At 63.0% G+C, this 57671-nt stretch carries 49 protein-coding genes and 2 riboswitches (1 of these 51 running past the window's edge); of the genes, 26 read left to right on the top strand and 23 right to left on the bottom strand.

Features of this window, described 5'->3' with window-relative positions; translation table 11 throughout:
- On the top strand, positions 1-1316 hold the 3' portion of the coding sequence (locus tag AXF13_RS15635; RefSeq protein WP_062254626.1) for an ankyrin repeat domain-containing protein. Its footprint begins 733 nt before the window's first position; 1316 of the gene's 2049 nt are visible here — the last part of the coding sequence; the start codon falls outside the window, past its left edge; the stop codon is at positions 1314-1316.
- A 67-nt stretch (positions 1317-1383) separates the two neighbouring features.
- On the opposite strand, the gene AXF13_RS15630 is transcribed toward AXF13_RS15635, so the two are convergent.
- Positions 1384-2025: a TetR/AcrR family transcriptional regulator gene (locus tag AXF13_RS15630; RefSeq protein ID WP_062254625.1), complete on the bottom strand. Its 642-nt coding sequence runs from the start codon at positions 2023-2025 to the stop codon at positions 1384-1386.
- 122 nt (positions 2026-2147) lie between these two features.
- Between AXF13_RS15630 and AXF13_RS15625 the strand changes: the two genes are divergently transcribed.
- The 5 genes from AXF13_RS15625 (at position 2148) to AXF13_RS15605 (ending at position 11707) form a co-directional block, all read left to right on the top strand.
- Complete coding sequence (locus AXF13_RS15625; RefSeq protein WP_062254623.1) at positions 2148-2564, top strand: rhodanese-like domain-containing protein; 417 nt, start codon at positions 2148-2150, stop codon at positions 2562-2564.
- Between the two features lie 48 nt (positions 2565-2612).
- On the top strand, positions 2613-4013 hold the full coding sequence (locus AXF13_RS15620; RefSeq protein ID WP_062254621.1) for an FAD-dependent oxidoreductase: 1401 nt from the start codon (positions 2613-2615) through the stop codon (positions 4011-4013).
- Positions 4014-4563: 550 nt separating this feature from the next.
- Positions 4564-8100, top strand: a complete 3537-nt coding sequence (nifJ, locus tag AXF13_RS15615) for a pyruvate:ferredoxin (flavodoxin) oxidoreductase (protein ID WP_062254619.1) — start codon at positions 4564-4566, stop codon at positions 8098-8100.
- A gap of 192 nt (positions 8101-8292) precedes the next feature.
- Positions 8293-10404, top strand: coding sequence for a phosphate acetyltransferase (pta, locus tag AXF13_RS15610; protein ID WP_008682320.1), 2112 nt, complete (start codon positions 8293-8295; stop codon positions 10402-10404).
- Positions 10405-10495: 91 nt separating this feature from the next.
- Positions 10496-11707 (top strand): acetate kinase, encoded by a 1212-nt coding sequence (locus AXF13_RS15605; protein WP_062254617.1) that lies wholly within the window; start codon positions 10496-10498, stop codon positions 11705-11707.
- A gap of 308 nt (positions 11708-12015) precedes the next feature.
- Here AXF13_RS15605 and AXF13_RS15600 read toward each other — a convergent pair whose 3' ends face one another.
- Positions 12016-12636 carry a metal-dependent hydrolase gene (locus tag AXF13_RS15600; protein WP_223299944.1) on the bottom strand — a complete coding sequence of 207 codons (621 nt, stop codon included), beginning with the start codon at positions 12634-12636 and terminating at the stop codon, positions 12016-12018.
- A 245-nt stretch (positions 12637-12881) separates the two neighbouring features.
- Here AXF13_RS15600 and AXF13_RS15595 point away from each other — a divergent pair, with 245 nt between their 5' ends.
- A complete protein-coding gene (locus AXF13_RS15595; protein WP_062254615.1) occupies positions 12882-14009 on the top strand; it encodes a D-alanyl-D-alanine carboxypeptidase family protein in 1128 nt (375 codons plus the stop codon).
- Between the two features lie 177 nt (positions 14010-14186).
- On the opposite strand, the gene amrB is transcribed toward AXF13_RS15595, so the two are convergent.
- From amrB to AXF13_RS15575, 4 genes are all read right to left on the bottom strand, one after another.
- Complete coding sequence (amrB, locus tag AXF13_RS15590) at positions 14187-15083, bottom strand: AmmeMemoRadiSam system protein B (protein ID WP_062254613.1); 897 nt, start codon at positions 15081-15083, stop codon at positions 14187-14189.
- Positions 15084-15270: 187 nt separating this feature from the next.
- The gene (locus AXF13_RS15585; RefSeq protein WP_062254611.1) at positions 15271-16737 is read right to left on the bottom strand and encodes an NAD-dependent succinate-semialdehyde dehydrogenase; all 1467 of its coding nucleotides are present in this window, start codon (positions 16735-16737) and stop codon (positions 15271-15273) included.
- 153 nt (positions 16738-16890) lie between these two features.
- Positions 16891-18153, bottom strand: a complete 1263-nt coding sequence (locus AXF13_RS15580) for a dihydroorotase (protein ID WP_062254608.1) — start codon at positions 18151-18153, stop codon at positions 16891-16893.
- The gene (locus AXF13_RS15575) at positions 18150-19106 is read right to left on the bottom strand and encodes an aspartate carbamoyltransferase catalytic subunit (protein WP_008682332.1); all 957 of its coding nucleotides are present in this window, start codon (positions 19104-19106) and stop codon (positions 18150-18152) included. The genes AXF13_RS15580 and AXF13_RS15575 overlap by 4 nt, the downstream gene beginning before the upstream one ends.
- A gap of 404 nt (positions 19107-19510) precedes the next feature.
- Here AXF13_RS15575 and AXF13_RS15570 point away from each other — a divergent pair, with 404 nt between their 5' ends.
- From AXF13_RS15570 to AXF13_RS15525, 10 genes are all read left to right on the top strand, one after another.
- Positions 19511-20218 (top strand): molybdopterin-guanine dinucleotide biosynthesis protein MobB, encoded by a 708-nt coding sequence (locus AXF13_RS15570; RefSeq protein WP_062254606.1) that lies wholly within the window; start codon positions 19511-19513, stop codon positions 20216-20218.
- Positions 20219-20507: 289 nt separating this feature from the next.
- Positions 20508-21305: a sulfite exporter TauE/SafE family protein gene (locus AXF13_RS15565; protein WP_008682334.1), complete on the top strand. Its 798-nt coding sequence runs from the start codon at positions 20508-20510 to the stop codon at positions 21303-21305.
- Between the two features lie 9 nt (positions 21306-21314).
- Positions 21315-22181 carry a YitT family protein gene (locus AXF13_RS15560; RefSeq protein WP_008682335.1) on the top strand — a complete coding sequence of 289 codons (867 nt, stop codon included), beginning with the start codon at positions 21315-21317 and terminating at the stop codon, positions 22179-22181.
- 12 nt (positions 22182-22193) lie between these two features.
- Positions 22194-23408 carry an amidohydrolase family protein gene (locus AXF13_RS15555; protein WP_062254604.1) on the top strand — a complete coding sequence of 405 codons (1215 nt, stop codon included), beginning with the start codon at positions 22194-22196 and terminating at the stop codon, positions 23406-23408.
- Positions 23409-23569: 161 nt separating this feature from the next.
- Positions 23570-23631, top strand: a riboswitch (Fluoride riboswitch).
- 108 nt (positions 23632-23739) lie between these two features.
- Complete coding sequence (locus AXF13_RS15550) at positions 23740-24939, top strand: MFS transporter (protein WP_150116207.1); 1200 nt, start codon at positions 23740-23742, stop codon at positions 24937-24939.
- Between the two features lie 71 nt (positions 24940-25010).
- Positions 25011-25070: riboswitch (Fluoride riboswitch) on the top strand.
- Positions 25071-25162: 92 nt separating this feature from the next.
- Entirely contained in the window at positions 25163-26452 is a 1290-nt protein-coding gene (gene eno / locus AXF13_RS15545) for a phosphopyruvate hydratase (RefSeq protein WP_062254602.1), read from the top strand.
- 42 nt (positions 26453-26494) lie between these two features.
- Positions 26495-26878: a fluoride efflux transporter CrcB gene (crcB, locus tag AXF13_RS15540; protein WP_062254601.1), complete on the top strand. Its 384-nt coding sequence runs from the start codon at positions 26495-26497 to the stop codon at positions 26876-26878.
- Between the two features lie 108 nt (positions 26879-26986).
- Positions 26987-27304: a DUF190 domain-containing protein gene (locus AXF13_RS15535; RefSeq protein WP_062254599.1), complete on the top strand. Its 318-nt coding sequence runs from the start codon at positions 26987-26989 to the stop codon at positions 27302-27304.
- A 5-nt stretch (positions 27305-27309) separates the two neighbouring features.
- Positions 27310-28761 carry an ATP-binding protein gene (locus AXF13_RS15530; RefSeq protein ID WP_190276362.1) on the top strand — a complete coding sequence of 484 codons (1452 nt, stop codon included), beginning with the start codon at positions 27310-27312 and terminating at the stop codon, positions 28759-28761.
- 84 nt (positions 28762-28845) lie between these two features.
- Positions 28846-29184, top strand: a complete 339-nt coding sequence (locus tag AXF13_RS15525) for an Hpt domain-containing protein (protein WP_062254595.1) — start codon at positions 28846-28848, stop codon at positions 29182-29184.
- Positions 29185-29333: 149 nt separating this feature from the next.
- On the opposite strand, the gene AXF13_RS15520 is transcribed toward AXF13_RS15525, so the two are convergent.
- From AXF13_RS15520 to AXF13_RS15480, 10 genes are all read right to left on the bottom strand, one after another.
- Positions 29334-30869 carry a YifB family Mg chelatase-like AAA ATPase gene (locus AXF13_RS15520; protein WP_062254594.1) on the bottom strand — a complete coding sequence of 512 codons (1536 nt, stop codon included), beginning with the start codon at positions 30867-30869 and terminating at the stop codon, positions 29334-29336.
- A 195-nt stretch (positions 30870-31064) separates the two neighbouring features.
- On the bottom strand, positions 31065-31691 hold the full coding sequence (gene lepB, locus AXF13_RS15515) for a signal peptidase I (RefSeq protein ID WP_062254592.1): 627 nt from the start codon (positions 31689-31691) through the stop codon (positions 31065-31067).
- Positions 31692-31813: 122 nt separating this feature from the next.
- Complete coding sequence (locus AXF13_RS15510; RefSeq protein WP_062254590.1) at positions 31814-33322, bottom strand: sodium-dependent transporter; 1509 nt, start codon at positions 33320-33322, stop codon at positions 31814-31816.
- A 268-nt stretch (positions 33323-33590) separates the two neighbouring features.
- A complete protein-coding gene (locus tag AXF13_RS15505) occupies positions 33591-34901 on the bottom strand; it encodes an NCS2 family permease (RefSeq protein WP_062254588.1) in 1311 nt (436 codons plus the stop codon).
- A gap of 177 nt (positions 34902-35078) precedes the next feature.
- Entirely contained in the window at positions 35079-35681 is a 603-nt protein-coding gene (locus tag AXF13_RS15500; RefSeq protein ID WP_062254585.1) for a MarC family protein, read from the bottom strand.
- 138 nt (positions 35682-35819) lie between these two features.
- A complete protein-coding gene (locus AXF13_RS15495; RefSeq protein WP_062254583.1) occupies positions 35820-36425 on the bottom strand; it encodes a MarC family protein in 606 nt (201 codons plus the stop codon).
- Positions 36426-36499: 74 nt separating this feature from the next.
- Positions 36500-38014, bottom strand: coding sequence for a sigma-54 interaction domain-containing protein (locus tag AXF13_RS15490; RefSeq protein WP_223299943.1), 1515 nt, complete (start codon positions 38012-38014; stop codon positions 36500-36502).
- Positions 38011-38307, bottom strand: a complete 297-nt coding sequence (locus AXF13_RS17315) for a hypothetical protein (RefSeq protein WP_223299942.1) — start codon at positions 38305-38307, stop codon at positions 38011-38013. Before AXF13_RS17315 ends, AXF13_RS15490 begins: the two co-directional genes overlap by 4 nt.
- Positions 38308-38640: 333 nt before the next feature.
- Positions 38641-40050, bottom strand: a complete 1410-nt coding sequence (locus tag AXF13_RS15485; RefSeq protein WP_062254581.1) for a sigma-54-dependent transcriptional regulator — start codon at positions 40048-40050, stop codon at positions 38641-38643.
- A complete protein-coding gene (locus AXF13_RS15480) occupies positions 40047-41852 on the bottom strand; it encodes an ATP-binding protein (RefSeq protein ID WP_062254579.1) in 1806 nt (601 codons plus the stop codon). The genes AXF13_RS15485 and AXF13_RS15480 overlap by 4 nt, the downstream gene beginning before the upstream one ends.
- Before the next feature lie 243 nt (positions 41853-42095).
- Between AXF13_RS15480 and AXF13_RS15475 the strand changes: the two genes are divergently transcribed.
- The gene (locus tag AXF13_RS15475; protein WP_062254576.1) at positions 42096-42599 is read left to right on the top strand and encodes a periplasmic heavy metal sensor; all 504 of its coding nucleotides are present in this window, start codon (positions 42096-42098) and stop codon (positions 42597-42599) included.
- Positions 42600-43010: 411 nt separating this feature from the next.
- Here AXF13_RS15475 and AXF13_RS17190 read toward each other — a convergent pair whose 3' ends face one another.
- Both AXF13_RS17190 and epsC read right to left on the bottom strand, forming a co-directional pair.
- Complete coding sequence (locus tag AXF13_RS17190) at positions 43011-43154, bottom strand: hypothetical protein (RefSeq protein WP_009303083.1); 144 nt, start codon at positions 43152-43154, stop codon at positions 43011-43013.
- Positions 43147-44064, bottom strand: coding sequence for a serine O-acetyltransferase EpsC (gene epsC, locus AXF13_RS15470; protein ID WP_062254574.1), 918 nt, complete (start codon positions 44062-44064; stop codon positions 43147-43149). The genes AXF13_RS17190 and epsC overlap by 8 nt, the downstream gene beginning before the upstream one ends.
- 210 nt (positions 44065-44274) lie before the next feature.
- Between epsC and AXF13_RS15465 the strand changes: the two genes are divergently transcribed.
- Complete coding sequence (locus AXF13_RS15465) at positions 44275-44460, top strand: hypothetical protein (protein ID WP_008682368.1); 186 nt, start codon at positions 44275-44277, stop codon at positions 44458-44460.
- A gap of 96 nt (positions 44461-44556) precedes the next feature.
- Here the strand turns inward: AXF13_RS15465 and AXF13_RS15460 are convergent, their stop codons facing one another.
- Both AXF13_RS15460 and AXF13_RS15455 read right to left on the bottom strand, forming a co-directional pair.
- Positions 44557-45264 (bottom strand): P-II family nitrogen regulator, encoded by a 708-nt coding sequence (locus AXF13_RS15460; RefSeq protein WP_009303084.1) that lies wholly within the window; start codon positions 45262-45264, stop codon positions 44557-44559.
- Positions 45261-46769 carry a DUF1538 domain-containing protein gene (locus AXF13_RS15455; RefSeq protein WP_062254572.1) on the bottom strand — a complete coding sequence of 503 codons (1509 nt, stop codon included), beginning with the start codon at positions 46767-46769 and terminating at the stop codon, positions 45261-45263. The genes AXF13_RS15460 and AXF13_RS15455 overlap by 4 nt, the downstream gene beginning before the upstream one ends.
- Positions 46770-47685: 916 nt before the next feature.
- Between AXF13_RS15455 and AXF13_RS15450 the strand changes: the two genes are divergently transcribed.
- Positions 47686-48612, top strand: coding sequence for a phosphoglycerate dehydrogenase (locus AXF13_RS15450; protein WP_062254571.1), 927 nt, complete (start codon positions 47686-47688; stop codon positions 48610-48612).
- A 149-nt stretch (positions 48613-48761) separates the two neighbouring features.
- Here AXF13_RS15450 and AXF13_RS15445 read toward each other — a convergent pair whose 3' ends face one another.
- Positions 48762-49730, bottom strand: a complete 969-nt coding sequence (locus AXF13_RS15445; protein WP_062254569.1) for a sigma-54 interaction domain-containing protein — start codon at positions 49728-49730, stop codon at positions 48762-48764.
- A 355-nt stretch (positions 49731-50085) separates the two neighbouring features.
- On the opposite strand from AXF13_RS15445, the gene AXF13_RS15440 reads away from it, so the two are divergent.
- The 5 genes from AXF13_RS15440 to AXF13_RS15420 all read left to right on the top strand — a co-directional run bounded on the left by AXF13_RS15440 (position 50086) and on the right by AXF13_RS15420 (position 55004).
- Complete coding sequence (locus AXF13_RS15440; RefSeq protein ID WP_009303086.1) at positions 50086-50559, top strand: L-2-amino-thiazoline-4-carboxylic acid hydrolase; 474 nt, start codon at positions 50086-50088, stop codon at positions 50557-50559.
- Positions 50560-50633: 74 nt separating this feature from the next.
- Entirely contained in the window at positions 50634-51119 is a 486-nt protein-coding gene (locus tag AXF13_RS15435; RefSeq protein WP_062254567.1) for a tripartite tricarboxylate transporter TctB family protein, read from the top strand.
- Positions 51120-51134: 15 nt separating this feature from the next.
- The gene (locus tag AXF13_RS15430) at positions 51135-52628 is read left to right on the top strand and encodes a tripartite tricarboxylate transporter permease (protein WP_008682378.1); all 1494 of its coding nucleotides are present in this window, start codon (positions 51135-51137) and stop codon (positions 52626-52628) included.
- Positions 52629-52652: 24 nt separating this feature from the next.
- Positions 52653-53636, top strand: coding sequence for a tripartite tricarboxylate transporter substrate binding protein (locus AXF13_RS15425; protein ID WP_062254566.1), 984 nt, complete (start codon positions 52653-52655; stop codon positions 53634-53636).
- Positions 53637-53696: 60 nt separating this feature from the next.
- Positions 53697-55004: an L-cysteine desulfidase family protein gene (locus AXF13_RS15420; RefSeq protein ID WP_062254564.1), complete on the top strand. Its 1308-nt coding sequence runs from the start codon at positions 53697-53699 to the stop codon at positions 55002-55004.
- 78 nt (positions 55005-55082) lie between these two features.
- Here the strand turns inward: AXF13_RS15420 and AXF13_RS15415 are convergent, their stop codons facing one another.
- On the bottom strand, positions 55083-55829 hold the full coding sequence (locus AXF13_RS15415) for a tetratricopeptide repeat protein (RefSeq protein WP_062254562.1): 747 nt from the start codon (positions 55827-55829) through the stop codon (positions 55083-55085).
- 25 nt (positions 55830-55854) lie between these two features.
- Positions 55855-56280 carry a PA2779 family protein gene (locus AXF13_RS15410; RefSeq protein ID WP_062254560.1) on the bottom strand — a complete coding sequence of 142 codons (426 nt, stop codon included), beginning with the start codon at positions 56278-56280 and terminating at the stop codon, positions 55855-55857.
- A gap of 655 nt (positions 56281-56935) precedes the next feature.
- Here AXF13_RS15410 and AXF13_RS15405 point away from each other — a divergent pair.
- Positions 56936-57118, top strand: a complete 183-nt coding sequence (locus AXF13_RS15405; protein ID WP_062254558.1) for a hypothetical protein — start codon at positions 56936-56938, stop codon at positions 57116-57118.
- Positions 57119-57671 lie beyond the last annotated feature (553 nt).

Raw genomic sequence — 57671 nt, 5'->3', positions numbered from 1 at the left:
CCAAGGCCAGACAGACTGATGCGCATTCGCCGCCCATCGGCCACATTCCGGAAGCGGCCGTGATCCGCTGGCTGCTGGAGTTGATTGCCCGCCTGGATGACAGGAGCCCTGGCTTCTTCACCCTGTCGGAACAGATGCAAACGCGCGCGGACAAGGACTACGTGGCCATTCTGGCCGCCGCGCTGAAGACACTGAGAGGCAGCGGCGCTCCTGACACGCTGGTTCCCGTCCGGGATCTGCCCGTTCCCCCACCCACCGAGATGGAACGGCATTACATGAATTCCCTGTCTCCGGCCCCGCCTACGCTGGATTCCCTGGTGCGGACCGAGCACAAGGGCCCCGGCGAATGGCGCCGGCTTCAGCTTCAGGAAGGCACCGGCCCGCGTATGGCGGCCGTCAAATGCCTGTTGCCCGAAGCCCGTTCCGCCTCTCTCAACTGGCTGTCCGCCCTGGCCGCCGGGCAGCCCTCAAAAGAACCGCCGCTGGAACTTGAATGGAAAGCCTGGGATCTTCCCCCGGAAACCATCGTGGCTCTTACTGTGAGCATTTTCGGCAAAAACAAAAATCAGGCCGACGACCGCTTTGCACGGCTGCAACGCGACCAGAATGCGCGCATACGCCAGCGGAGCCTGAAAGCCTTGCTGCGTTTCCGGGACGAAATGGAACAGCGCCACCCTCCGCTGCTGACCTGCCAGTTGCTGGATGCCGCTTCCAGGGACAGCCTGCGCGCCTGGCAGGAAGAGCGGACGAAAACATGGGGCAAAGACAAGAAGGACGACGGCCTGAACGCGCTCTGCGCCGTGCGCCTGGAGTTGCCCGACGTGGCGTGGCGTGCCGTGGGCAGCCATCTGACGGCGGCGGCCTATCTGAAAAAAATCCATGCCACGCGCGCGGCCACCCGGCCGCCGGGCTGGTGCCGCCGCCAAACAAGTTATGAACCTTTACGGACCTGGAACGCACGGCCTCTGGAACGCCAGCCGCAAGCCGGCGACAGGGACAGGGCTATGGAAGACTTTCCGGCGGCCCGGAATGTTATCGAGACGGGTCTCAGCGACGGCGGCCGGCACCGTGCCCCTCAGCCCGAACGGGATCCCGGCGAGCCGCTGGTGGCCGTGGCCCGCATTCTGGGGCAGGTTTCGCCGGAAACCGGCCAGCGCCTGCTGCGCCTCATGCTGGACGCGGGCGCTAGGCCCGGACAACCGGACCGGCACGGCGTCCTGCCTTTGGACGCGGCCCGCGCGGCCAACGCGCCGCCGGAAGTTCTGCGCCTGCTCGCGCCCGCTCCGGCGGCAAATTCGCCCACAGTCCGGAAATAACGCGGCGCGGCCCCTGCAATGCATTCCGGTTCCGGACAACAAATCGAAGTGCTCTCCGGAACCGGGCTTACCCGGTACCGGCGGCTCCCCCACCCTCCGCGCTCACCGCGCTGTCCTCCGGCCCGCCCTTCACCGCATCCGGCCCGAACAGGGCGTACATGGCCTGTTCCACCAGCCGCTGGCCCAGTTCCCGTTGGGGATTGAGCCGGGCCATGATCTTGAGCCCCCAGATCTGGGCCTGCAGGAACCAGGCGGCCCCCTCTATGCTGAAGAAGCCGGACAGGCCGGGAGTTTCGGCCAGGGCCCAACTGAATTCCGTGCGGATGTCGGCCATGTGTTTTTGGAGGCGCTTGGCAAACTCCGGTTCACCGGCATTGGCCTCCAGCACGCCGTTGACCAGAAAACAGCCCCGATGCAGGGGGTCGTCAAAACAGTCAAGGGCTTTTTCCAGCACCGCCCTGATCCGCTCCGGACCTGGAGGCATGCTGTTCAGCAGGCGATGCAGATCCGCCAGATGGTCCTCGGCATAGACGTCCAGCGCGGCCAGCAGCATGCCCTTCTTGCTGCCGAAGCGGGCATACAGACTGGCGGCCTTGGCCCCGGTGCTCTGCACCACGGCGCTGATGGGCGCGTCGTAGCCGAGCTGCCAGAGGCAATCCACCATATCCTGTTTGAGTTTTGCATCGTCGTGCAGCGGTGGTCTTCCCATGGGTATGCTCCTTGAACTTCAAAATATCGCTTGACAAGCATAGCGTTTTTTAGTTTTTTAACAATCGTTAAATAATTAATTCATTTTTTGACTCCGTCCACCTCAAACAAGCGAGTTGCGCCATGAAAAATTTCCGCCCCGCCGCCCTGCTTTCCTTATTTATATTCGCCGCCCTGTTGTTCTCCGGCACCGTCGCCACGGCCCGCGCCGACCTGCCCGCCACGGGACCGCTCAAGGCTCAGGCCGCCCAGGCCCTCATCGACAGCCTGGGCAAGGATCTGGTAGTCATTGACGTGCGCAGCCCCGACGAGTTCGCCCAGGGCCATGTGCCCGGGGCCCGGCTTCTTCCGGTGGAGGAACTGCCCGCGCGACTCGCGGAAGTGCCGACGGACAAGCCCGTGCTTTTCGTCTGCCGCACCGGCCGCCGGGCCGCCTATGCCTATGAAATGGTCCACAAGACCCGGCCCGGACAACAGGCGCTCTGGTACCTGAACGGCTCGCCGGAGTACCGGGCCGACGGCGGCTACGTGTTTCATTAATTACCATACAGCACTCGGGCGGCCCCCGCGCCGTCCGGAGGACATATCATGCAAAACTTCGACGACATCATCATCGGCTTCGGCAAAGGCGGCAAAACCATCGCCGCCGCTCTGGCCGGCAAAGGCCGCCGCGTGGCCATGATTGAAAAATCGGACCGGATGTACGGCGGCACCTGTATCAACATCGCCTGCATTCCCACCAAAACGCTGGTGCACGAGGCCAAGGCGCTCTCCGGCTGCGCGGAGCGCGATTTCGCGCAGAAAGCCGCGGACTATGCCCGCGCCGTGGCCCGCAAGGACGAAGTCACCGGCTTCCTGCGCCAAAAGAACCTGGAGATGCTGACCAGCCGGGGCGTGACCGTGCTCACGGGCCAGGCTTCCTTTGCATCGCCCCATGAGGTGGAAGTGCGCTTTGCCGACGGGCACGCGGAACTCCTGCACGGTGAGGATATTTACATCAATACCGGCGCGTACAGCGTGATTCCGCCCATTGAGGGCCTGGCCGAAAGCGCCAACGTTTACACCAGCACCAGCCTGCTGGACCTGACCCGTCTGCCGCGCCGGCTGGTCATTCTGGGCGCGGGCTATATCGCGCTGGAGATGGCCTCCATGTACGCGAAGTTCGGTTCCAGCGTGACCATGCTGGAATATTCCCGGCGTTTCCTGCCGCGCGAGGACGCGGACATGGCCCAGAGCGTGCGCGCGGCCCTGGAAGCTCAGGGCGTGAGCATTCACCTGGGAGTCAGCGCCCGGTCGGTGCGCGACATTGCCGAAGACGGCGCGACCCGCACGGAACTGCGTTGCCGCGTCGCCGGGCCGGACGGCGCGGAGGAAGAGCGGGTGTTCACGGCCGACGCCGTGCTGCTGGCGACCGGGCGGCGGCCTCTGACCGAAGGGCTGAACCTGGAGGCCGCGGGCGTCCGCCTGGACGAACACGGGGCCATTGCCGTGGACGGCCGGCTGCGGACCTCCCAGCCGCATATCCGGGCTCTGGGCGACGTCAAGGGCGGCCTGCAGTTCACCTATATTTCCCTGGACGACTTCCGCATTGTGCGGGACGCGCTCTGGGGCGAGGGCAAACGCGACACCGGCAACCGGGGGCCAGTGGCCTACGCCGTGTTCATGGACCCGCCCCTGGCCCGCGTGGGCCTCAGCGAAGAGGAAGCCCGCGCCCAGGGACTGAACGTCACGATTGCCAAACTGCCCGCCGCGGCCATTCCGCGCGCCCGCCTGCTCGGCGAGACCAGCGGCCTGCTCAAGGCCGTGGCGGACGCGGACAGCGGAGCGATTCTCGGTTGCGCCCTGCACTGCGCGGACGCCGGGGAAATGATCAATACCGTCACCGCCGCCATGCGCGCCGGTCAGAACTCCGCCTTTCTGCGCGACATGATCTATACGCATCCGTCCATGACCGAAGCGCTTAATGATCTCTTCGGCCAGATCAGCTGACGCCTGTTGCCGGGCAGGAGCGTGAAGGGCCCGGTTCAAAAACAAGCACAGGGCGAAATTCCTCCGCGAATACAGCGGCCTCAAGAAATGCGTCATGCCGATGCGCCTCCCTCCCGTCGCCGGAAATCCGATCAGGATTTCCGGCGGCCTTTGTCTCGCGCGGCCCGGAGCACAGGAAAGATAAAAAAATATTTCACAATGCAAGCCCATTTTAACTGTTCAATCAAACAATTTTATGCTATGGCTGCTGGCAACGCGTGAACACGAAGGACGGATTTCCCGGATATGCGACGGCTACGCCAAGCCCCGTAATAGTTCTGATGGACGGGCAGACGCGGATCGGATAAACTGTTCCATCCCGGATTGACGGCGGCTTTCCCGGTTTTTTTATGGACGGGAGCGGGCCTCCGGCACTGTCGGCGGGACGGTTCAAGCGCCCGCGCGGCATCTTTTCCGGCTTCACCACTATTGCGCCATACCGGGCGGTTACCGACGGCCCGGAGCTGACTGAAAAAACATTGCGCGCCCACACGGCGCCAAGGAGGAACAGATGGCTAAAATGAAAACCATGGACGGCAATAACGCCACAACACATATTGCCTACGCCCTGTCGGAGACGGCGGCCATTTACCCCATCACGCCTTCTTCGGTCATGGGCGAGGTCATGGATGAAATGGCCTCCCGCGGCAGGAAGAACGTGCTGGGCCAGACGGTCATCGTGCGTGAAATGCAGTCCGAAGCGGGCGCGGCGGGCGTTGTGCACGGCATGCTGGCCGGTGGTTCGCTGACCTCCACCTACACGGCCTCGCAGGGCCTGCTGCTGATGATCCCCAACATGTACAAGATCTCGGGCGAACTGCTGCCCGGCGTCTTCCATGTGGCGGCACGCGCCCTGGCCTCCCACGCCCTGTCCATCTTCGGCGACCATCAGGACGTCATGGCCGCCCGCCAGACCGGCTTCGCCTTCCTCTGCGCCTCCTCGGTGCAGGAGTGCATGGACATGGCCCTGGTGGCCCATCTTTCGGCCATCGACGCCAGCCTGCCTTTCTGCCACTTCTTCGACGGCTTCCGCACCTCCCATGAAGTGCAGAAGATCGAAGTCATCGACTACGAAGACATCAAGGACCTGGTGAACTGGGACAAGGTGGCCGAATTCCGCGCCTCCGCCATGAATCCCGAACACCCGCATGTGCGCGGCACCGCCCAGAATCCTGACATTTACTTCCAGAACCGCGAGGCCGCCAACCTCTACTACGATGCCGTGCCCGGCATTGTGGTGGAGAACATGAAGAAGGTGGAGTCCATCACGGGCCGCAAGTACCACCTCTTCGACTACGTGGGCCATCCGGAAGCCGACCGCGTGATCATCAGCATGGGCTCGTCCTGTGAGGTCATTGAAGAGACGGTCAACTACCTGAACAAACAGGGCCAGCGCACGGGCCTTGTGAAAGTGCGCCTCTACCGTCCCTTCTCGGCCGAGCATCTGCTGCGCGCCATCCCGGCCAGCGTAACCTGCCTTTCCGTGCTGGACCGCACCAAGGAATGCGGCGCCCTGGGCGAGCCCCTCTACCAGGATGTCTGCACCGCCTTCCTCGAAAAGGGCGAAGCGCCCACCATCGTGGGCGGCCGCTACGGTCTGGGCTCCAAGGATTTCACGCCGGGCATGGCCAAGGCCGTGTTCGACAACATGCTGGGTCTCCAGCCCAAAAACCACTTCACCGTGGGCATCAATGACGACGTGACCCACCTTTCCCTGGATGTGGAAGAGGAAATCGACACCGTGCCCGAAGGCACCGTGCAGTGCAAGTTCTTCGGCCTCGGCGCGGACGGCACCGTGGGCGCCAACAAGCAGGCCGTCAAGATCATCGGCGACAACACCGACATGTACGCCCAGGCCTACTTCGCCTACGACTCCAAGAAGTCCGGCGGCTTCACCGTGTCGCACCTGCGTTTCGGCAAGCAGCCCATCACCTCCTCCTACCTGATCACCCAGGCCGACTACATCGCCTGTCACAAGGCCGCCTATGTGACCATGTACGACATCCTGGAAGGCATCAAGGAAGGCGGCACCTTCGTGCTCAACTCCAACTGGTCCCTGGCCGACATGGAGCAGCATCTGCCCGCCTCCATGAAGCGCATCATCGCCCGCAAGAAGCTGAAGTTCTACAATATCGACGCCGTGAAAGTGGCTCAGGAAGTGGGCCTCGGCGGCCGCATCAACATGATCATGCAGACGGCCTTCTTCAAACTTGCCAAGGTCATCGACTTCAGCAAGGCCGTGGAGCTGCTCAAGGAATCCATCAAGAAGACTTACGGCCTCAAGGGCGACAAGATCGTGAACATGAACATCGCGGCCGTTGAAAAGGCCAGCGACGCCCTGGAAGAAGTCAAGTATCCCGCTTCCTGGGCCGACACCACCGAAGGCGCGGTGGTCTGCCACTGCTGCGACGACGATTACATCCGCGAAATCGTGCGGCCCATCCTGGCCCAGCAGGGCGACAAACTGCCCGTGTCCGCCATGGATCCCGCCGGTTTCGTGCCCCTGGGCACCGCCGCCTGCGAAAAGCGCGGCGTGGCCATCAACATCCCCGAATGGCAGGTGGCCAACTGCATCCAGTGCTGCCAGTGCTCCTTCGTCTGCCCGCACGCCGCCATCCGGCCCGTGCTGGCCACCGAAGCGGAACTGGAAGGCGCGCCCGCTGGCTTTGAGACCAAGGACGCCATGGGCAAGGAGCTCAAGGGCCTCAAGTTCCGCATCCAGGTCTATCCCGAGGACTGCCTGGGCTGCGGTTCCTGCGCCGACATCTGCCCGGCCAAGGAAAAGGCCCTGGTCATGAAGCCCCTGGAAGGCCAGCTGGACGCCCAGAAGGCCAACCTGGAATTCGCCGAGGAGCACATCAGCCTCAAGGACAACCTGCTGCCGCGCGACACCATCAAGGGCTCGCAGCTCCAGCAGCCGCTCCAGGAATTCTCCGGCGCCTGCGCCGGTTGCGGCGAAACTCCCTACGTCAAGGTGCTCACCCAGCTCTTCGGCGAACGCATGCTCGTCGCCAACGCCACGGGCTGCTCGTCCATCTGGGGCGCCTCCTCGCCCACCACGCCTTACTGCACCAACAAGGACGGCTTCGGCCCGACCTGGGGCAACTCCCTGTTCGAAGACGCCGCCGAATACGGCTGCGGCATAGGCCTGGCCTATGTGCAGCGCCGCAACCGCCTGGCTATGCTGGTGGAAGAGGCCCTGAAGGAAGAAAACGTGCCCGCCGAGCTCAAGAGCGCCCTGCAGGGCTGGCTGGACAACAAGGAAGATCCCGAAGGCTCCCGCAAGTACGGCGAGATGATCCTCGCCAACCTGGACGGTTTCGACAGCCCGCTGGCCCACGAGCTCTGGGATATGGACGACCTCTACACCAAAAAGAGCGTCTGGGTCTTCGGCGGCGACGGCTGGGGCTATGACATCGGCTACGGCGGCCTGGACCACGTGCTGGCCTCCGGCGACGACATCAATGTGCTGCTCATGGACACCGAAGTGTACTCCAACACCGGCGGCCAGTCCTCCAAATCCACGCCGCTGGGCGCGGTGGCGCAGTTCGCCGCGGGCGGCAAGCGCACCGGCAAAAAGGAACTGGGCCGCATGGCCATGACCTACGGCTACGTCTATGTGGCTTCCGTGTCCATGGGCGCGGACAAGCAGCAGGTGCTCAAGGCCTTCCGCGAGGCCGAAGCCTACAAGGGCCCCTCGCTGATCATCGCCTACGCGCCCTGCATCAACCAGGGCCTGCGCAAGGGCATGGGCAAGAGCATGGAAGAAGCCAAGATGGCCGTGCAGACCGGCTACTGGCCGCTGTACCGCTACAACCCCGAACTGGCCAAGGAAAAGAAGAACCCCTTCCAGCTCGACAGCAAGGCCCCCAGCGCCAACCTGCACGAGTTCCTGGAAGGCGAAACCCGCTACGCTTCCCTGGACAAGATCGATCCCGAAGTCTCCAAGAAGCTGAAGAGCGAACTGGCCGAGGCCTATGCCGAACGCTACGCGCTGCTCAAGCAACTGGCGGATCTGCCCTATCCCGAAGTGGAAACGGCGAAGTAGCTTACAAAACAGAACCCGCCGCGCGTCCGGGGCCAGCCCACCGGACGCGCGGACGCGATGACGGCATATGAGACAGGCAGGGCGCGGCGGACAAGCCGCGCCCCTTTTCACTTCACGGGGTCCGGTACGGACGGCGGCGGAACGGGACGCAGACGCCCGCCGTCGGCGCGGAACGCCGGGCAAGGAGTTCCTATGAAGCACAACGCACTTTATGTCACGGCCACGGGCCCCCTGACGGGAAAAAGCGCCATCGCCCTGGGCACCATGCAGATGCTCAGCCGCCACATGCGCAACGTGGCCTTCTTCCGGCCCATCATCAACGAGCCGCAGCTGGATGACCGCGACCCGGACATCAACCTCATGCTCGAACACTTCAAGATCAACATGGAGTACGCGGACACCTTCGCATACACCCATGCCGAAGCGCGGGAAATCATCAACCAGGGCTCGCGCAACATCCTGCTGGAAAACATCATCCAGAAGTTCAAAAAAATCCTCATGGAGCACGACTTCGTGCTCTGCGTGGGCACGGACTTTCTGGGCAAGGACCCGGTGTTCGAGTTCGAGCTCAACGCCGAAATCGCGGCCAACCTGGGCTGCCCGGTCATGCTGGTGACCAGCGGCGACAACGCCACAGCCGAGGATATCCGCCAGTCCCTGCAGATGACCATGGACAGCCTGGATCCCTATGCGCTGGACGTGGTGGCGACCATCATCAACCGGAGCCATCTTTCCCAGACCGACCTGGACGAGTTGCGCGCCCAGTTCGGCCAGGACGGGCAACCGGCCCTGATCTACGCCGTGCCCAACGACCCGACTATCGGCCGGGCCACCATGGGCGACGTGAAAAAAGGCCTCAACGCCGAAGTGCTCTTCGGCGAGAACCGCATGGACACCCTGGTGGGCGACTACCTTGTGGCGGCCATGCACGTGGACAATTTTCTCCGCTACATCGCCAAAGATCAGCTGATCATCTCGCCCGGCGACCGCACGGACATCCTGCTGGCGGCCATTGCCTCACGCCTGTCCTCGGCCAAGCCGGACATCGCGGGCGTGCTGCTCACCGGCGGCCTGCGCCCGCCGGAGGAAGTCTGCAAACTCATTGAGGGCTGGACCGGCGCGCCCCTGCCCATTCTGCTCACCGAGTTTCACACCTACCGGACCATCACGGCCCTGCAGGAAGTCTACGGCCTCATCGAACCCGGCGACATGCGCAAGATCAACACCGTGCTGGGCCTCTACGAGCACCATGTCAACGGCAAGGAAATCGCCAGCCGCCTGGTCTGCAAGCGTAGCGGCCGCATGACGCCCATGATGTTCGAATTCGAGCTCATCGAGCGGGCCAAAAGCGACAAGATGCGCATCGTCCTGGCCGAAGGCGAGGAGGAACGCATCCTGCGCGCCACGGACATCCTGCTGCGCCGCGAAGTGGCGGACATCACCCTGCTGGGCAATGTGGACCTTATCCGCCAGAAGGCCAGCGAGCTGGGTCTGGTTATTGCCGGGGCCACGCTCATCGACCCGGTGAAATCGCCCAAATTCGACGACTACGCCCAGACCTACTACGAATTGCGCAAGGCCAAGGGCATTACCCTGGAACACGCCCGCGACGTCATGAGCGACGCCACCTACTTCGCCACCATGATGGTCAAGAAGGACGACGCCGACGGCATGGTTTCCGGTTCTGTGAACACCACGGCCCACACCATCCGCCCGGCCTTTGAGTTCATTAAGACCAAGCCCGGCTATTCCGTGGTTTCCTCGGTCTTCCTGATGTGCCTCAAAGACCGCGTGCTGGCCTTCGGCGACTGCGCGGTGAACCCCAATCCCACGGCCCAGCAGCTGGCGGAAATCGCCGTGGCCTCGGCGCACACGGCCAAGGTCTTCGGCATTGAGCCGCGCGTGGCCATGCTCTCCTACTCCACCGGCACGTCCGGCAAGGGCGCGGATGTGGACGTGGTGGTGGAAGCCACCAGGATCGCCAAGGAAATGGCCCCGGACCTGGCCCTGGAAGGCCCCTTGCAGTATGACGCGGCCATTGATCCCACGGTGGCGAAAACCAAGATGCCCGACAGCAAAGTGGCCGGCAAGGCCACGGTCTTCATCTTCCCGGATCTGAACACCGGCAACAATACCTACAAGGCCGTACAGCGCGCCGCCCAGGCCGTGGCCATCGGCCCGGTGCTCCAGGGCCTGAACAAGCCGGTCAACGACCTGTCGCGCGGCTGCACCGTGCCCGACATCGTCAACACGGTGGCGATCACCGCCGTGCAGGCCGCCGCGGAAAAGAGCGGCAGCAAGTAAAACATCAAAAGATACTGACCGTGCGGGAGCGTCCCGGCGCTCCCGCCTTTGACATTTCCCCTCAACTCCCAGGCAGGAAAAAGGACGGCATATGAAAGTTCTGGTGATCAACGCGGGCTCCTCGTCGTGTAAATATCAGCTTCTGGAAATGGACACGCAACGCGTGCTCTGCTCCGGTCTTGCCGAGCGCATCGGCCAGGACGGCGGCCGCCTGACTCACAAAATCGCGCCCGACACGGACAAGGAAAACAAGATCGTCCGCGAGGCGGCCTTCCCCACCCATGTGGAAGCCATGGAACTGGTCATCGCCCTGCTGACCGATCCCGAGCTCGGCGTGATCAAAGACAAGGGCGAAATCTTCGCCATCGGGCACCGCGTGCTGCACGGCGGCGAAGCCATCACGGACCCGGTGCTGGTGGACAGCCGCGTCAAGGAAATCATCAAGGAATGCATCCTGCTCGGCCCCCTGCACAATCCGGCCAACCTCATGGGCATTGAAGTGGCTGAAAAGCTCTTCCCCGGCGTGCCCAACGTGGCCGTCTTCGATACGGAATTCGGCATGGGCATGCCGCCGGAAGCCTATATGTACGCCCTGCCCTACGAACTGTACGAGGATCTCAAGATCCGCCGTTACGGCTTCCACGGCACCTCGCACAAGTACATTGCCCGCAAGACGGCGGAATACCTGGGCAAGCCTCTCAACGAGCTGCGCTCCATCACCATGCATTTGGGCAACGGCTCGTCCATGAGCTGCGTCAAGGACGGCAAGTGCTTTGACACCAGCATGGGCCTGACACCCCTGGAAGGCCTGATCATGGGCACGCGCTGCGGCAGCATCGACCCGGCCATCGTGCCCTTTGTGATGGAAAAGAAAAGCCTGAGTCCGGCCGAGGCCGACACCCTGATGAACAAGAAGTCCGGCCTGCTGGGCCTGTGCGGCTACACGGACATGCGCGACGTGCACTCCCAGGTGGAAAAGGGCAACGAGCGCGCCGCCCTGGCCCTGCAAATGCTGGTGCGCAGCATCAAAAAAACCCTGGGTTCCTATTTCTTCCTGCTGGACGGCAAGGTGGATGCCCTGGTCTTCACCGCGGGCATCGGTGAAAATGACGACATCGTGCGCGCGGCTGTTTGCGACGGCCTGGAAGGCTTCGGCATCAAGCTGGACCTCAAGGAAAACGCCATCCGCAAGCCCGGCGCGCGGGCCATCTCCCTGCCGGACAGCAAAATTCCGGTGCTGATCATTCCCACCAACGAAGAATTGCAGATCGCCCTGGAGACTCTGAAAGTGCTGGGCAAATAAGCTCTTCGACACTTGACGCGAAAAGGCCGCCCCACAGGGCGGCCTTTTCGCGTCAGGGAACAATCGCATCCATGCTGCGCGCGGAATTCGGCCGGGACAACACCTACCGCATCAGCGGCGATGAATTTGTGGCCGTTGTCATTGACGCGGACACAGAAACACTTCTGCGCAAGGTCCGGGCCGTGGAAAAAGCCGCGGGGGAAAAAATACCATTGCGCCGCGGGCACGGCCTGGAGCCCCGCTCCCTTCTCCGCCTACGGACTGATCAAAACAGCGGAGCGCAATATGTATGCTTCCAAGCAGCGGTATTACTCCGGCAAGACGGACCGGCGCAAAGCCAGGACCTGAATCCCGGCGCGTCCGGAGGGACAGACGCCCCAGTAGCGGAGCTTCCTCCGGACGTTGGTCAGAGCGCGACGCAACAGCCAGACCGTGGCGCCCGCCGTCACGCAGGGCAGCCAGACCCAGCGCCACTCCGAGATCAGCACCTCCAGCCCCTGCCGGCCGAAAAAGACGCGCAAATTGAGAGGCGAGACCCGGATGGGCCGCCAGTCCAGAAAATACCGCGCCTTGTCCAAAGGCCACAGCGCGGCCACGCCCAGCCCGCCGTTGGTCATGGCATCCAGCAGAATGTGGCTGGCCGCGGCCGCCAAGCCCACGCCGAAGGCCGCCGGACGGGAACAGCGCAGCCAGGGGGCCAGGGCAGCGCCGAACAGCCCCATGAGCAGCGCAAAGAGCAGAGAGTGGGAAAAGCCCCTGTGCCCCAGCAGATCCGCGTAACGGATACCCAGCTTGAAGCCGATCACATCCAGATCCGGAAGAACGGCGCAGAACACGCCGAAAAGCAGCAGACGCGCGGGAACGACGCGGGAGCCCAGGGCCGCCGCCAAGGCCAGCACGGGCGCGGGATGGGAAAACACGGTGGGCATGGAACCTCCCCCGGCGCGTGAGACGCGCCTGCTGTCCGGCGGCCGGGACGCTTCCAGCCGACGGCGGAAATATCGACCCGCGCACGCCGCGCGGCGTTCCCGGCAAAACAGCACGCCCGACCCGACCTGTCAAATCTCCCTGTAACGCGAAATTTTCTTGCACCCGACGGCGACACGGCATATCTAAACATTGTCTAACAATTCCGCAGCTCCCCGTCCCTCCGGGCGAAAACCACAGGTTTGCCATGTCACGCATTTCCCGTCCTCTGCCGTTTCGGGCCACGGCCCATCTGTTGTTTTTCTTGCTCCTTTTCGCTCTTGCGGCTCCCCAGATAGGGCCGGACCGGGCAGTCGCGGCTCCGGCCGTGCCGCCCCACGGTTTTGTGGGCGTCTGTTCGGCCATTCTGTACGACCTGGACAACGACGCAATCCTCTTCGAACAGAACGCGGATGAGCACATCCCCCCGGCCTCGCTGACCAAGGTGCTTTCCATGTTTCTGGCTCTGGACCACATCAGCGCCGGACATGCCGCCTTTGACAGCGTCGTGCCCGTCAGCCGCGCGGCCGCGCGTACCGGCGGCTCGCGCATGGGTCTCAGGAACCGGGAGCAGGTGCCCCTGGAAGAGCTGCTCATGGGCATGGCCGTGTCCTCCGGCAACGACGCCAGCATGGCCGTGGCCGAATTTGTGGGCGGCTCGGCCCCGTCCTTTGTGAACATGATGAACGCCAAAGCCCGCATGCTGGGCATGCGCGACAGCCGGTTCCGCAATCCGCACGGCCTGCCCGCCCAGGGGCAGTACACCACGGCCCGCGACATGCTCACCCTGGCCCGTGCCTATCTGCGGGCCTATCCCTGGGCGCTCAAATTCCACAACACCCATGTGCTCAATCACCAGGGCCGGGTCACCTGGAACAAAAATCCCCTGCTCGGCCAGTATCCCGGCGCGGACGGTCTGAAAACAGGCTGGGTCAACGCCTCGGGCTACAACCTGATCTTTACGGCCAGCCGGGGGGACAAACGCCTGCTGGCCGTAATTCTGGGCGCACCCGACGTGCGCGTGCGCGGCACCGAGGCCTGCCGCCTGCTGGACGCGGGTTTTCAGGTCTGCGGCAACCAGGCCGTGTCCGTGGCCGCCGCCCTGACCCAGATGCCCCAGGAAAATTACCGCCTGGATCTCCGCAAAACAGCCCATGAGGCGGGCCGCCAATACGCCCAGGCCCAGCCGGAAGCCCGCAAGCAGGCCAAGCACGGCTCCCAGAACAAATACGCCAAAAATAAGAAGCACAAGAACCGCAAGGCCGTCAAACAACGCGTCTCCCGCCCGCAGCATTCCCCCCAGGCCGCCCAGAATTCGCGGCCCCGCGCCAGCTGACGGCTTACCGGCCTCCTGCTCTTGGAGCGTTTTGATATTGAAAATATCTTAACGCTCTGTGGCGAATTTACTTCGCCGTTAAGCGATAATTTCAATCGCAACATACTCTAAAGAAAAAGCCGTCCGCACTCTCGGACGACTTTTTCTTTGCGTTTACGCCCCTTGGCTCCGGCGGCGTTATTTTTCATCCAAAAACAGACGCAACCCGGCATAGCCCACAACGTGCTCCGTATCGCCCGAGGCCGTGGCCGAGGTGTCGTGCGCCGCGAGTTCCGCTCGCGCCCGGCCCAACTGCCGGGCGGCAAAAAGCGCCAGGGCCAGCGGCCCGGCCCCGCACATGCTGATACGTTCGCGCGCCGCCACAGCCAGCAGGCCCTCGGGATCACAGGCCAGGGCCCGCTCCAGGGCCAGGGCGTCCTTTTCCACTGTGCGGCGCTCGTCTTCATAGTGGTTCATATCCGAACTGACGATGACGCCCACTTCCTGCCCCTTGGACCGGCAACCGGCCAGCACATCGGCCAGGGCCTGCCCGGCCGCGCGCAGGGCTTCCGGCTGCTGCGTGCCCACGCAGACGGGCGTTATGCGCAAGGGCCTTTCCTCGCCCGCCGCCACCTGCAGAAAGGGCAGCACAACTTCAACGGCGTGTTCCCCCAGATGGGAAAGCATGTCCGCCGCGAAGCCCCCATTGCCGTCGCCCCTTTCGATGAGGGCGGCGGCCAGGTCCGCATCCACGGGCAGCGGTGCCAGGGGCGTGAGCCAGGCACCCTCGGGCCAGACGCCCAAGGCCTGGCCCCGCCCGGTGTGGTTGGGGCAAAGCACGACCAGGGTGTGCGGCAGCTCCACGCCCGCCAGGGTCGCGCCCAGCACCCGCCCGCAATAGACGTAGCCCGCATGGGGCAACATCAGGCCCCAGGGACGGGACACGGCCTCAGTTTCCGCCGGTGCGGACGCGCCTTGGACCCCTGGCCGCCGGATGGCGGCCCCCGCATCAAGGCAGGCCCGCACTTCCCGGATCAGGGCGGCGGGCGCGGCGGGATAAAAACGCCCGGCGGCCACGGGATTGCGAATCAGCATGGCCGATTCCTCCTGGTGAGATGTGCCGCTTGACGCGACACCAGGGTCTGTTGACACTATAGAATTTTTGTTCGCCCGCAAGGAAGATACGTCTGCTTTGAGGGAGTGTACTCTTTTGGTACTCGACCGAAAAAGCAGGTGAAATCTAACGTAGCGAGCGGGCAAAAAGGCATAGTATCAACAAACCCTAGGCCAGTCCGCCCAGCAACATATAATGCGTCTCCATATACTCCAGCAGGCCCTCGCTGCTGCCCTCGCGGCCCAGGCCGCTGTACTTCACGCCGCCGAAAGGCGTCTCGGCCGCGGCCAGGGTCGCGTCGTTGACGCCCACCATGCCGTACTGCAGAGCGCCGAACAGCCGCCAGGTCCTGGCCAGATCACGCGTGCAGACATAGGAAGCCAGGCCGTAGCTGGTGTCGTTGGCCAGGGCCACGGCTTCCTCTTCCGTGACAAAAGGCATGACGGCGGCCACGGGCCCGAAGATTTCGCCTTGGAAAACCCGCATGTCCGGCTTCAGGCCCGTGAGCAGGGTGGGCTCGTAAAAATTGCCGCCCAGCGCATGCCTGTGCCCGCCGACCAGCAGACGCGCGCCCTTGGCCTCGGCGTCGCGGACCATGGCGTCCACCCGTTCCACGGCGCGGGCGTTGATCAGCGGGCCCATGTCCGTGTCCGGGTCAAGGCCGTTGCCCACGCGCAGGGCCTTGACCCGTGCGGCGAGCCCGTCCACGAAACGGTCATGGATGCCGCTCTGGACCAGAAAACGGTTAGCGCAGATGCAGGTCTGCCCGGCGTTGCGGAATTTGCTGCCCATGGCCAGATCAAGGGCCTTGTCCAGGTCCGCGTCGTCAAAGACCATAAAGGGCGCGTTGCCGCCCAGTTCCAGGGACATGCGCTTGAGCGTGGGCGCGCAGTCGGCGGCCAGTTGCTTGCCCACCTCCGTGGAGCCGGTGAAGCTGACCTTGCGCACCGTGGGATTGACCGCGATTTCGCCGCCGATGGCCGCCGCGTCGCCGGTCAGCACATTGATGACCCCTGCGGGAATGCCCACGCGCATGCCCAGCTCGGCCAGGGCCAGAGCGCTGTAAGGCGTGCGGCCCGCGGGCTTGACCACGATGGTGCAACCGGCGGCCAGAGCCGGAGCGGCCTTGCGCGGCAACATGGAGAAGGGGAAATTCCAGGGGGTGATGGCCGCGGCCACGCCCACGGGCGCATGCCGGGTAAGAGCCTGGGTGCCCGGACGGAACGACGGGGTGACGTCGCCGCAGACACGGCGGCATTCCTCGGCGAACCAGGGGAAATAGGACGCGCCCTGCAGAATCTCGCCCCTGGCCTCGGCCAGGGGTTTGCCTTCTTCAAGAGTCAGGATTTTGGCCAGATCCTCCAGATTGTCCTTGATGGCCTGTTCCCAGGCCCGCAGGTACGCGCCGCGCTGCAAAGGAGTCAGCGCGCTCCAGGCCGGAAAGGCGGCGGAAGCCGCCGCGACAGCCCGGCGGGTTTCGGCCGCGCCGCATTTGGGCACCGTGCCCAACGGTTCCTCATTGGCCGGATTGGTCACGGCCAGCACGCTGTTGTCGTCCGCGTCGCACCATTGGCCGTTGATCAGGCATTGCCGACGGAACAGGCTCTTGTCGCTCAGTATATCAAGCATGGACATGGGGAAACCTCACGCAATTCAGATTAGGGAACTTCACCCGGGAATGCTCCAACGCCGCGACGCGGCGTGGATTCAGCAGGGAAACGTATTTCCCGGCTGAATGAACAGTTGAAGAAGCGCGGCCCTTCTAAGGGCAATCCGCCCCGGATGCGATCAGAACAGCCGCTGTCCGCCGAGCCAGTGGTGCTTGACGCGCCCGTGCAGGCTCCGGCCCAGAAAGGGCGTGTTGCGGCTTTTGGAATACATGGTCTCCGGGCCGGGCGTCCAGACCTCATCCGGGTCCAGAAGAAAGAAATCCGCCGGGTCGCCGGGCGCGAAGCCGTTCCAGGGCAGGCGGAAGATTTCCGCCGGGCGGCGGCACCAAAGGCGCTGCAGATCGGCCTCGGCCAGCACCCCCTCGCGCACCAGGGCCCAGGTCAGGCTCACGGCCAGGTCCAGGCCGGTGAGCCCGCAGGGGGCTTCGTCCAGGGTGCCTTCCTTTTCATGGGCCGCGTGCGGGGCATGGTCCGTGACCAGAATGTCGATGGTCCCGTCCTTCACGGCCCGGCGCAGGGCCTCGCGGTCCTCGGGGCGGCGCAACGGCGGGCTGACCTTGGCGGCCGTGTTGTAGCCCTCCAGCGCGCTCTCGTCCAAAAGAAGATAGTGCGGGCAGGTTTCGGCGCTGACCTGAACGCCGCGCGCCTTGCCCCAGGCGATGACGTCCACGCTCAGGCTGGAGGAGACATGGGCGATGTGCACGGGCAGATGCAGATATTCGGCCAGCATGACATCGCGCGCGATCTGAACGGCCTCGCCCACGTCCGGCTGGCCCTTGACGCCCAGCAGGCCGCTCACGGCCCCCTCGTTCATCAGCCAGCCTTTGCCCAGGCGGGCGTCCTCACAGTGGTCGATGAAAATCAGGTCCAGATCCGCCGCGTATTCCATGATCCGGCGCAGCAGTTCCGCATTTTCCACCGGGCGGCCGTCATTGGACACGGCCACGCATCCGGCCTGCTTCAGTTCCGCCAGCGGGGCCATTTCCTCGCCCTTGAGGCCCACGCTGGCCGCCGCGATGGGATGCAGGCGCGGCCCGTGCGGATGGCTCTCGCGGGCGCGCTCCAGCATGAAACGGGTCACGGCCGCCGTGTCGTTGACCGGCTTGGTGTTGGCCATGCACATGACCGCGCCGAAACCGCCGTGGGCCGCCGCTTCCAGGCCGGAGGCGATGTCTTCCTTGTACTCGAAACCCGGTTCGCGCAGATGGACATGGGCGTCGATGAAACTGGGCATCAGCGTCAGGCCGTGCGCGTCGAAAATTTCGCAGCCCCCGGGCGCGGCGTGATGGCCCGCCGGGGTCATGGTCAGTATCCTGTCCCCGTCCACCAGAAGGTCCACCGGAGCCTCCAGGTGGCGGGCGTTTTTGATGCAGAGCGTCATGCGTTTCCTCCGTCGTTGCGCGTGGCCAGCAGGTAAAGCACGGCCATGCGCGTGGCCACGCCCGCGGCCACCTGGTCGAGCACCAGGCTGGCGGGCGCGTCGGCAATCTCATGGGAAATTTCCAGGCCCCGGTTCAGGGGGCCGGGGTGCAGCACCTTGGCCTCGGGCCGCGCCAGTTCCAGCTGGGCCGTGCCCAGGCAGAAACGCCGCGAGTATTCCGCCAGATCGGGCAGCAGGCCCGCCTGCTGGCGCTCCAGTTGCAGACGCAGGCACATGACCGCGTCCACGTCGCGCACGGCACGTTTGAGATCGGAAAAGACCTCCACCGGCCAGGTTTCCACCCCGGCGGGCAGCAGGGTGCGCGGCGCGCAGAGCCGGACCTTGACCCCCAGCAGATGCAGCAGACGCACATTGGAGCGGGCCACCCGGCTATGGGCGATGTCGCCCAGGATCAGCAGGGTGCGCCCGGCAAAGCTGTCGCCCCAGACCTGGCGCAGGCTGAAGCAGTCCAGCAGGGCCTGGGTGGGATGGGCGTGCCAGCCGTCGCCGCCGTTGACGACGCCGCAGGGCAGCAGATCGGCCATGAAGGCCGCCGCGCCGCTGCTGGAATGGCGGATGACGATGACGTCCGGCCCCATGGCCTGGAGGGTCAGGGCCGTGTCCTTGAGGCTTTCGCCCTTGTTCAGGCTGGAGCCGGACTTGGCCAGGGAATAGGTGTCGGCGGACAGGCGCTTGCCCGCCACGTCAAAGGAGGTTTTGGTGCGGGTGCTGTTTTCCACAAAAAAGAGCACCACGGTCTTGCCCTTGAGGGTGGGCACCTTCTTGACCGGGCGCCGGTTGATTTCCTGAAAGCTGGCGGCCAGATCCAGCAGATGGCGGACGTCTTCTCCGCTCAGCTGGGTCACGTCCAGCAGGTCCTTGTGCGGCCAATGATAGCGGTTGTCGGTATTCATGGGCGTAGGGACTGAAAGTTAAAAAAAAGCCCCGCTGGGACCAACGGGGGACAGATCGGCACGGGGGCAGGCCGCAACGGCGCAAACTCCGGCGTGCGACCGGGGCGGCGCGACGCATGGGCATCACTCAGCTTCATGGGTGAAAATGTTAGGCGCGCGACGGGCCTTTGTAAAGGAAAAAGTCTGTTGACGCCTCCAAGGGCTTTGTCTAGGTTTGGAACAGTTTTTCACACCCTTGCGCCCACGGCGCGAGGCGCTGGAACGGACGCGCGGCGGGCGCTCCTCGGGCGTCCGCCGGACCGGGCCCTACGCCGCCGGAGGAACGGATCAACCCCTTCGTGCCTGCCCGGAACAATGCACGCAATCATTGCCGCGTCCACGGCATCAGCAGCGGGAGGAAGCGTATGCGGGCCATCGGCATCACCGGCTTCAAAAATTCCGGCAAGACCACGCTCACGGGCCTGTTGGCCACGGCCCTGGAGGGCCTGGGCCGCAAGGTCGCCGTCATCAAATGCACCCACCACGGCCTGGACCTGCCGGGCCGCGACACCAGCAAACTCAGCGCGCCGGGCCGCCCCGTGGCCGCCCTGGGCGAGGACGACGCCGCCATTTTCTGGCGCGGCAAAATAGGCTTCATGGATCTGTTCACCCGGCTTCCGGCGGACATCGTGCTGGTGGAGGGCGGCAAGAACCTCACCTTCCTGCCGCGCGTGCTTTGCCTGCGCGACATACTGGAGGCCCCCATGCTCGCGCCGGAGCTGGCCGTGGGCACCTTCGGCCCGGTCAGCCTGCCGCCCCTGCCCGCTTTTGACGAGAATTCCGTGGAAGAACTGGCCCGCGTGGCCGACGCCAAGGCCTTTGTGCTGGGCGGGCTGGACTGCGGCCTGTGCGGCCGGGAGAACTGCGCGGCCCTGACCAGGGACATTCTGGCCGGAGAAGCCTCTCCCAAGGACTGTCTGGCCCTGACGCCGCCCTCCCTCAACCTGAAAGTCAACGGCCGGGAAGTGCCCCTCAACGACTTTACGGCCCGGATGCTGGAGGGGGGCCTGCGCGGCATGCTCGCGCCGCTCAAGGGTATGGCCGCGGGCACGGTGGAAATTGTTTTGAAATAGAACAAAGCAACGTTGAAAAGTTGCTTCACTCCGACGGCTGCGAAAGCGGACGCCCGCGCCTGACGCCGAGCGGGAGCGCGTTCCCGCCGCCGACCGAGGGCTGGGCCTAAAGCCCCACGGCGTTGAGCCGCCGGATGTTCGCGGGCAAAGCGAACGCGGTGGATATGTACATCCCGGCCGTCAAAACATGGTCCGGCGGCCGGGACACAACGAGCGCGCTGCCGCGCGGGGCCGCCGCGCGGCGGCAATGGTTTGGTCGAGGTTTTTATATTCTTTCAGGAGACGCTGCATGTTCCTTTCTCTCTTGGTCTATCTCTGCTGTGGCGCGGTGGCCGGCGTTCTGGCCGGACTGCTGGGCGTGGGCGGCGGCATCGTCATCGTGCCCATGCTGGTGGCTATTTTTCCCGGACAGGGCGTGCCGCCCGAGTATGTCCAGCAGATGGCCCTGGGCACTTCGCTGGCCAGCATCATGATCACCTCCATTTCCAGCGCGCGGGCCCATAACGCGCGCGGGGCCGTGCATTGGGACATTTTCCGCAACATCACGCCCGGCATTCTGGTGGGCACCTTCGTGGGCGGCCTGGTGGCCACGCACATGCCCACCATGTTTCTGAAAATCTTCTTCATCTGCTTTCTGTTCGTGGTTTCCGCCCAGATGCTTTCCAACTACCGGCCCCCGGCCAGCCGCGACATGCCCGGCGCGCTGGGCACCGCCGGAGTGGGCGGGGTCATCGGTCTGGTCTCCAGCTTTGTGGGCATCGGCGGCGGCACGCTGTCCGTGCCCTTCATGAGCTTCTGCAACGTGCCCCTGCACCATGCCGTGGGCACCTCGGCGGCCATCGGCTTTCCCATTGCCGTGGCCGGCACCCTGGGCTACATCATCGGCGGCTGGGGCAGGCCCGACCTGCCCGCACTTTCCCTGGGCTTCGTGAATCTCTGGGCCCTGCTCGGCCTGGCCGCCGCCAGCTATCTCACCGCGCCCCTGGGGGCCAAGCTGTCCCATGCCCTGCCCACGGCCAAGCTCAAGCGCGGCTTTGCGGTTTTTCTGATCCTGGTGGCCTTGAAGATGCTCTGGGGCATCCTGTAATAGCAACGCATGAAGCTGTATACCTACAATCAAAAACTGGCCGAATCGGTCTGGTGGAACCTGCTCTGGATGACCCTGGGCTCGCTCCTGATGACCATCTGCATTCAGAGCGTGGCCGCGCCCCATGACTTCCTGGCCGGTGGCGTCATGGGCGTGGCCCTGCTCGTGGCCTACTGGACCGGCACCCTCACGCCCCTGCTCTGGTACATGCTGATCTGCCTGCCCATCTATATCGGGGGCTGGTTCTTCGTGGGGCGGCGCTTCCTGCTCTACACGGCCTACGGCACGCTCTGCACCACGGTGTTCGGCATGTTCATCACCTTCCAGATCCCGCTCTCCACCGAGGTTTACGCCGCCGTGGTAGGCGGCGTGCTGCACGGCGCGGCCGGAGGCATCATGCTGCGCACTCTGGGCAGCGGCGGCGGCACTGACATTGTCGCGGTGCTGCTCAAGGAGCGCTGGAACATCCCCATCGGCCAGTTCAACTTCATCTTCAACGTCCTGCTGTTCCTGACGGGCGCCTTCCGCCTTTCCCTGGACCTCATCGTGGCCTCCATGCTGATGATGTTCATCTCCTCCAATGCCCTGGAATACGTGCTGGGCATGTTCAACCGGCGCAAGCTGGTGATGATCATTTCCGACCACGGCGAGGAGATCAGCGAGGCCATTCTGGTTACCGAGCGTTTCGGCGCGACCATGCTGCGCGGCAAGGGGGCCTATTCCGGCTCGGACCGCGAGATTCTGCTCACCGTCACCAACAACGTGTCGCTCAAGCGCCTGGAAAATCTGGTCTACGCCATTGATTCCCACGCGCTCTTCATTGTGGAAAACACCTTTTACGTTTCCGGCGGCCAGTTCGCCCGCCGGGGCCGCTGACCGAGGCCCGCCGTGCCCGCCTCCGTCCTGGCCATCCGGGCCAGAACCATTGTGCCCCTGACCGGCGAAAGTCCGGCCCGGGGCGCGCGGCTTTTCGCGGCCCTGAAAAAAATCGACAACGCCGTGCTGCTGGTGCGCGACGGCCTGGTGGAAGACGTGCTGCCCTGGAAGAACGCCCGCCTGCCCGCAGGCGCGCGGGTGCGCGACGTGGGGCCGGTCTGCCTGGTCCCGGCCTGCATCAATGCCCATGCCCACATCCAGCTTTCCTATCTGGCCGGGCGCACGCTCTGGGGCAAGGGCTTCACGGCCTGGCTTGCCAGCATGATTCCCCAGCTGGGCGCGTCAACAGCCGCCGAAGTGGCCGCGGCCGCGGAAAGCGCCTGCGAAAGCCTGGCCGCTACCGGAGCCCTGCACGTAGGGGATGTGGCCGGTTCCCTGCGGGGCGGCGTGGCTCTGGTGGACCGGGCCTGCCGCGAGGCCGGAGTGGGAGTGAGCCATTTCTGCGAATGGTTCGGCTTCGGGCCGCCCTTTATCGACGGCGAGCGCCCCTGGCCGCCGCGCTGCCGCGACGAACTGGCGGCGGACCCGGCCCTGGCCGGGCGCTGCGCTCCGGCCGGACATGCCCTGTACTCCACCGCGCCGGAGGTGCTGCGCGCCGCGCGGGACCACTGCGCCCGGCACAACACGGTTTTCAGCTTTCATCTGGCGGAATCGCCGGAAGAAACCCGGCTGCTGACCAGCGGAGACGGTCCCCTGTACGACTGCTACGCGGGCACGGTGCTGCCCGAGGGCTGGCGGCCGCCGGGCATGCGGCCCCTGGCCTACGCGGCCGGCCTCGGCCTGCTGGGACCGGGCGCGCTGGCCGTGCACGGCGCGCAACTGGATGCCCAGGAAGTGGAAGTGCTGGCCGCCGGGGGCACGGCCCTCTGCCTCTGCCCGCGCTCCAACCGCAATCTGGGCGTGGGCGCGCCGCCGGTGCGCGCCCTGATGGAAAGCGGCGGCCTGCTCTGCCTGGGCACGGACGGCCTGACGTCCAATACCGACCTGGACGTGCGCCAGGAGGCCGTCTATCTGCGCGAAAGCCTGGACGTGCCGCCCGAGGCCCTGGTGCGCCTGCTCACGGTCAACGGCGCGGCGGCGCTGGGCCTGGGCGGGTCCGGGGCGGGCCGCCTGACGCCGGGCGCGCCTGCCAATTTCTGCCTGCTGCCCGAGGCCCTGACCTATTAGGCTCAGCCCCCATTAAAAGCGCCTACTCAGAGCCTGGCAGGGTAACCGTCTCATACTTGCACACCACGCGGCGGGATGTACCATTCACACTGTTCGCCCGTCCGGCGATCCGCTGACGCCGCGAACATTTCCCTTGCCGCCGGTCCCAGGCAGGGATAGGATTCTTTCATGGGGATGGAGTTCCCCTTGAACCGCATGCTGTGCTGATGACTCCTGCCTGACAAATGTCGGCGGGAGTCATTTTTATTTGCCGTGGCGCCCCTCCCCGCCGGACATGGCAAAAAAAAGGATGGGCGGCGCGGCTTGTTACTGCAAAAAGGGGGGAACGGACATGTTGTCACGTTTGCGGAATGCGTCGCCGGCGGTTGTCTTTGTCGTGCTCATGGGCATTGTCAGTCTGTTCGCGGACATGACCCACGAAGGGGCACGCAGCATTTACGGGGCATATCTTCCCCTGCTCGGCGCTTCGGCCACCGCACTCGGCTTTGCCACCGGCTTCGGCGAATGCATCGGCTATGCGCTCAGGCTCGCGACCGGAATCATCGCCGACAAGACAAAACACTATTGGGGGATGACCATGCTGGGGTACGGCGTCAACATGGTCGCCATTCCCTTTCTGGCGCTCGTGCCGGAAAACGGCTGGTTCTGGGCCTGCCTGCTGATCATTCTGGAACGCACCGGTAAAGCCATACGCCAGCCCGCTAAAAATACGCTTCTCTCCTTTGCGGCCACCCGGGTAGGCGTGGGCAAGGCTTTTGCCGTGCAGGAATTTCTCGATCAAATAGGCGCGTTTCTGGGGCCGGTATTCCTGTTCGGCATTCTCTGGTTCAAGAGCGACGCCGAACCGCGGACGGCCTACGCGCTCTGCTTCGCGGCCCTGGGCATCCCGGCGCTTTTGACCATGGCCTGGCTCTTCCTGGCGCGCCGGCATTTCCCGGACCCGGGACATTTTGAAGAGGCGGGCGCACGGCAAAATAGCGGCGCGAACCGGAGCGGGTTTCTTCTCTACATATTCGGGATCATGTTTTTCGCTTTGGGATTTGTGGATTTTCCTCTGATCACGCTGCATGTTTCCCGCCAGAACGTCATCCAGGGCGACGCACTGCCCCTGCTCTACGCGCTGGCCATGCTGGCGGACGCCTTCGCCGCGCTGCTCTTCGGCTGGCTCTATGACCGCTTCCGCTTCAAAACCCTGATTTTTTCCGGCCTCATGGCGGCATTTTTCCCCATATTCGTGTTTTGCTCCGCCTCTCTCGGGAGCATCCTTGTCGGCGTCGCGCTGTGGGGTATCGGTATGGGCGCGCAGGAATCCATCCTCAAGGCCGCCGTGGTGACGCTTACATCCAAGGAAAAACGCTCCACCAACTTCGGCATTTTCGAATCCTGTTTCGGTCTGAGCTGGTTTCTGGGCAGTTGGCTGATGGGCTGGCTATACGATATGCAACCGGCGTATCTGGCGGCGTTTTCCGTGGCAGCGCAGCTCTGCGCGCTTCCCCTGTATCTGGGCGTCAGCATGAAAAACAGGCCGTGACGGCGGACTTCCCGCGCGTGCCCGCAACAGGCGGACCGCACGGTTTACTTTTTCATCCCACCGGATATATTCAAGGCAACGGGGATGGGGTCCCCCATAAAACCGCATTCGTTGATGACTCCTGCCAGCGCTTCGGCGGCGGCGGGAGAATATTGTGCAAGGAGCCGCGCCAGGCAGGGCGCGGCTCCTTTTTCGTTATGCAATCACCATGAAGGAGGACACCATGACGTTCCAGATTGCCACAGTGACAGCTATGGAGATTCTTGATTCGCGAGGCAATCCCACTGTCGAGGTGGAACTTGTATCCGATGCGGGCCTGCGCGCGCGGGCCGCCGTCCCCTCCGGCGCGAGCACGGGCACGCGGGAGGCCGTGGAACGGCGCGACGGCGACAAACAACGGTTCGGGGGCAAAGGGGTGTCTGGCGCCGTGGCGGCGGTCTGTGGTGAAATATGCTCCGCCGTGCGGGGCATGGATTGCCGGGATCAACGCGGCATTGACAACACTCTCGTCACTCTGGACGGCACGGCGAACAAATCGCGCCTGGGGGCCAACGCCCTGCTCGGCGTTTCCCTGGCGGTCTGCCGCCTGGCGGCCCTGTCGGCCGGCCTCCCGCTCTACGCCTATCTGGGCGGCACCGGAGCCAGCCTCATGCCCGTGCCCTGCATGAACATCCTGAACGGCGGGGTGCATGCCCGCTGGCAAGGGGCGGATTTTCAAGAGTACATGATCGCTCCTCTGGGCGCGCCTTCCCTGCGCGACGCCGTGCGCTGGGGCAGCGAAGTCTATCAGGCCCTGCGGAACGTGTTGCTGGATCGCGGCCTTTCCGCCGGAGTGGGAGACGAAGGGGGTTTCGCCCCCTCGGTTTCCTCCAACCGGCAGCCGCTGGAACTGATCCTCCGGGCTGTGGAAAAAGCCGGTTACCGGCCGGGCGAAGATATCGCCGTCTGCATGGACCCGGCGGCCACAGCCTTTCACAGGGACGGGCTCTATCATCTCAGGACGGAGAAACGCGCTCTCAGCGCTGAAGAAATGACGGAATACTATGCCGCCATTCTGCGGGATTTTCCCGTGGTTCTGCTGGAAGACGGTCTGGCCGAGGACGACTGGGACGGCTGGGCCATGCTCTGCAACACGCTGGGGCGTCATGTGGAACTGGTGGGCGATGATATTTTCGTCACCAACGTCCGCTATATCGAGCGAGGCATTAAAGAGCATACCGCCAATGCGGCGCTGATCAAACTCAACCAGATCGGCACGCTCAGCGAAACCATCGACGCCGTGCGGCTCTGCCGGCGCAACGGCTGGGGCGCTTTTGTCTCACACCGAAGCGGAGAAACCGTGGACAGCTTCATTGCCGACATGACCGTGGCCCTGGAAACGGGGCATTTGAAAACCGGCGCTCCCTGCCGGGGCGAACGGGTGGAAAAATACAATCAACTCATGCGGATTGAACGCGCCTTGGGGGCAAGCGCCGTTTACGCCGGGAAAAACGCTTTTGTCGCAACCCGTTAGACGCACGGGCAGACCATTCTTTTTCGAGGGGAGCTGTCACAGATGATCAAATCCATACTGGCCGTGTGCGTCGGGGCATCCGGGGGAGCCACACTTCGCTGGTTGCTCGGCCTCGCGCTCAATTCCGTATTTCCGGTGATACCCTTGGGAACATTGGCGGCCAACCTGCTCGGAAGCTACTGCATGGGAGCGGCGCTGGGCATTTTTTACACATTTCCCCTGGCCCCGGAATGGCGCTTGCTCTGCATCACCGGCTTTTTGGGCGCGTTGACCACCTTTTCCACGTTTTCGGCGGAAGTCGCGACGCTGTTGCAGGCCCAGCGTTTCGGCTGGGCCTGCGGCGCAATCACCTTGCATGTGGGCGGTTCGCTGCTGATGGTTTTTCTGGGCATGGGTTCCTTCGCCCTGGTCAGGCGTCTCTTTTAGAAGGCTCAATATCTGAATCCGTCATAAGCGCGTCCGGGATTTCCCCAAGAGTCTGCAGGAGCAGGCCGGCTTTCCTAAAGATAAACGGCTCTGCAAGGAGACAAGACCATGCACGGCTATCAATTGGTTTTCTTCACGCAACTGAAGCGCACACACGGATTGCTCAGCATCGCGGAGTGGCTGACGAAAGAGGCGAAACAACTGGGCGTGAGCGGCGTGACCGTCAGCGTGGCCCAGGGCGGCTACGGACGCGACGGGAAATACCAGTCCGCGCGTTTCTTTGAAACAGGAGAGCAGCCCATTGAAGTGACCATGGCGCTCAGCGCGGACAAAACGGACGAGCTTTTTACCCGGATCAGCAAAGAAGGGCTGAAGGTTTTCTATATGAAAACCCCCATTGAATACGGCATTACCGGAGAGGAATGAAACCAGTGGATAAACCCGTTTTTCTGCTTCTGGAGTTTCCTCCGGACGAAGCGGCGGATGCTGACCCCGCATTGGCGGCGGCATGGAACATGCCCGGCTTTGATCGACGCTTTCTACCCGAAAGACGGGCGACATTGCGCCTGCCGCTGGAAAAAGCGGCAGCCTGGCGCGACAGCCTGTTCGAACTTTGGGAAATGGTTCGTTTGCGGCCCGGGGCCGCGTTGCGTGTCAACAACGCGGACGTGGACGATAACGGCCTGAAAGATGTGTTGCACGTCCATGATTGCTCGCGCGGCCATACGGATGCAAAACATTGTTCGCCGTTGCACGGCTGGGACTGGGGCTGTCTGTTTCTCGCCCATATGCTCCCCGAAGCCCGTGAAACGGATGGGGACGCATTGCGGGCACGGCTGGAAAAGGAGGCCGCGCGGCTTCATCTCACGCTTTGCCCGCATTTCTCGGCCGATGTCCTGGCGGCAAAGGCGGCGGAAATCTGCCGCAGTCCCGGCCGGAACCCCGCATCCCCAAAGCCCGCGCCCGACATTCGGAGCACGTCCGGGGCCGGAGAGAAACAGGCGGAAAAAACACGCGTGCGGCCCGCACGCTATGCCGATATCGGCGGACTCGACGATGCGGTGCGGGCATTACGCGAAGAGGTGGAGCTCCCTTTGCGGCACCCTGAAATACTGCGCCATCTCGGCATCATGCCGTCCAGGGGCTGCCTGCTGCATGGCCCGCCCGGCTGCGGCAAAACGCTTTTGGCCAGAGCCCTGGCCACGGAAAGCAGCGCTGCCTTCATCCCGATCAACGGGCCTGAACTGGTGACCAAATGGCATGGCGAATCCGAGGAAAAACTCAGAGATGTTTTCGCGCGGGCACAGAAGGCGCAACCGGCAATTATTTTTTTCGATGAGATTGACGCCATTGCGCAATCCCGCTCTTCCGCCGAAAGTCTGCGCCTTGACGCCAAGTTTACCGCGCAGTTGCTGACGCTGATGGACGGCGTTCAGGATGGGGGGAGGGTTTTTATCCTGGGCGCGACCAACCGCCTGGACCTGTTGGACTCCGCCTTGCTACGCCCGGGCCGTTTTGACAAAATCATCCCCATTGGCAGACCCGATGCCGGAGGACGCGCGAAAATCCTTGCCATCCATGCGCGTGGTCTGCCTCTGGCGAATTCAGTGGATTTTTCCGCCATGGCCGCGCGTCTGGCCGGATATACGGGCGCTGAACTGGCTTTCCTCGTGCGGGAAGCCGCCTATGCCGCATTGCGCAGGATGATGCCTCTGGACATGCTGCTCCGTTCCAGCGAAAGAATCCCGGACGAAAGCCTGCAGAGCATCCGTGTTACCCGAGAGGATTTCACAAATGCCCTGCGCGTGCTTCGCAAACGTCCGCCGCAAGAGAGGAAAGCAGCGGAAGCGCGTCAAACGCCATACCGGACGCGTCCGGCATAAAGACCTTGTCATGGGCCGGTCTTGCTGGCATCATTCCCGGACAGCATATCCGTTTTTTCACCAAACCACGCTAAGAAGGACATCATGAGCGAGGAAGTTCTGGATTGGAAGGAAGCCATTGCCCGCGTGCTCAACAAACGCGACCTGTACGTCAAGCTGTTGCAAAAATTCATTGAGACGGAGCGGGACAGCCCGGCCAAGGTGGAACAGGCCCTGAAAAACGGCGATACGGAAACCGCCCGCCAGCTGGTGCACAGCACCAAGGGCGCGGCCGCCAATTTGGGGGCCAAGGCTCTGGCCGCCGCCGCTCTGGAACTGGAGATGGCCATCAAGGCCGGTGCGGACACAGGTCCGGCCATGAACCATTTTGACTCCGCCGTAACGGATACGCTGGTGACCATGTCGGCCTTTATGAGCCAGTAGCGCGCTGTTGCGCGCACAACGATTTTCGGCATTATCCGCAAAGAGCCCCGGCCTTGACCCGCCGGGGCTCTTTTATAACCATATGCCATGTAACTGCTGCTCTCGCAGCCTCGCGCTACGAAGCCGTAAGTTCAATTCATTTGCGCCGGTTATGCGTCTGCCCTGCCGCCGCGATCCAGCACGCGCAGGGCCACGGCCTCGGCCAGATGTTCGGCGCTGATGCGCCCGGCTCCGGCCAGATCCGCAATGGTCCGGGCCAGACGCAGCACGCGGGTGTAGGCCCGCGCGGAAAGGCCCAGACGGCGCATGGCCGCCTCCATCAGGCTGTGCCCGGCCGCATCCAGGGCGCAATGCCGTTCCAGCAGCCCGCCGGAGAGTTCCGCGTTGCAGCGCGGCGCGAGCCCGGCGAAACGCTCTTCCTGCACGGCGCGCGCGGCCAGCACGCGGGCCCGCATTTCGGCCGAGGAGACGCCGCCTTCCGTGGCGCGCAAATCCGCATAGGGCACGGCAGGCACTTCCACATGCAGATCAATGCGGTCCAGCAGCGGACCTGAGAGTTTGTTGCGATAGCGGGCCAGTTGCTCCGGTCGGCAGGTGCAGGCATGCGCGGGATCGCCGTGATAGCCGCAGGGGCAGGGATTCATGGCCGCCACCAGCATGCAGGCCGCCGGATAGGTGATGCTCTGGGCCGCGCGGGCCACGGTCACCACGCCGTCTTCCAGGGGCTGTCGCAGCGCCTCCAGGGCGGGCTTGTTGTATTCCGGCAACTCGTCCAGAAAAAGCACTCCGCGATGGGCCAGGCTGACCTCGCCGGGCCGGGACTGCCTGCCGCCGCCCACCAGGGCCACGTCCGAAACCGTATGATGCGGTGAGCGGAAAGGACGCGCGGCCACCAGGCCCGCGTCCGGCTGCAGATGGCCCGCCACGCTGTAGATTTTGGTGACTTCCAGGGCCTCTTCAAAGGAAAGAGGCGGCAGGATGGTGGGCAGGCGTTGGGCCAGCATGGTTTTGCCGCTGCCCGGCGGCCCGATCAGCAGCAGATTGTGCCCTCCGGCGGCGGCCACTTCCAGAGCGCGCTTGGCGGCTTGCTGACCTTTGACCTCCGCGAAATCCGGCATGGGGAAGGACGGTTGCGCGGGAGGCGCGCCCGGTTGCCGGGCTTCCAGGGCTTCGGCTCCGGCCAGAAAGGCCGCGCACTGGGCCAGATCGCGCGGTGCGTAGACCTGAAGGCCGCGCACCACGGCGGCTTCCGCCGCATTGTCCGGCGGGGCCACCAGACCGGCGGCCTCACGCCGCCGGGCCAGAATGGCCAGAGGCAGCACGCCGCGCACGGGCTTGAGGGCCCCGGTCAATGAAAGTTCGCCGATAAAAAACAGGCCCCGCACCCTGTCCACGGGGATCAGACCGGCGGCGGCCAGCAGACCCACGGCCAGCGGCAGATCGTAGCCGGTTCCGGCCTTGCGCCGCCCGGCCGGGGCCAGGTTGACCGTGATCCGCGCCGGGGGCAGCCGGAAATTGCAGGCTCGGAGCGCGGCAAAGACGCGGTCCCTGGCCTCGCGCACCTCGGTTTCGGCCAGACCCACCAGGCTGAAGCCCGGCAGACCCTGGCGGACGTAATCCACCTCGACTTCCACCGGAAAGGCGTCCACCCCTTCGAGGCCGCCGCTGTACAGGCGAATCACCATAGCCGCGCCATCAGCGCCGAGCCGGAGCAATGTAACATTGAAGTTAATCCGCCCTTGGAGCTGTTTCTAAATAAGGATGTTCGCTCTCCGCCAAGGAAGGCGAGTCCTGGGCGGAGGGAGTGTATTCAAACCCGACCTTCGCACGGGGCGAGCCTGACGTCGGCAGAGGGCGAAAGGGCAATTTAGAGACAGCTCCTAGTGGATCTGCTGCCCGATGCGTCCCCAGCGGATATCGTCCAGCCCGCCCCAGGACCAGTAGATGCGCCAGGCCTTGGCCCGGATGGCGCTGCGGTCCACAAAGCCCCAGAAACGGGAGTCCAGCGAATTGTCACGGTTGTCGCCCATGACGAAGTATTTGCTGGGCGGCACGGTGACCGGCCCGTAATTGTCCCGAACGGGTTCGACGCCGTCAGGATCCGCAAAGCGGATGTAGGATTCCTTTACGGGCTGGCCGTTGCGATAGAGCTGCTTGTTGCGCACCTCAATGACGTCGCCGGGCACGCCGATGATCCGCTTGATATAGTCCACGCTGGGATCATTGGGGTACTTGAAGATGATGACGTCGCCCCTGGCCGGATCGTCGCCCTTGTAGACATAGGTGTCGGTAAAGGGGATTTTGATCCCGTAGGCGAATTTGCTGGCCAGCAGATGGTCGCCCACCAGCAGGGTCTGAAGCATGGATTCCGAGGGGATCTTGAAGGCCTGCACCACAAAGGTGCGGATCACCAGGGCCAGGACCAGAGCTACCAGCAAGGCTTCACCGTATTCACGCCAGAGCGGTTTCTTGGGGCGCGCTTTTTGTTGCAGCAGGGTGGGTTTCATAGCGATTCCTTGTTCAGGGCGGATTCCGGGATGCGCCTCCCGGCGGACGGGAGTCCGCAGTATGCCGTGATGTTCTTCCGATGGCAAGCCGCCGTCGCGCGCAAGCGGGCCTTGTTCCGGCCTCAGCGGCGCGAACGCCGCCTGGCCAGCAGCCGCCAAAGCAACGTCCCGGCCGCCAGGATTCCGACGATCCAGCCTCCCATACCGGGCCGGTATGCGGTGGCCCAGAACAATTTCAGATGTTCCATGAGCCCGAACTTCTCCACATAGCCGACCGCGAAGAGCACGAGGATCAGAGCGGGCAGTATCCAGGTCAGATAGCCGCGCAGCCAGGGCGGAAACTTGACGCCCACCCCCTGGTCCACTTCGGTCAGGAAATTCTCCCAGCCCCAGCCGCGCCGCCGGCAGCAGAACAGCAGAAAAAGCAGACCGCCCAGGGGCAGGACGTTGTTGCTGATCAGAAAATCCTCAAAATCCAGAATGCTGCTGCCCGCGCCCAGGGGCTGCACGAAGCTCAGCAGGTTGAAGCCCAGGGCGCAGGGCAGGGACAGCAGCCACATGGCCCCGGCATGCAGCACCGTGGCCCGGCGGCGGGGCATGCCCCAGACGTCGGCGCTGTAGGAAATGATGTTTTCAAACACCGCGATGACCGTGGACAGGGAGGCGAAAGCCAGAAAGATGAAAAAGAGCGTGCCCCAGAGGCGGCCGCCGCCCATGGAATTGAAGATATTGGGCAGTGTCACGAAAACCAGACCCGGCCCGGCGCCGGGCTCCACGCCGAAGGCGAAGCAAGCCGGAAAAATGATCAGCCCGGCCATGATGCCCACAAAGGTGTCCAGGCCCATGATCCAGAGCGCCTCCCCGGTGAGGGAGCGGTCCTTGGGCTGGTAGCTGCCGAAGATGGTCATGGCCCCGATGCCCACGGAAAGGGCGAAAAATGCCTGGTTCATGGCCGCGTTGCAGACGTTGAGCAGGCCCACCTCGCTGAACTTGCCCCAGTCCGGCACAAGGTAGAAGCGCACGCCCGCGCCCGCGCCGGGCAGCAGCAGCGCGCGGGCCACCAGAAGCACCAGAATCAGCAGCAGGCCCACCATCATCAGCTTGACCACGCGCTCCACGCCCTTCTGCACGCCCAGGGCGCAGACGCCGAAGCCCAGAACCACGCTCAGACTCATGCCGATGATCTGCACATCCACCCGGCCCAGAGCCGCCTTGAAAAAGCCGCCCACGCCCTCGGGCGTGAGCCCGGACAACGCGCCCGAGGCCATGAACCAGCAGTAGGAAAGCATCCAGCCGGTCACCGTGGTGTAGAACATCATCAGCATATAGCTGCCCACCAGGGCCACCCAGCCGAAACGGTGCCAGTACGTGCCCGCGGGTTCCAGCACCCGCAGGGCCAGGCCCATGTTCCGGCGCGAGGCGCGGCCCACGGCGAATTCCATGATCATGATGGGCAGAATGGCGAAGAGAAAGAAAATATAAATGCCCACAAAAATGGCGCCGCCGTAAGCGCCGGTGATATACGGAAAACGCCAGACGTTGCCGAGGCCGATGGCGCAGCCCGCCGACAGCAGAAGAAAGCCCAGACGGCTGCCCAGCATTTCGCGTTTGACCTGTCCCTTTTCCACCATCCTGCCCCCTCTTGCGGAAATTGTCCGAAGGTCCGCACAGGCTACGAGAAATTTTGCCCTCTGCCAAGAAAGAATGCCTTTTCGACCGGCTGTCGCCTCACGGCATGGATGTTCAGAGCGTTAAGGAAACGCTGAGTAGTGAGGATTTTTGTTCTCCGCCAAGAAAGGCGAGCCTTGGGCGAAGGGAGTATATTCAAGCATATTCGACCTTCGCACGGGGCGATCCTGACGCGGGCAGAGGGCAAAAATCCTCACTACTCAGCGTTTCCTAATGCAGGCGCAGGGCAAAATTGATCCCGAAGCACAGCGCAATCAGGCACATGATCAGATTGACGTCCTTGAAGCGGCCCGACAGCAGCTTGATGCCCACCCAGCTCACAAAGCCGAAACCAAAGCCCGTGGCGATGTTGAAGGTCAGGGGCATGCTCACGATGGTCAGAAAGGCGGGCAGGGCCACGGTGAAGTCCGCGAAGCGGATGCGCCCCACTTCCTGCATCATCAGCGCGCCCACGATGATCAGCACGGGCGCGGTGGCGAAAGACGGCACCAGGGCCACCAGGGGCGCGAAAAACAGCGAGAGAAAGAACAGCCCGGCAATGACCACGGCGGTCAGGCCGGTGCGGCCGCCCTCGGCCACGCCCGTGGCGCTTTCCAGATAGCTGGTGGCCGTGGTGGCTCCCAGCAGGGCGCTGGACATGGTCGCCAGGGAGTCGGTGATCAGGGCTTTGTCCAGGTTTTCAATATGCCCGTCCTCGCGCATGAAACCGGCCTTGTGCGCCAGGCCGATGAGCACGCCCATATTGTCGAACAGGTCCACCATGGTCAGGGTGAAAATAATGGAAAACAGGCCGTGGTGCAGCGCGCCCTTGAGATCCATCTGCAAGAGGGTCTCCGTGGGCAGGGGCAGTTTGCCGGAAAAAATCGCCCCGCTGGGCACGGGCGAAACCCCCAGCAGCATGCCCGCCAGGGTGATGGCCAGAATGCCGATGATCATGGCGCCGGGAATGCGCAGGGCCATCAGCGCGCCGATCAGAAAGACCCCGGCCACGGCCAGCAGGGTCTGGGGCTGGCCCAGATTGCCCAGGGTCACGAAAGTGGAGGGGTCCGCCGCCACAATGCCGCAGCTTTTCATGCCGATAAAGGCGATGAACGCGCCGATGCCCACCACAATGGCGTATTTCAGGTCCATGGGCACGGCATTGATGATCATCTGGCGCACGCGGGTCGCCGTGAGCAGCAGAAACACCAGGCCGGAAATGAACACCGCGCCCAGACCCGTCTGCCAGGTATAGCCCGCGGGACCACAGATGTAGTAGGCGAAAAAGGCCGTGATGCCCAGGCCCGGCGCCACGCCCACCGGGAATTTCGCCCACAGGCCCATGAGCAGGGTCGCCAGAATGCTCACCCAGATGGTGGCGGCCACGGCGGAATCCTTGGGCATGCCCGCGTCGGCCAGCATGGACGGCACCACAAAGATGAGATAGCACATGGCCATGAAACTGGTCAGCCCGGCCAGACACTCCTTTCTGACGGAGCTGCCCCTGGCGGCGGGATTAAAATATGTTTCCAGCAGTCGCACCCTGACCCCCCTCCCGGCTTCCGCCGGAACGCCGCCCGCGCACGCGGGACGGCCGCTGTTACACTTGAAGTTCCCGCTTACCGGAAAAACAGACGGTCTCCGCAAGACGGCTTGCCCGGAAAAAACCTTTAGAACAGATTATCTTTGAAAGAGTACGCGTTTCAAAGTTGAAATGCCCTATTTCAAAAACGCGCTGACCCCCGTGAAGATCACCTGGGCCGCAATGGCCGCCAGCAGCAGGCCCGTGAGCTTGGACAGCACGGCAATGCCAGTGCGGCGCAGCACCCGGGCCACGCCGTCGGCCAGGCAGAGCAGCAGAAACATGCCCGCGGCCGCCAGCAGCAGGGAAAACACGCCCACCAGCATTTCATGCAGGTCCTCGGCGGACGCGCCCATGACCATGACCGCGCCGATGGAGGCCGGTCCCATGCCCAGGGGAATGGCCAGGGGCACCACGCTGATGTCGCCCTCGCGCTTGGTGTGGACCTGCGAGCCGTCATCGTTCATCAGGGCCACGGCGGTCAGCATGAGCAGCACGCCCGAACCGATGCGGAAGGCGTCCAGGGTAAAGCCGAACAGCTCGAACAGATTGGAGCCGAACAGATAGAGCACCACGCCGATAATGAAAATCGCCGTGGAGGTTTTAAAGGCCACAGTGACTTTCTGTTTTTTGCCGTATTCCTTGGTGCCGCTGATAAAAGCGCTGAGCACGGCGGGCGGCGTCATCAGCGCATACAGCTTGATGCTCGTCCCGACCACTTCGCTGACAATGCCTTCCATACCCCTCTCCCTTGCCGCTCCGATCCACTATAATGCAGCACTTAAAACTTCTTTTACGTGTTAAGATCGCTACGCCGAAAAACGTGGTTGTCTGTGCTGTCGATGCCCGTAATTCGCTTCGCCCAAACAGGCACGGCACTACTTCAAAAAAGCGGTGATCCCCGTAAAAATAACCTGGGCCGCAATGGCCGACAACAGCAGGGCCGTGAGTTTGGACATCACGGCGATGCCCGTGTCGCCCAGCACTTTCTCCACCTTGTCGGCCATGCACAACAACAGAAACATGCCGAACGAAGCCAGCAGCAGGCAGAAAACTCCGGACAGCACATCATTCAGGCCCTCGGTGGTGGCGCCCACAACCATGACCGCGCCGATGGCCGAAGGCCCCATGCCCAGGGGAATTGCCAGCGGCACCACGCTGATGTCGCCTTCCTGCCTGGTGCGCGGCTGGGTGCAGTCGTCGTTCATCAGCGAGATGGCGGTCAAAAAGAGCAGCAGGCCCACGCCGATGCGAAAGGCGTCCAGGGTGAAGCCGAACAGCGTGAACAGATGCGAACCGAACAAAAAAAGAAACGTGCCGATGATGAAAATCGCCACGGATGTTTTACAGGCCGTCAGGGCCTTCTGCTCTCTGTCGAGGCTTCTGGTGCCGCTGATAAAGGCGCTGAGCACTGCGGGCGGCGTCATCAGCGCGTACAGCTTGATGCTCATGCTGATTATTTTGCCGACAGTAATGTCATCCATACGTTCTCCAGATGCGGCGACGCGTTGCCGCAAAACCCTACGGGTTTTGCGTGTCTAATTTTTCAAATTAGGCACTAGGCAATGTTCAAGGCAGGCGCATCTTCCGCCGGGCCGGGTTTTTCTCCGATCCGGGCGTCCCGTGCCTCGCCCTCGGCGTGGATACCGTATTTTTTCGCTTTCCGCACCACCGAAGACTGGCTGATGCCCAGGCGACGGGCGGCCTTGTAGGTGCTGCCCGCTTCGGCCAGAGCCTCAGCCAGCATGCTTTTTTCCAGAGCCTCCACGGCCCGGGTCAGGGATTGTTCCGTCCGGGACACTTCACGCGGCGCGCTGGCCGATTCCCGCATGTAGGAAGGCAGGTCGGCCGGAGCGATGATTTCCGTCTCGGCCAGTGTGACCAGGGACTGGATCACGGATTGCAGCTCGCGCACGTTGCCCGGCCAGTTGTAGGCCAGGAAGAGCTGCTCCGTGCGCGGGTCCAGGCGCTTGTCCGTGCCGGTGCCTTCACTGATCTTGCGCAGAAAATGCCAAGCCAGCATCAGAATGTCGTCCTTGCGTTCGCGCAGGGGCGGCATGTCCACGTTCAGCACGCGCAAACGGTAGAAGAGGTCTTCGCGGAACTGGCCGTCGGCCACCATTTTGTCCAAAGGCTTGTTGGTGGCCGCGATCACCCTAGTGTCCACGGCGATGGCGCGGGTGCCCCCCACCCGGTAGAAGGGCTGGCCGTCCAGCACATGCAACAGCTTGGCCTGCATGGGCAGGGAGAGTTCGCCGATTTCGTCCAGCAGCAGCGTGCCGCCGCTGGCCAGCTCCAGCATGCCCGGCTTGCCGCCTTTGGAGGCTCCGGTGAACGCGCCTCCCTCGTAGCCGAACAGTTCCGATTCCATGAGCGCAGCGGGCATGGCCCCGCAGTTGACCACCACAAAAGGCTTTTCCGCCCTGTGGCTCATGTCGTGGATGATCTTGGCGGCCAAGGATTTGCCGGTGCCGGTCTCGCCCAGGATCAAGGTCACGGCGTCGGAATGCGCGGCCTTGACGATGTCCTGGCGCACGCGGTGCAGCAGCAGGCTCTGGCCCATGAGGCCGCTGTTGGCTTCGCTCTCCAGGCCCTGGGCGCGGAGCTTGTAGGCCATGGCCTCCACTTCCAGGTTGGAGAGCTTTTTCTGAAGGCTCTCCAGCTCCGTAATGTCGCGGATGACCGCGATCACGCGCCAGACCTTGCCGTTTTCGTCAAACACCGGCGTACTGGTGTTCAGGCAGCGTTTGCCGTTGGCGTAATCGTCAAAGAGGGTCACGGTATGCCGGGCCTTCAGGGCCCGCAGGGTCACACAGGTTTTGAAGCGCCCCTCCTGCAGAGGCTTGGTCACGTGCCGGCCCACCACCTCTTCGGCCTTGATCCCGGCAATGCGCTCCATGGCCCGGTTGACGCGCCGGGTGACGCCGTCGGCGTCAATGACCCAGATGCCGTCGTGAATGAATTCCAGCATGCTGTCCAGTTCGCGCCAGGACAGCCGGGCGGCCTGGTCCAGCTCGCCCATGGGGATTTCATACACGGTGAAACAGCGTACCGGGCCGTGGCTTTTGCTCACGTCCCCCACCAGTAGAACAGATAGCTGGCGCCGCACGGATGGCGGAAGATCATCCGGCCCTGCTCGCCGGGCGTGCCCTCCGAGCCCCCGGCCTCGTGAAAGCCTTCCAGAACGCCCTGGCTCAGCCAGCGGCTCAGGGCCGTGCTGGGCAAAATCTCGCCCCGAATGCCGAGCATGTCCCGCAGAGCGTCGTTGGCGTGGAGCAAAAGCCAGTTGTCCGAGCCGCATACGCCGCCCGGCATGCGCGCCAGACGGTCTTCCAGCGCCGCGCCATAGGCTGAGCTGTCGATCATGGGCATCTCCCGCGGATGGACGAAAAAATGCGGCTCCGCTTCCGGACGGAACCGGACCAACTAGGACCTGTTGACACTATAGAATTTTTGTTCACTCGCAAGGAAGATAAGCCTGCTTTGATGGAGTGTACTCTTTTGGTACTCGACCGAAAAAGCAGATGAAATCTGACGTAGCGAGCGGGCAAAAATTCTATAGTGTCAACAGGCCCTAAGCCAAGTTATTATGGCATGCGCTTGCCCGGATGTCCATGACAGCGGGCAGGGATGCACGAAACCGGATGCCTTTTTTCGCCCTTCGGGCACAGTTTTCACCCATGAAAACGAGGCCTAAGCCTAGCTCGTTGCCGCGCCCTTGTCCTCATCCTCTCCCTCCGGCATACCCTCCTGTGCGGACTGATACTTGCTCAACTTGGCGTGCAGCGTCTTGCGGGTGATGCCCAGGGCCTTGGCCGCCTCGGTCTTGTTGCCGCCGAAGCGTTTCAGGGTTTTCAAAATCACGGCCCGCTCAACGTCTTCCAGGGTGGGGCAATCCGTGGTCAGGGCGTCCGTCAGGGCATCGCCCTGGGACGCGGCGAAGCGCTCCGGCAGCTCCCGCTCGCTGATATGCTCTCCCAGCAGCAGGATGGACGCCCGCTCGATGACGTTTTCCAGTTCCCGCACATTGCCCGGCCAGGCATAGCGCACCAGGCGGTCCATGGCTCCCGGCGTGAACCCCTTGATCTTCTTGTTGTTCTTGTCCGCAAAACGGGCCATGAAATGCTGGGCGAGCAGAGGAATATCGTCCGCGCGTTCGCGCAGGGGCGGCAGGGCCAGGGTGACCACGTTCAACCTGTAGTACAGATCCTGGCGGAACGTTCCGGCAGCCACTTCCTTGGCCAGATCGCGGTTGGTCGCCGCGATGATACGCACATCCACGGGCACGGCCTTGTTGCCGCCGACGCTGAGCACCTCGCGCTCCTGGATCACGCGCAGCAGCTTGACCTGCATGGAGAGCGGCATTTCCCCGATTTCATCCAGAAAAATCGTGCCGCCGTCCGCCTTGAGAAAATGCCCCTCATGCTTTTTGTCCGCGCCGGTAAACGCGCCCTTTTCGTGCCCGAACAGTTCCGAGGCCAGCAAGGACTCGGTCAGGGCCGCGCAGTTCACCGCCACAAACGGCCCCCGCGCCCGGCGGCTGGCGGCATGGACGGCCTTGGCCACCAGTTCCTTGCCCGTGCCGGACTCGCCGGTGATCAGCACCGTGGCGTCCGTGGGCGCGATGGTGCGGACCATCTCCCAGAGCGCGCGCATGGATTCGCTGCGCCCCACCATGCCCGTCTGCGCCTCGGTGGCGGCAAGGCTGCGGGACAGGGTGGCGTTTTCCCGGATCAGCCCCACATGGGCGAAAACATTGCGCAACACGACCTTGAGCTTTTCAAAGTCCAGGGGTTTGGTCAGATAGTCGTACGCGCCGGACTTGATGGCTTCCACCGCCGCCGCGACTTCCGAGAAGGCGGTCATGATCAGCACCGGCACGGCGGGATTGTGGACCTTGATCTCCTTCAGGGCCTCCAGGCCGGATTTTTTGGGCATGCGCACGTCCATGAGCACCAGATCAAAGGGCTGCTCCCGGCACAGCGCCACCGCATGCTCGCCGTCCACGGCCTCCCGGACCGCGTAGCCCCATTCCTCAAGCAGGGTCCGCAATACTTCACGGTGCGTGGCGTCGTCGTCGGCCACCAGAATCGTCAACGTTTTTTTCATGCCTCACCTCCTTCCCGCATAGCCTGGGGCAGCAGAATGGTGAACGTCGAGCCCTTGCCGGGCTGGCTGAACACCTTGATCTCTCCCCCGTGCCGCTCCACGATCTGCTGGGTGAGCACGAGCCCCAGTCCGGTGCCCGAGGCCTTGGTCGTGAAGTACGGGGTGAAAAGCTGGGCCACGGTCTGGGCCGACATGCCGCAGCCCGTGTCGCTGATGCTGATGCTCCAGAAAGCGCCGTCCGCGGCCTGCGCCTGGCCGCTTTCCAGCGCGACCTCGATGCTGCCGCCCGGCTCCGTGGCCTGTACGGCGTTGACCAGCAGGTTGAGCAGGGCCTGAATCAGGCGGTCGGGGTCGAGCCGGACCTCGCCCTGGGGCCCGTCGCCGAGCCGGGGCAGGCGCAAATGCACGGCCACGCCCTTTTCTTCCGCGTCCGAGGAAATCACCCGCACGGCCTGTTCCAGAACGTTTTCAATGCGCACGGACTGCAAACGCAGATCAAGCGGCTTCGCCACGCTCAGCAGATCCGACATGACGCGGTTCAGGCGCTCGGTTTCCTGAATCAGAATATTTCCCGTGGCATAGGCCATTTTGTCGTTTTTCAGCTTTTCGGTCAGATAGGTGGCGTAGCCCTTGATGGAGCTGAGCGGATTGCGGATTTCATGGGCCACGCCCGCGGCCAGGTTGCCCAGCGCGGAGAGCCGTTCGCTCTGCCGGAGCTGTTTCTGAAGCCTGCGGATCTCGCCCAGATCGCGCAAGATAAAGAGATAGCCCAGAAACGCGCCCTCGCTGCCGATGATTTTCGCGGCGCTGAGGCTGACCGGAAGCGGATTGGCCTTGGAGCGGAAAAGGTCCGCGTCGCGCTCCGGAATAACCTTGCCCGCGTCCAGCTCGTCCATCAGGGCCTGCCAGTCCAGCACCGGCGCGTCATGCAGGGAAGGCGGCGTCTTTTCCTGCCCGGAAAGGCCCAGCATGTCCCGCCCGTGCCGGTTGCTCAGGGAAATGATCCCGTGCGGGTCCGTCACCACCAGCCCGGCCGGAAGGCTGTTGATGACCTGCGCGGCCAGGGCCTGCGTATCTTCCAGCATCCTTTTGGAAAACCGGTAATTCTGGATGTAGAACAGCAGCACGATGCCCACCAGGCCCGCCAGGGTGACAAGACCGGCTATGGCGCTGAGATGAAACACGTATTCGTGCAGGTTGGCCGCGAAATGCGAAGCATCCAGGCCCACAAAGATATACTTGTCCTCCAGTTCGCCGGACGGCATCCGGGCGTGGTGGCCGCCCCGCATCATGCGGCCCATGCCCATATGGCCCGGCATGCCCGCGCCGCCGCGCGGGCGGGAAGGGGTAAAAATCTTGTAGGTTTCAAACACGCCCGGATCGTTCGGATCAAAACGGCTTTGGGAGTTGTCGCCCACATGCAGTTTTTGCAGTTCCTCCGGACTGTACAGAATCGTTCCCACCTGATCCGGGCGGCTGTGGATCAAAACCCGCCCGTCCGCGGCCACCAGGGCGATGTACGCGACGCCCGGCTGTTTCGCCACCTCCTCCACCAGGCCCAGCATGGGATTTTGCCGCATATGCCCGAAGGAGCGGGCGCTGCCCTCCAGAGCCCAGATCAGCACATCGGCCCGGCCCTGCATGTTTGCCAGCATTTGCCGCTCTTCCTGTTCCGCCCCCCGCGTGACCATGAAGGCCGCGGCGCAGATGCCCGCCAGGGCGAGCCCCGCGAAGAGCCGCCAGAAAAAACGCCAGTGCCGCCGCTTTTCCAGATGGGAGAGTGGAGAGTAGTGATCCTGCATACGATTCCTTTCGTGTAACCTTTTTACCCGCAACGGGTAAAAAGGTTACGTTCTTCCCCCGCGCGGCGCAATGCTCTTTCAGGTTATTTTTGATTACATTAATTATTTAAAATAGTTATTCATAATGGCACGCGCCTTGCTATATGCAGGACAGCTCGCCTGAAACGCAAAGGCGACACCTTATACATCTAACATCCGTGCATACCGCAATGGTTCCGCACACAACCCCTTCGGGAGGACACAATGAAAAAGGCTAACACTCTGCGCATGACGTCTCTGGCCCTCGCGGCGATGCTGGTTCTGGGCTTTGCCGGTCTCAGCCAGGCCCGCGGCTACAGCAACGGCGGACCGGGCTATGATGCCCCGCTGTCGCAGGAACAGGAGACCAAGGCGCAGCAGATTTTCAGCAATCACTATGAAAAAATGGACGCCGTCCGGCAGTCCCTGATCACCAAACGCGCCGAACTGGATGCCCAGATGAGCAGCGTATCGCCCGACAAGGGCAAGATTGAAAGCCTGTCCCGGGAAATCGGCGAACTTGAAGGCAAGATGCGCTCCGACCGCGCCGACCTCCGGGCCCAGCTCGACAAGGAAGGCCTGCCCATGGGTGGCTACGGCATGGGCCACGGTTACGGGCTGGGGCATCGTTACGGCATGGGCAACGGCTACGGCCCCGGCATGCACCACGGCGGTTACGGTTCGGGCCACGGTTACGGGCACGGCGGCCGCGGCGGCTGCTGGAGATAAGATCCTGTGCGCGGCGTGCCGCGACGTGCCAGAACAGAAAAGGGCGGGGATTCCCCGCCCTTTTCATTTCCGGGCCGCGCCCGCACAACAACAGGACAGGCCCGGAAGACGCACTGTTTCCAAATTACCCGCTGCCGGAAACTGTTGCCGTGAAACGACGCGGGCAAGGAAAAAGGATGCTCTGAAAACAGCTCCCGGCGCGGATCAAGTCTGAAATGTTCCAGAGCAGTTCACCACTGAAACGCTATAGGTTTCAGTGGGTTCATTCCGACAAAAAATGCGATTATCGCTGCTGTCGGTCCCCGTATGGCTCCGTTGTCGCCAACGGGGACAACCCTTCGGCCTGCCTTCGGTCGCTTTGCCGGAATCCACGCCGTGTTCGGCTTCAGAGCATTTCAAGGTTGAAATGCTCTAACGGCTGCCCACGCCGACGCCCACAACCGCCTCTCCTTTGGGACGCACCTCGATATTCTGTCCGGCGCAGGCGGCCAGGGCCAGAAACATCAGGCAAAGTCCCAGGGCGAGCAGGCGGCGGGCAATCGTTTTCTTACGCATACGGCTTCTCTTGGGAGATCCTGGCTCCGGCGGGCACGTCGCTGGTGATCCAGACATTGCCGCCGATGACCGCGCCGGCGCCGATGGTGACCCGACCCAGGATGGTGGCCCCGGCATAGACCGTGACGTTGTCCTCCAGCACCGGATGCCGGGGAATGCCCTTGGTCAGCGTGCCGTCGGGATTTTTGGGAAAGGACAGAGCCCCCAGGGTCACGCCCTGGTACAGGCGGCAGTTGCGCCCCAGAATACAGGTTTCGCCGATAACCACGCCGGTGCCGTGGTCGATGAAGAAATCCTCGCCGATGGTCGCGCCGGGGTGGATGTCAATGCCCGTGCGCGAATGGGCCATCTCGGAAATGATGCGCGGGATCACCGGTACCTTGAGTGTATACAACTCATGGGCGATGCGGTGGTGGAACATGGCGTGCATGGACGGATAGCAGAAAATGGTTTCGCCGGGACTGGTGGCCGCCGGATCGCCCTCATAGGCGGCCTGGGCATCCCCGGCCAGCAGACGGCGGATTTCGGGCAACCGGTCCATGAACTTCAGGGCCGCCGCCGTGCCTTCGCTCTCGCAGGCCTCGCAGGGCGTGGCCGCGTGCCGCCCCTCGCAGGAAAAACAGAAGCCGCGCAGAATCTGCTCGCTCAGCTTGTGGTAAATGGAGTCCAGATTGGCCGCAAGGTGGTAGCGCATGGACTCGCGCCGGATTCTGGTCGAACCGAAATAGCCCGGAAAGACGGCCGCGCGCAGGCGCTCCATGATTTCCTTCAAGGCGTCCAGCGAAGGCATGGCCGCGCCCTGGGCCGGACGGTGCCAGACGGCGTCCAGGGACGAGGAGTGGCAGAGACGCTCCACCACAGAGTCCAGTTCCGGCATGCTCACGGTCGTGTCGTCATGCAGAGTGCTCATGGGCGATATCCTGTTGTTTTTCCTCTTGTACACGCCCTGCCGCCTGCCCGCAACGGCTTTTGCCGGGCGGACGGGACAAACGCTCCGGTCAGGGTCTGAAAACAGTCGGTAAAAAATATCCGGAACCACCCTTAAGCCAGGCGCATTCCGGCCGATATCCCCTGTTGAAGACTATCAGCAGCGCCGCCCCGACGGCGCAAGGAGTGCGCGATGGAAGATGTGCAGATGGGCATGAGCGTGGCCGTCACCAAGGATGCCCTGAACTTTCAGGCCACCATGGCGTCGGCCGTCATCAACGGCAGCCTCGACAAAGGCCAGGAGATGCAGCAGAACATGGCCCGCATCGACGGCCTGGCCGCCGAAGGCATCGGCTCCAAACTGAATGTCGAGGCCTGAACCGGCGCAACCGATCCGGTTCGGCATGATACGGCGCGGCCCGGAGCTTCGGCCTCCCGGGCCGCGTTGCGTTGCACGCCGTGGATACGACGCCGTTCAGTCCGTCGCCCCGGCGCGGCCCAAGGGAAAAAAGCTCTCCACCGCCATGCAGAAGGCAATGCCGATGCCGGGCTCATTCAGACAGGGCGTCCGGCGGATGGCCTCAAGAATGTCCGGAGCCGCCGCCTGCTCCGCCAGAATAAGCAGCAGTTCCTTTTCCGGCACAAGAGTGATGCCGAAAAATTTCACGTCCTCTTCCCGGCCCGTGCCGCGCGCGTTGATGACCGTGCCGCCCGTGGCCCCCGCCGTACGCGCCGCGTTCATCACGTCGTCGGCATAGCCCGCGTTGACGATAACGCAGATCAGTTGATGGCTTGCCTGTGCGTTCATGCTTTCACCTGTTGCCGTATGGAAAGGTTGGGGGGCCGCGCCGGGCGCGGACAGAATATGTCGCAGAATGCCCGACACGTCGATCACGAAGCCTACGCCCGGCGCTTTCCCGGCCATGCCGCTTCCGTCGCGCAGAACGTTGATGATGGCGGGCATTTCCCCGGCCGGGGCCAGGGTGAGCACCAGGTCCTTTTCCGTATCGCCCAGGCAGAGCAGCCGCAGAATACGGCTTTCCGCCGTGCCGCGCCCGAGCAGCACCGTGCCGCCTCGCGCGCCCGCCTTTTTGGCGGCCTCCACCACCCAATCGCCCTGATTCCTGCCCACAATGCTCACCAGGAGCTTGCCGGGCGCGTAGATCGTCGCCAACAGGCTCATGACCGCCCTTCCCCGGCGGCACGGGAAGCCGGTTCGCGCAAGGCGTCCCGGCGCCGGGCGGCCGCCTTTTCCCGGCGATCCACAAGAATGCCCAAAACCTGAATAGTGATCAGAGGCGTCATGGCGATCATGGCGATGACGCCGAACGCGTCGGTAATGGGGTTGCCGCCCAGACTGTGGGAAGCCCCCAGGGTAAAGGCCAGAATGAAGGTGGACGCCATGGGCCCGGAGGCCACGCCGCCCGAGTCGAAGGCAATGGCCGTGAACATGCGCGGGCAGAACAGGGTCAGGCCCAGCGCCAGCACATAGCCGGGGATCAGGAACCACCAGATGCTCATGCCCGTCACCACCCGCAGCATGGCCATGCCCACGGCCGCCGCCACGCCGATGCACAGCGAAACCAGCATGACCGTGCGCTTGATATGCCCTCCGGAGACTTCCTCCACCTGGGCGTTGAGCACCCAGACGGCGGGCTCGGCGCAGACGGCCAGCGCCCCCAGGACCACGCCCGCCAGAATCAGGAAATAACGGAAGTCATGCTGGGCCAGAATTCCCCCGAGTTCACGCCCGGCCGGAATAAAGCCGCCCTTGACTCCCACAAAAAAGCAGACCAGACCCAGAAAGGTATAGACCAGGCCCACAGCCATGCGGATGGTCTGGTAACGCGTGAGGCGCAGCAGAAAAATCCTGAAGATCACGAACAGCCCCACCAGCGGCCCCAGAGCCATGCCTACCTCTCCGGCCACTTCCGGCACCAGGGCCAGAAAATGCCCCAGCAGGGTGGAAGCCTGCGCCTCAATGACTTCAGGCACGTCGCCGGTGCGGCCGTGGTGCAGCATGCCCAGAATCAGCACGGAAAGCACCGGCCCGATGGAGGCCAGGCCGATGAGGCCGAAGCTGTCGTCCTTGCCGCGTCCCCCGCGCACGGCGGCCACGCCCACGCCCAGCGCCATGATGAAGGGCACGGTCATGGGCCCGGTGGTGGCGCCGCCCGCGTCAAAGGCCACGCCGAGAAAGGCGGAGCTGGTCAGGGCCGCGCAGCCGAACAGCAACAGGTAAAAAAGCAGCAGCAACAACCGAAGCGACACCTGCAGGATGATCCGGCCCAGGGCGATGGCCACGAACAGGCCCACGCCCACGGCGATCATGAGCACCAGCAGGGGCCGGGAAAGGCCGGGGTCCACGGCGCTCACCTGCTGGGCCAGCACATGCACGTCCGGCTCGGCCACGGTGATGAAGAAGCCGATCACAAAACCCGCGCCCAGCAGGAGCGGCAGATTGCGGCGGGAAGTCAGGGCCGAACCCGCCTTCTGGCCCACGGGCAGCACGCCGATGTCCGCGCCCAGCAAAAAAACGCTCAAGCCGAGGATCAGCAGCACGCCGCCCACCAGAAATTCCCCCAGAGCGTCGCCCAGAGGGGCCGCCGTGAAGTGCAGCAGGCAGACCACCAGCATCACCGGAATGACGGAAATGGCCGACTCTTTGATTTTTTCCAGCAGAACCACGCGGACTCCCGATCCGTAAAAGCGTAATTATTCCTTATCCTACAATATAATGCACTACTAAACCGGATGCGGATAGTCAAGGCGGCCCGGCGGCGCGGCGCCCAGGAAAAGACAGCCTTGCGGCGGGCGGGTTAGTGGGGGGCCAAAGCAGGGCAGACGCATCTAAAAAGTCTTTATTCCCCGGTAGATCGGAGAACGAACAAAAAGAGGCGAAGCCACCTTTGCTCCGCCGGAACGAAGCGCGGGCGGATGGCTGGTGCCGGGAGAATCCTAAAAAATGCGCTGGCCGTTGCCGCGTCAGCGGCTTGCTTGAGCCGTTCACGGCGAAGCCGTGTTACGGATCAAGACAGCGCCGCTACGGATAGCGACAGCGATTTCCTTGGATATAATTTTGCGTAACCAATTGCTGTCTTCATCCGTAGCTGGCGTTGCTGTCTTTATCCGTACGGCTCACAAGTTCGCCTACGGCTAAAGCTCCTGCGTCGCAACGGCTGAAGCAAGATTTTTGCGCGCTGGCAAGAAAAATGGCGCTTTTTGCGCGGAAACCGACCGGAAGGCGGCCCAAAGGGCCGTGCCCGTTGGCGAGCCGGGCAAGCCTTACGGGCATCGAGAGCAGAGCGTACTCAAGTACATGAGCGGCAAAAAGCGCCAAGTGACGCAGCCAGCACACAACAGGCTGGTTTTGACGGATCATCACGGCAGATAAGGGGCCTGCAAGGGCTGGAATTAGATGCGTCTGCCCTGGGGTCCGAGGGCGGAGACATTGACAAATCCGGCCCTTGGGTTAGGGTCAGGCCTCATTAAAAACGCCCGCGCCCGGCGCTATCCCAAGGCCCGCAAGCTCGCCAACGGCTGGCCTCAGGCGCGCACGGCCCATCCGCAATTTCACGCACACAACTCGAGAGGAGCGCGTCCTGTGAAGATTCTTGTTACGCCCCGTTCCTTCGGCAAAAACAATCCCGAACTTTTCGACATCCTGCGCGACGCCGGACTGGAAGTCATCCGCAACGACACGGGCGGCATCCTCTCCGAGGAAGCCGTCAAGGAAAAGCTGGCCCCGTGCGAGGGCGTCATCCTGGGCGTGGACCCCATGAACGCCTCGGTGCTGGCCGCCGCGCCCAAACTGCGGGCCATCGCCAAGTACGGCGTGGGCCTGGACAATATTGATCTGGAGGCCTGCAAGGCACGGGGCATCGCCGTCTCGCGCACTGTGGGGGCCAACAGCAACGCCGTGGCCGACTACGCCCTGACCCTGATGCTCACCGTGGCCCGCAAGGCGGCTCTCATCGACCGGCGCTGCCGGGAAAAGGACTGGAGCAAGATCACCGGCATCGATCTCTACGGCAAGACTCTGGGCATTGTGGGCCTGGGGGCCATCGGCAAATGCGTGGCCCGCCGGGCGCGCGGTTTCGACATGAAAATCCTGGCCCACGATATCGCCTGGGACGAGGCCTACGCCCAAGAGGCGGGCATTGAGCGCGCCGATGTGGACCGCATCTGCCGGGAGGCCGATTTCATCACCCTGCACACGCTGCTTACGGACGAAACCCGTAATCTGATCAATGCCCAACGCCTCGCCGCCATGAAAAAAACAGCCGTGCTGATCAATACGGCGCGCGGCGGGCTCATCGACGAGGACGCCCTGCTGGCCGCCCTGCGGGAAGGCCGGATCCACGGCGCGGGCCTGGATGTCTTTGAGCAGGAACCTCCGGCAAATCCGGCCTGGTACGCGCTGGACAATCTGGTCATGGGCTCGCATTGTTCCTCGTCCACGGCTGGGGCCACCGAACAGATGGGCCAGATGGCCGTGGCGAACCTGCTGCGCGACCTGGGCCTGCGCTGAGCGCGTTTTCCCGTCCATGCGAAAAGGGCCGGTTTTCCCGACAGGATGCGGGGGAACCGGCCTTCACTGTTTTCAGAGCGTTTGGCTGTTGAAAATATCCAAATGTTCCGCGCGGACGTTCCGCAGCCATCGCCATAAGCAACCCCGCCCTACCGCGCGCCGTCCTCCTGGTCCCGCCTGAGGTGGCGGTACAGCGTGGCCAGGCTGATGCCCATCTGGCGGGCCACGGCTTTTTTGCCTTCCGTACTGCGGCCGTAACGGCGCAGCAGCGTTTCCAGATGCGTCGCGTCAAAAGCAGGCTTCCGGCGGCGCACGACCCGCGCGCCGGAACATTCCGGGGCACCGACCAGGGCGAAGCGCGGCTCCAGCAGTTTTTTGGTGAGCCGGCCGTCTTCGCTGAAGCAGATGCCGTACTCCACAAAGTTCTTCAGTTCGCGCACATTGCCGGGCCATGCGTAGGCCTCGAATTTCTTGAGCAGGCCGGAGGAGATTTCGTAACGGATCCCCCTCGCGGCACTGTAAGACTCGAGAAAGAACTCCACCAGAAGGCGTATGTCCCCCTGCCGTTCGCGCAAGGGCGGGACAATCAGCGGAATGACGTCCAGCCGGTAAAAAAGATCCTCGCGGAAGCGCCCGGATTTGACCGCGTCGCGCAGGTTCCGATTGCTGGCGGCGACTATCCGCACATCCAGCTGGCAGACCTGGCTGCCTCCCACGCGGCGGATTTTATAATTCTGCAAGGTCCGCAGCATCTTGGCCTGCAGGCTGGGCGGCATTTCGCCCGCCTCGTCCAGAAACAGGGTGCCGCCGTTGGCCTTTTCCAGCAGACCCGTCTGACCGGCGCTGTGAGCTCCGGAAAAAGCCCCGCCCTCGTAGCCGAAAAGAATGCTTTCCGTCAGCGACTCGGGAATGGCCCCGCAGTTGATGGCCACAAACGCCTTTTGCTGACGCGGGCTTTGCATATGAATGGCTCGCGCCACCAGCTCCTTGCCCGTGCCGGACTCGCCCTGCACAAGGACGACGGCGTCCATGGCGGCGACTTTGCCGATCTGTTCGCGCAGTCGGCAAATGGCCGGGCTTTGCCCCACCAGTTGCATATTTCCGTTGACGAAAGACATGCCTGCCTTCTCCCGCTCGATTTTTATCATTCTCAATTTATATTGAGAAATTTTTTATTTTTTTAAATACTTTTATCTTAAAAAATCAATAGCTTTTTCAGAAATAAACTTTATTTAAGAAAAATGAGAATAAAATTTTAAAAAATGTGAAAAAAATCGCTTCATTGTCCACAGTCGTTCTGCGGCATCACGGATAAAAAGACTTAAAAAATAGCACGTTATCCCTAGAGAACATTTTTGGCACAATATTTGATTATACACTGGACAGCATATGCTGCGGCTATGGTGTCTTTTCTTTATAGTAAAATACATAAAGCATGCTTGACTACTAGTCCTTATGCAAGGAGAAGTCTGTATGGAGTGGAATAAAGAAGTTACAGAGCGTGTTCGCGGCGCAATGCGCGACCGCGCCCGTGTAATGGCCTGCCTCTGCGGCGAACTGGAAAAGATTCTGCCCTCCGACAAGGCCGAAGCCGCGGCGAGGAAGGCCATCACCAGCTACGGCTGTATCCGTGCGGAACGCGATGGGCACAAAATAACGCCCGACGAATGGGTGGACATCCACTACCGCGACATGGGCGGCGTCTTTGAAACGGAAATCACCAAGAATGACGAGTACAGCGAAATGCGCATGCATTACTGTCCCCTGCTGGAAGAGTGGAAAGCCATGGGACTTTCCCCTGAAAAGCAGGACCTGTATTGCGATATCGCCATGGAGCTGGACCGCAACCGCGCCGCCGAGCACGACATACCGTGCGATATCGTCGAGCGGCTCGGCAAGGGCGACAGCTTTTGCCGCGTCCGCTTGTGGAAAAAAGCCCGGCCCTAATCTGTCATGAGCCGGGGCCTCCGCCGGGAGGCCCCGGCAGAAAAAGAGCCTGAGACTTCCGGGGGAAGGAGACCATGAGAATCCATAAGGACGTCATTTCCGGGATCGTCATCCTGCTTTTCTGCGCCGTGGGCGCCCTGAGCACCAGCCAGCTGCCGCCCCCGTCCGCCGAGGAATGGGCAGGCCCCTCCACCCTGCCCTATATCACGCTCGGCGCGACGGCGTTATGCGGCGTTCTTCTCGTCATAACGGGGATTGCGCGACGCAATGCGGACAGGGCCTCACGGTCGTTCAATCTCGACCCCAAAGTTCTCGCATTCTATGTGTTCTGGGTCTGCTACATGGCCGCCATGGTCTGGCTCGGCGACCTGATCAGCGGCATGAACCGGCTCGGCATGCCCCACAACGGCGGGTTCATCGTTGCCACCCTGCTTTTCCTGCTTGTGGCCCTGCCCGTGCTCGGCAGGCGCAAGCCCCTGGAAATCATCTGCGTCGCCGTGGGAACCACCGGGATTCTCGTGCTGGCCTTCGGCGGCTTTTTTCAAATTCTCTTGCCCTAACAGGAGACCGGCATAATGGATATCTTTGCGGGACTGCAACAGGCCCTGACGCCGGCGGCGCTTCTCGCCAACTGCTCGGGCGTGGCTCTGGGCATTATTTTCGGATCATTACCGGGCCTGACGGCGGCCATGGGCGTCGCGCTGCTCATACCGCTTTCTTTCGGCATGCCCACGGTGGAGGCTTTCTCCCTGCTGCTGGGCATGTATTGCGGCGCCATTTACGGGGGCTGCATCTCGGCCATTCTGGTGGGCACCCCCGGCACCGTGGCCGCCGCCGCGACCATACTGGAAGGCCCCAAACTCACGGCAAAAGGGCAGTCGCTCAAGGCCTTGGACATGGCGACCTGGGCCTCCTTTCTGGGGGGCACCTTCAGCGGCGTCGCCCTGGTGACCTGCGCCCCGCTGCTGGCCATGGCGGCCATGCGCTTCGGCGCGCCCGAATACTTTGCCCTGGCCGTGTTCGCCCTTACGGTGGTCGCGACATTTTCTTCCGGCAACATTGTCAAAGGCCTAGCGGCCGCCTTTTTCGGACTTTTTCTTTCCTCCATCGGCATTGACCAGGTTTCAGGGGATTTCCGCAACACCTTCAATATGCCGGACCTGTTCAGCGGTATTCCCCTGGTACCGGCGCTGGTGGGCCTGTTTGCCGTGTCGCAGGTCATGCTTTCCCTGGAAGACGTCTTTCGCGGCCAGTTCGGCATAGTGAAATACGGCCGTCTTTCCAACAAGGGCTTGGCGCTCAAGGAGCTGCTGGTCCAGAAATTCAATCTGCTGCGCTCCTCGGTCATCGGCACGATCATCGGCATCATTCCGGCGACGGGAGCCAGCGCGGCCTGTTTCATCGCCTACAGCGAAGCCAAGCGGCACTCGGCCACGCCGGAAGCCTTCGGCACGGGAACCCTTGAGGGCATTGCCGCCACGGAAAGCTCCAACAACGCCGTCACGGGCGGGGCGCTCATTCCCATGATGGTTCTGGGAGTGCCGGGGGATGTGCTGACGGCCATTTTGCTGGGCGCGCTCATGATTCAGGGCCTGGCCCCCGGTCCGCTGCTGTTCAGCGAGCACAGCACTGTGGTCAGCGGCATTTTCGGGAGTTTCTTCGTGGCCCAGGCAGCCATGCTGGTCATCGGCCTGCTGGCCGTGCGCGTGGCGGGCAAGATCGTCCATGTGCCCACCCCCATTCTCATGCCCATTGTCCTGGTGCTCTGCGCCATCGGCAGTTACGCCACCAACAATTCCACCTTTGACCTGTGGATTATGGCCGGATTCGGCCTGCTCGGCTATCTGATGCTCAAGGGGGGCTTTCCGCAGCCGCCCTTGCTGCTGGCGCTGATTCTGGGGCCCATTGCCGAATCCAATTTCCGGCGCACGCTCTCCATCTCCCGCAACGACCTGAGTATTTTTGTAACCAGCCCCATTGCCTGCACCATCCTGGCCGTCAGCCTTCTGATCATCCTCAAGGCGGCCTGGGACGAACTGCGCCGCAAACCCGCCACACCGGCGGGATAGCCTGCAACCGTAAGGAGAACAAGCATGTTTGAGACAGTCAAAAGACGTTTGGCGACAGCCGCCGCTTGCCTGCTGGCCCTGTGCTGTATGGCCGCGCCCGCAACGGCGGAAACCTTTCCCGACCGCCCCATTACGCTGATCATGCCTTTCGGCGCGGGCAACGCCCCCGACACGCTGGCCCGCATCCTCGGCGAATACCTGCAAAACAAGCACGGCATCACCCTGCTGGTCACCAGCAAGGCCGGAGGCAGCGGCATTCCCGCCATGGTGGAGCTGTCGCGCGCCCGGCCCGACGGCTACACCATCAGCCTGACCTCGGCCAACGTGCTGACCGTGGTGCCGCAGGTCAAGCCGTGCGGCTTCACCTACGAGAGCTTCACCCCCATCGCGCAGATTTCCGAGTTCACCATGGGCTGGGGCGTGCTGCCCGCATCGGGTATCGCCTCGCTTGCCGACCTTATGGAAAAAGCCAAGGCCGCCCCTGACAAGTACAGCCTCGGCAGCCCCGGCGCGCTCACAGCGCAGCGATTTTTCCACATGCAGCTTATGAAGCATTTCCCCGACTCCAACGTGCCCTACGTCGCCTACAACGGCGGCGGCGAACTGGTGACCGCCCTGCTGGGCGGGCACATCAGCGTGGCCTACACCCCGGTGGCCAACTTCCTGCCGCACAAGGACGCCATCCGGGTCATTGCGGTTTCCAGCGCCAAGCGCGACGCCTACTACCCGGACGCGCCCACCTTTGTGGAACAGGTGGACAAAAATCTGGTTTTCGACTCGGTGTACGGCATCGTGGGGCCCAGGCGCATTCCCGCCGACCGCGTGGAGCGCCTCCAGGAATTGTTCAAGGAAGCCCTGGCCGATCCCGGCGTGCAGGCCAAGCTGCAACAGGTCTATATCCGCCCCAGCTATTTGCCGGGCGCTGAATTCGGCAAGGTGCTCAAGCAGTACAGCGACTTCTTCGCCGCTCCGATCCGCCAGTACAAGGAAGAAAAAGGCGCTCAATAACCGCGCGGATGACCTGCTCCGGCATCTCCGTTACAGGCGACCGCTCTGAAAGGAAAAAACATGTATCGCGACCATCTCGTTTCTTTGCTCAAGCGTAACGTCAAACCGGCCCTGGGCTGCACGGAACCGGCGGCCATCGCCCTGGCCGTGTCGCGCGCCCAGGAGGAAAGCCGCGGGGACATCAGGGACGTCCGGGTGCGCCTGAGCGGCAACATCTTCAAAAACGCGCGCGGCGTGGGCATACCGGGAACCAGTGAATACGGCATAGAATTCGCCGTGGCGCTGGCCCTTGCCTGCGGCGACTGGCACAAGGGCCTGGAAGTCTTCGCCGATGTGGACGAGGACGCCGTAAGCCGGGCCCACGCGCTTCTGGATGCCGTTCCCATCCAGGTGGGCCTTTGCGACGCGGAGGAAAACTTCTTCATCGAAGCCGTGGTCAGCGGCGCGCAGGGCACGGGCCGGGCCGTCATCATCGGGGGCCACACCAATATGGTTCTGGTGGAACGGGACGGGAAAACCGTGGAGGAAGCGGCCCCGGCCGTTGCGGAGGACGGGAAGAAAAGCGCCGTCACGCCCATCCTCAAGGACATGACCATTCAGGAACTGCGGCAGGAGGTCGAGGCCCTGCCGCTGGAAGAGATCGCCTTCCTCATCGCCGGGGTGCCCATGAACTACCGCATGGCCCAGGCCGGTCTGGAACAGATGCCCGGCCTGGGCCTGGGAGCGGCTCTGCGCCGCCTGATGGACGAGGGCGTCATAGAGGAAAATATGGTCAACAAGGTCCGCATGTACGCGGCAGCGGCGGCGGACGCGCGCATGGCCGGGCTCAAAATGCCGGTCATGTCCAGCGCGGGCAGCGGCAATCACGGCATTACGGCCATTTTGCCGCCCTATATCGTCTGCCGCGAAAAGGATCTGGACGAGGAAAAGCTGATCCGCGCGTTGGCCCTGAGCCACCTGGTGACCATCGCCATCAAGGAGTTCTCGGGCCCGCTGTCCCCGGTATGCGGCTGCGCCATTGCGGCCGGCGTCGGCGCGGCGGTTTCCGTGGCCTGGCTTCTGGGCTGCGACGACAGCCAACTGGCCGGGGTCATCAATTCCATGAGCGGCACCCTGGCCGGCATGCTCTGCGACGGAGCCAAGGGCGGCTGCGCTTTCAAGCTGGCCACGGCGGCTTCCGAAGCCGTGCTCTGCGCCCTTCTGGCCAGCCAGAACATCCATATCGGCCACGGGCAGGGCATTGTCTCAATCCGCCCGGAAACGACCATCCAGAATCTCGGCACCATCAGCACGCAGGGCATGTGCTCGGTCGATAAAACGGTCATCAACGTCATGCTGGCCGACGCTCCGAGGGCCGCCGCCCTGTAGGCGTTCCGGACATAACAATTCGAAAGGGAGACCGGTGATCCGGCCTCCCTTTTTTCTGTCAGAAGCGGCGCTGGCTTCCTACTGTTCCGGGTCCACGGCGCTGGGCCGGGTGAGGCCGGGCTGATGCCGTCTGTCCGGGGCCGACGGCGCGGGCGAGGCCACGGGCGCGCCTCCGGGCGGCACGCCGGGCCCGGCGGCTTCCGGCGACCGGGCTGGAGTCCGGCCCGGACTCTGAACCGGAACCCGGTCCGGAACAGGGGCAGTCGGCCGGGCCGAGGTTCCGCCGGGCACACCGGCGTCCTGGCGGGCGCGCCGACGGCGCGGCGGCGGCAAGGTCTTTTCGGCGGGCGCTTCGCCGCGCAGCACCTGTTGCGTGTGATGCAAGGTATCCTCGCACAGGGGCTTCAGGTCCGGCGGCGCGGCGGCCAAGGCCTTGCGGGCCAAGGCGCTGGCTTCCTGCAATTGCTTTTTATCATTGTTCTTTTCACCCAGACGACAGAGCACCCAGGCCAGATTGTTGTTCAGATGCGGGTCATCGGGCATATCCGGCTGGGCTTTGCGGTAATACTCCAGCGCAACGGCGTCCTGCCCGGTAGCGGCGGCCAGATTGCCCAGATAGAAATCACCTTCCGGCACCGTGACGGCCGCCGCCGTATACTGGCCCTGGGCCCGTTCGGTTTCGCCCCGTGCCTCGTAGGCCTTGCCCAGGTCCAGATGCTCTTCGGGCGTCAGGGGATCAGGCAGGTGGTGCGGCCCGCAGGCCGCGCAGCAAAGCAGCAGCAAGGCCCCTATAAGACGGCCCAGGCTGTTGAGCGATATGCGCATGGCAAATCCTCCTTTCTCCGCCGTCTCAAGGGCAGCAATAATTTCGGTTATGATTGTAGTCGTCGTCATCGCAGCGGGAGGATGCCCCTCCCAGCGCGGCCCCCAGCACGGCGCCGCCCACGAGCAGGATCGCCAGCAGGACCAGCAGGCCGTCGCCGGAGCTGCCCTTGATGTATTTGGGAATATCCACATCAATGGTTTTGCGGCGCTGCTCGTCGCTCATGGCGGCCGCGGCCTTGGCCGCCGCCTCTTCCTGCTGGCCGCGCGCCATGAGATAATGGCGCACGATCTTGCCTTCCAGATCCCGTCGCGCCGCCTCCAGCCGACGCGAGTCCTCATCCGAAAGGTTGTAAAGAGTGGGAATGAAACCGGCCACGGCGCGCGGACTCACCGCCAACAGCGGGATGAGCAGCAGCGCCGCCACTCTAAAAAGACACAGAGACATTCGCATGGCATCCATCCGGTAAATGTGAAACCAGTTGGCACATACAAAGCCGCTTTTCGACGATTCCCCCCCTAGCCCTTAGCCCCCGGACCGTCAACGCCAAAATTTTGTACGCGGAAACCGGCGCTGACGACCGTCTGCCGGGCGGCCGAACCCGCCCCGGCAAAAGTGTAGCGGCGGCAAAACAGCGGGCGTTCGGCCCGCGTCATCTCGAAGTGACGATGACAATTCGCCGGATGAAAAGTCGGCAGTTTACGAGGACACCACAACGAACATCCCCAACCAGCCTTCATTCCCCAATATAATCTCAGGCCGGAAAAGCCGCTTCTGCCCGGCCTTTTTTGTCCGCGCGGGAGAAATAGGGTCTGGCGCATAAGAATCCCGCCCCCTTGTAAAATATAACTTATTGATATTAATAAATAATCATTCAAAAAATATAAATTCTTATAGCAAATTATCTATTTTTGACTATAATGGAATCTTCATAATAACTAGGACCGTTTCTGAATAAGAATTGTCATACTCTGCCAAGAAAGGCGAGGCGAAGGGAGCATATTCAAACCTGACCTTCGCATGGGGCGAGCCTGACGCAGGCAGAGGGCGAAAGGACAATTCAGAAACAGCGCCTAGGGGGGTGCGATCAAATTAGGAGGGATTGCACATGGTAGTGGAAGCGGAACAGATACAGACGGTGGCGGAATTCGACCACGAAACGCGGCTTGCGGTTGCTCATTCGGCCTGCATAATGCTGGCGCTGGATCCGGAACTGAGCCCGAGAGACGCCGTGGCCGATGCCTGCCAGGTATTTTCCGCAGTGTTTCCAAAGGAGGTTAAGAACAACTAAGTAAAGGGTGGGCCGGGTTCTTGGGGGAACCCGGTCCCCCCCTTGCGGGGGCCGGTTTGCCAAGCGAAAAAAATGGGGGGAACAGCAAACATGCGGCCGTTGCCGCACAGGCATTCTTTGAAGCAATCAGACATCTCGATGTCGATGGCAATGAATTTTGGCCGGCGCGGAACTGGGGATTGCGCTGGGATATCGCCTGTGGTGGCACTTTTTGCAGGTGATCGGAAAAGCCAGGACTGCCGATGTCGGCCATTGCTCTCGGGCAAATCCACGTTGCGTTCCAGGCGCGCGGGCAGGAAATCCGGGACGGAACATCCGGAAAAAGTGAAGCCCCGCAAGGCTTTTGAGGCTTTGCGGGGCTTCGTGAGATGGAAAATTGGTGGGTCGTGCGGGGATCGAACCTGCGACTCTCTGCTTAAAAGGCAATTAGCCTATTATTACATCTTTTTTTACCATTTTTCTTTATCTTTTAATTTTATATAGATATCTGGAACAGATCTTGTATCTAGTAATATTTTCTGGCACCCTTTTTCAAGAAGAAGGTTGGAAATAG

The sequence above is a fragment of the Desulfovibrio fairfieldensis genome, assembly GCF_001553605.1.
In the GTDB taxonomy this organism is placed as follows: Bacteria; Desulfobacterota; Desulfovibrionia; order Desulfovibrionales; family Desulfovibrionaceae; genus Desulfovibrio; species Desulfovibrio fairfieldensis.
Note: the sequence above shows the minus strand (reverse complement) of the source record. Positions and strands in the feature narration are given on the sequence as shown.

Coding starts and splice junctions, on each gene's coding strand:
- AXF13_RS15440 (WP_009303086.1), top strand. CDS start 50,086: ATGGAGTGGAATAAAGAAGTTACAGAGCGTGTTCGCGGCGCAATGCGC.
- AXF13_RS15605 (WP_062254617.1), top strand. CDS start 10,496: ATGAAAGTTCTGGTGATCAACGCGGGCTCCTCGTCGTGTAAATATCAG.
- lepB (WP_062254592.1), bottom strand. CDS start 31,691: ATGAAACCCACCCTGCTGCAACAAAAAGCGCGCCCCAAGAAACCGCTC.
- AXF13_RS17315 (WP_223299942.1), bottom strand. CDS start 38,307: ATGATCGACAGCTCAGCCTATGGCGCGGCGCTGGAAGACCGTCTGGCG.
- pta (WP_008682320.1), top strand. CDS start 8,293: ATGAAGCACAACGCACTTTATGTCACGGCCACGGGCCCCCTGACGGGA.
- AXF13_RS15445 (WP_062254569.1), bottom strand. CDS start 49,730: ATGTCTTTCGTCAACGGAAATATGCAACTGGTGGGGCAAAGCCCGGCC.
- AXF13_RS15630 (WP_062254625.1), bottom strand. CDS start 2,025: ATGGGAAGACCACCGCTGCACGACGATGCAAAACTCAAACAGGATATG.
- AXF13_RS15580 (WP_062254608.1), bottom strand. CDS start 18,153: ATGACGCTCTGCATCAAAAACGCCCGCCACCTGGAGGCTCCGGTGGAC.
- eno (WP_062254602.1), top strand. CDS start 25,163: ATGACGTTCCAGATTGCCACAGTGACAGCTATGGAGATTCTTGATTCG.
- AXF13_RS15425 (WP_062254566.1), top strand. CDS start 52,653: ATGTTTGAGACAGTCAAAAGACGTTTGGCGACAGCCGCCGCTTGCCTG.
- AXF13_RS15415 (WP_062254562.1), bottom strand. CDS start 55,829: ATGCGCATATCGCTCAACAGCCTGGGCCGTCTTATAGGGGCCTTGCTG.
- AXF13_RS15585 (WP_062254611.1), bottom strand. CDS start 16,737: ATGTCCATGCTTGATATACTGAGCGACAAGAGCCTGTTCCGTCGGCAA.
- AXF13_RS15525 (WP_062254595.1), top strand. CDS start 28,846: ATGAGCGAGGAAGTTCTGGATTGGAAGGAAGCCATTGCCCGCGTGCTC.
- AXF13_RS15465 (WP_008682368.1), top strand. CDS start 44,275: ATGGAAGATGTGCAGATGGGCATGAGCGTGGCCGTCACCAAGGATGCC.
- epsC (WP_062254574.1), bottom strand. CDS start 44,064: ATGAGCACTCTGCATGACGACACGACCGTGAGCATGCCGGAACTGGAC.
- AXF13_RS15565 (WP_008682334.1), top strand. CDS start 20,508: ATGTTCCTTTCTCTCTTGGTCTATCTCTGCTGTGGCGCGGTGGCCGGC.
- AXF13_RS15600 (WP_223299944.1), bottom strand. CDS start 12,636: ATGCCCACCGTGTTTTCCCATCCCGCGCCCGTGCTGGCCTTGGCGGCG.
- AXF13_RS15420 (WP_062254564.1), top strand. CDS start 53,697: ATGTATCGCGACCATCTCGTTTCTTTGCTCAAGCGTAACGTCAAACCG.
- AXF13_RS15550 (WP_150116207.1), top strand. CDS start 23,740: ATGTTGTCACGTTTGCGGAATGCGTCGCCGGCGGTTGTCTTTGTCGTG.
- AXF13_RS15510 (WP_062254590.1), bottom strand. CDS start 33,322: ATGGTGGAAAAGGGACAGGTCAAACGCGAAATGCTGGGCAGCCGTCTG.
- AXF13_RS15570 (WP_062254606.1), top strand. CDS start 19,511: ATGCGGGCCATCGGCATCACCGGCTTCAAAAATTCCGGCAAGACCACG.
- AXF13_RS15625 (WP_062254623.1), top strand. CDS start 2,148: ATGAAAAATTTCCGCCCCGCCGCCCTGCTTTCCTTATTTATATTCGCC.
- AXF13_RS17190 (WP_009303083.1), bottom strand. CDS start 43,154: ATGCGTAAGAAAACGATTGCCCGCCGCCTGCTCGCCCTGGGACTTTGC.
- AXF13_RS15500 (WP_062254585.1), bottom strand. CDS start 35,681: ATGGAAGGCATTGTCAGCGAAGTGGTCGGGACGAGCATCAAGCTGTAT.
- AXF13_RS15520 (WP_062254594.1), bottom strand. CDS start 30,869: ATGGTGATTCGCCTGTACAGCGGCGGCCTCGAAGGGGTGGACGCCTTT.
- AXF13_RS15435 (WP_062254567.1), top strand. CDS start 50,634: ATGAGAATCCATAAGGACGTCATTTCCGGGATCGTCATCCTGCTTTTC.
- AXF13_RS15560 (WP_008682335.1), top strand. CDS start 21,315: ATGAAGCTGTATACCTACAATCAAAAACTGGCCGAATCGGTCTGGTGG.
- AXF13_RS15495 (WP_062254583.1), bottom strand. CDS start 36,425: ATGGATGACATTACTGTCGGCAAAATAATCAGCATGAGCATCAAGCTG.
- AXF13_RS15460 (WP_009303084.1), bottom strand. CDS start 45,264: ATGAGCCTGTTGGCGACGATCTACGCGCCCGGCAAGCTCCTGGTGAGC.
- AXF13_RS15485 (WP_062254581.1), bottom strand. CDS start 40,050: ATGAAAAAAACGTTGACGATTCTGGTGGCCGACGACGACGCCACGCAC.
- AXF13_RS15575 (WP_008682332.1), bottom strand. CDS start 19,106: ATGAATACCGACAACCGCTATCATTGGCCGCACAAGGACCTGCTGGAC.
- AXF13_RS15475 (WP_062254576.1), top strand. CDS start 42,096: ATGAAAAAGGCTAACACTCTGCGCATGACGTCTCTGGCCCTCGCGGCG.
- amrB (WP_062254613.1), bottom strand. CDS start 15,083: ATGCTGATTCGCAATCCCGTGGCCGCCGGGCGTTTTTATCCCGCCGCG.
- crcB (WP_062254601.1), top strand. CDS start 26,495: ATGATCAAATCCATACTGGCCGTGTGCGTCGGGGCATCCGGGGGAGCC.
- AXF13_RS15410 (WP_062254560.1), bottom strand. CDS start 56,280: ATGCGAATGTCTCTGTGTCTTTTTAGAGTGGCGGCGCTGCTGCTCATC.
- AXF13_RS15430 (WP_008682378.1), top strand. CDS start 51,135: ATGGATATCTTTGCGGGACTGCAACAGGCCCTGACGCCGGCGGCGCTT.
- AXF13_RS15405 (WP_062254558.1), top strand. CDS start 56,936: ATGGTAGTGGAAGCGGAACAGATACAGACGGTGGCGGAATTCGACCAC.
- nifJ (WP_062254619.1), top strand. CDS start 4,564: ATGGCTAAAATGAAAACCATGGACGGCAATAACGCCACAACACATATT.
- AXF13_RS15595 (WP_062254615.1), top strand. CDS start 12,882: ATGTCACGCATTTCCCGTCCTCTGCCGTTTCGGGCCACGGCCCATCTG.
- AXF13_RS15480 (WP_062254579.1), bottom strand. CDS start 41,852: ATGCAGGATCACTACTCTCCACTCTCCCATCTGGAAAAGCGGCGGCAC.
- AXF13_RS15535 (WP_062254599.1), top strand. CDS start 26,987: ATGCACGGCTATCAATTGGTTTTCTTCACGCAACTGAAGCGCACACAC.
- AXF13_RS15620 (WP_062254621.1), top strand. CDS start 2,613: ATGCAAAACTTCGACGACATCATCATCGGCTTCGGCAAAGGCGGCAAA.